Source organism: Streptococcus suis, from assembly GCF_046032515.1.
GTDB lineage: Bacteria > Bacillota > Bacilli > Lactobacillales > Streptococcaceae > Streptococcus > Streptococcus suis_AL.
Genome location: NZ_JARQPJ010000007.1, coordinates 46,391 through 89,754, shown reverse-complemented (window position 1 = coordinate 89,754; position 43,364 = coordinate 46,391). Strand labels below are relative to the sequence as shown.

40 protein-coding genes, 3 tRNA genes and 1 pseudogene are annotated in these 43,364 nt (G+C 41.8%); 3 read left to right on the top strand and 41 right to left on the bottom strand.

The window, feature by feature from the left end; all coding sequences use genetic code 11:
* Window positions 1–77: 77 nt before the first annotated feature.
* The 24 genes and pseudogenes from P7J49_RS04785 to P7J49_RS04670 all read right to left on the bottom strand — a co-directional run.
* Window positions 78–1,556 (bottom strand): annotated as a pseudogene (locus P7J49_RS04785) (VirB4-like conjugal transfer ATPase, CD1110 family); the annotation flags it as partial.
* Window positions 1,516–1,863, bottom strand: coding sequence for a PrgI family protein (locus P7J49_RS04780; protein ID WP_408569700.1), 348 nt, complete (start codon window positions 1,861–1,863; stop codon window positions 1,516–1,518). The gene P7J49_RS04780 and the pseudogene P7J49_RS04785, both read right to left, overlap by 41 nt.
* Window positions 1,860–2,093 (bottom strand): hypothetical protein, encoded by a 234-nt coding sequence (locus tag P7J49_RS04775; protein WP_024399447.1) that lies wholly within the window; start codon window positions 2,091–2,093, stop codon window positions 1,860–1,862. Before P7J49_RS04775 ends, P7J49_RS04780 begins: the two co-directional genes overlap by 4 nt.
* Before the next feature lie 58 nt (window positions 2,094–2,151).
* Complete coding sequence (locus P7J49_RS04770) at window positions 2,152–3,246, bottom strand: hypothetical protein (protein WP_408569698.1); 1,095 nt, start codon at window positions 3,244–3,246, stop codon at window positions 2,152–2,154.
* Window positions 3,247–3,341: 95 nt separating this feature from the next.
* Window positions 3,342–3,812: a hypothetical protein gene (locus P7J49_RS04765; protein WP_024416167.1), complete on the bottom strand. Its 471-nt coding sequence runs from the start codon at window positions 3,810–3,812 to the stop codon at window positions 3,342–3,344.
* A gap of 3 nt (window positions 3,813–3,815) precedes the next feature.
* Entirely contained in the window at window positions 3,816–4,235 is a 420-nt protein-coding gene (locus P7J49_RS04760) for a hypothetical protein (protein WP_024399450.1), read from the bottom strand.
* A gap of 63 nt (window positions 4,236–4,298) precedes the next feature.
* Window positions 4,299–5,045, bottom strand: coding sequence for a hypothetical protein (locus tag P7J49_RS04755; protein WP_408569695.1), 747 nt, complete (start codon window positions 5,043–5,045; stop codon window positions 4,299–4,301).
* Between the two features lie 22 nt (window positions 5,046–5,067).
* On the bottom strand, window positions 5,068–5,295 hold the full coding sequence (locus P7J49_RS04750) for a hypothetical protein (protein WP_014638017.1): 228 nt from the start codon (window positions 5,293–5,295) through the stop codon (window positions 5,068–5,070).
* Window positions 5,296–5,380: 85 nt separating this feature from the next.
* Window positions 5,381–5,878: a hypothetical protein gene (locus P7J49_RS04745; protein ID WP_408569694.1), complete on the bottom strand. Its 498-nt coding sequence runs from the start codon at window positions 5,876–5,878 to the stop codon at window positions 5,381–5,383.
* A 52-nt stretch (window positions 5,879–5,930) separates the two neighbouring features.
* Window positions 5,931–9,581 carry an SspB-related isopeptide-forming adhesin gene (locus P7J49_RS04740; RefSeq protein ID WP_408569692.1) on the bottom strand — a complete coding sequence of 1,217 codons (3,651 nt, stop codon included), beginning with the start codon at window positions 9,579–9,581 and terminating at the stop codon, window positions 5,931–5,933.
* Window positions 9,582–9,612: 31 nt separating this feature from the next.
* On the bottom strand, window positions 9,613–10,374 hold the full coding sequence (locus P7J49_RS04735) for an LPXTG cell wall anchor domain-containing protein (protein WP_408569690.1): 762 nt from the start codon (window positions 10,372–10,374) through the stop codon (window positions 9,613–9,615).
* A 59-nt stretch (window positions 10,375–10,433) separates the two neighbouring features.
* Window positions 10,434–10,742 carry a hypothetical protein gene (locus tag P7J49_RS04730; protein ID WP_221876930.1) on the bottom strand — a complete coding sequence of 103 codons (309 nt, stop codon included), beginning with the start codon at window positions 10,740–10,742 and terminating at the stop codon, window positions 10,434–10,436.
* A 291-nt stretch (window positions 10,743–11,033) separates the two neighbouring features.
* Window positions 11,034–11,258, bottom strand: coding sequence for a helix-turn-helix domain-containing protein (locus P7J49_RS04725; RefSeq protein ID WP_024380722.1), 225 nt, complete (start codon window positions 11,256–11,258; stop codon window positions 11,034–11,036).
* Window positions 11,259–11,265: 7 nt separating this feature from the next.
* Window positions 11,266–13,782, bottom strand: coding sequence for an SEC10/PgrA surface exclusion domain-containing protein (locus P7J49_RS04720; protein ID WP_408569688.1), 2,517 nt, complete (start codon window positions 13,780–13,782; stop codon window positions 11,266–11,268).
* A 19-nt stretch (window positions 13,783–13,801) separates the two neighbouring features.
* Entirely contained in the window at window positions 13,802–13,933 is a 132-nt protein-coding gene (locus tag P7J49_RS04715; RefSeq protein ID WP_408569687.1) for a hypothetical protein, read from the bottom strand.
* Between the two features lie 283 nt (window positions 13,934–14,216).
* Window positions 14,217–15,161 (bottom strand): replication initiator protein A, encoded by a 945-nt coding sequence (locus P7J49_RS04710; RefSeq protein ID WP_336382118.1) that lies wholly within the window; start codon window positions 15,159–15,161, stop codon window positions 14,217–14,219.
* Window positions 15,162–15,164: 3 nt separating this feature from the next.
* A complete protein-coding gene (locus P7J49_RS04705) occupies window positions 15,165–15,326 on the bottom strand; it encodes a hypothetical protein (protein WP_153308848.1) in 162 nt (53 codons plus the stop codon).
* Window position 15,327: 1 nt separating this feature from the next.
* Complete coding sequence (locus P7J49_RS04700; protein ID WP_336382119.1) at window positions 15,328–15,696, bottom strand: hypothetical protein; 369 nt, start codon at window positions 15,694–15,696, stop codon at window positions 15,328–15,330.
* A complete protein-coding gene (locus P7J49_RS04695) occupies window positions 15,689–15,952 on the bottom strand; it encodes a hypothetical protein (RefSeq protein ID WP_024401912.1) in 264 nt (87 codons plus the stop codon). Before P7J49_RS04695 ends, P7J49_RS04700 begins: the two co-directional genes overlap by 8 nt.
* Window positions 15,953–16,067: 115 nt before the next feature.
* A complete protein-coding gene (locus P7J49_RS04690; protein WP_336382121.1) occupies window positions 16,068–16,625 on the bottom strand; it encodes a hypothetical protein in 558 nt (185 codons plus the stop codon).
* Window positions 16,626–16,831: 206 nt separating this feature from the next.
* A complete protein-coding gene (locus P7J49_RS04685) occupies window positions 16,832–17,212 on the bottom strand; it encodes a hypothetical protein (protein ID WP_408569684.1) in 381 nt (126 codons plus the stop codon).
* A 124-nt stretch (window positions 17,213–17,336) separates the two neighbouring features.
* A complete protein-coding gene (gene brnQ, locus P7J49_RS04680) occupies window positions 17,337–18,665 on the bottom strand; it encodes a branched-chain amino acid transport system II carrier protein (RefSeq protein ID WP_408569702.1) in 1,329 nt (442 codons plus the stop codon).
* Between the two features lie 118 nt (window positions 18,666–18,783).
* Complete coding sequence (gene thiI, locus P7J49_RS04675; RefSeq protein WP_408569682.1) at window positions 18,784–20,001, bottom strand: tRNA uracil 4-sulfurtransferase ThiI; 1,218 nt, start codon at window positions 19,999–20,001, stop codon at window positions 18,784–18,786.
* A 1-nt stretch (window position 20,002) separates the two neighbouring features.
* Window positions 20,003–21,145: a cysteine desulfurase family protein gene (locus P7J49_RS04670; RefSeq protein WP_408569680.1), complete on the bottom strand. Its 1,143-nt coding sequence runs from the start codon at window positions 21,143–21,145 to the stop codon at window positions 20,003–20,005.
* 111 nt (window positions 21,146–21,256) lie between these two features.
* Here P7J49_RS04670 and P7J49_RS04665 point away from each other — a divergent pair, with 111 nt between their 5' ends.
* The gene (locus P7J49_RS04665) at window positions 21,257–21,670 is read left to right on the top strand and encodes a DUF6556 family protein (RefSeq protein WP_408569678.1); all 414 of its coding nucleotides are present in this window, start codon (window positions 21,257–21,259) and stop codon (window positions 21,668–21,670) included.
* Window positions 21,671–21,730: 60 nt separating this feature from the next.
* Complete coding sequence (locus tag P7J49_RS04660) at window positions 21,731–22,114, top strand: hypothetical protein (RefSeq protein WP_408569677.1); 384 nt, start codon at window positions 21,731–21,733, stop codon at window positions 22,112–22,114.
* Window positions 22,115–22,132: 18 nt separating this feature from the next.
* On the opposite strand, the gene P7J49_RS04655 is transcribed toward P7J49_RS04660, so the two are convergent.
* The 14 genes from P7J49_RS04655 to parE all read right to left on the bottom strand — a co-directional run bounded on the left by P7J49_RS04655 (window position 22,133) and on the right by parE (window position 33,739).
* Entirely contained in the window at window positions 22,133–23,161 is a 1,029-nt protein-coding gene (locus P7J49_RS04655) for a threonine aldolase family protein (RefSeq protein ID WP_408569675.1), read from the bottom strand.
* Between the two features lie 56 nt (window positions 23,162–23,217).
* A tRNA-Arg gene (locus P7J49_RS04650) sits at window positions 23,218–23,289 on the bottom strand.
* A gap of 37 nt (window positions 23,290–23,326) precedes the next feature.
* Window positions 23,327–24,532 (bottom strand): 30S ribosomal protein S1, encoded by a 1,206-nt coding sequence (rpsA, locus tag P7J49_RS04645; protein WP_024377837.1) that lies wholly within the window; start codon window positions 24,530–24,532, stop codon window positions 23,327–23,329.
* 123 nt (window positions 24,533–24,655) lie between these two features.
* Window positions 24,656–24,727 (bottom strand) — tRNA-Gln (locus P7J49_RS04640).
* A 137-nt stretch (window positions 24,728–24,864) separates the two neighbouring features.
* A tRNA-Tyr gene (locus P7J49_RS04635) sits at window positions 24,865–24,945 on the bottom strand.
* Between the two features lie 51 nt (window positions 24,946–24,996).
* Complete coding sequence (locus P7J49_RS04630) at window positions 24,997–25,230, bottom strand: DUF2969 domain-containing protein (RefSeq protein ID WP_024400468.1); 234 nt, start codon at window positions 25,228–25,230, stop codon at window positions 24,997–24,999.
* 66 nt (window positions 25,231–25,296) lie between these two features.
* Window positions 25,297–26,319, bottom strand: coding sequence for a branched-chain amino acid aminotransferase (locus P7J49_RS04625; RefSeq protein ID WP_408555167.1), 1,023 nt, complete (start codon window positions 26,317–26,319; stop codon window positions 25,297–25,299).
* Between the two features lie 115 nt (window positions 26,320–26,434).
* Window positions 26,435–28,888, bottom strand: coding sequence for a DNA topoisomerase IV subunit A (gene parC, locus P7J49_RS04620; RefSeq protein ID WP_408569672.1), 2,454 nt, complete (start codon window positions 28,886–28,888; stop codon window positions 26,435–26,437).
* A gap of 70 nt (window positions 28,889–28,958) precedes the next feature.
* On the bottom strand, window positions 28,959–29,423 hold the full coding sequence (locus tag P7J49_RS04615; RefSeq protein ID WP_408569670.1) for a hypothetical protein: 465 nt from the start codon (window positions 29,421–29,423) through the stop codon (window positions 28,959–28,961).
* A gap of 100 nt (window positions 29,424–29,523) precedes the next feature.
* Window positions 29,524–30,072 (bottom strand): hypothetical protein, encoded by a 549-nt coding sequence (locus P7J49_RS04610; RefSeq protein ID WP_044688431.1) that lies wholly within the window; start codon window positions 30,070–30,072, stop codon window positions 29,524–29,526.
* An 85-nt stretch (window positions 30,073–30,157) separates the two neighbouring features.
* Complete coding sequence (locus tag P7J49_RS04605) at window positions 30,158–30,481, bottom strand: GNAT family N-acetyltransferase (RefSeq protein ID WP_206597749.1); 324 nt, start codon at window positions 30,479–30,481, stop codon at window positions 30,158–30,160.
* Window positions 30,482–30,627: 146 nt separating this feature from the next.
* Window positions 30,628–31,131: a YkvA family protein gene (locus P7J49_RS04600; RefSeq protein WP_408569668.1), complete on the bottom strand. Its 504-nt coding sequence runs from the start codon at window positions 31,129–31,131 to the stop codon at window positions 30,628–30,630.
* Between the two features lie 32 nt (window positions 31,132–31,163).
* Window positions 31,164–31,766, bottom strand: a complete 603-nt coding sequence (fic, locus tag P7J49_RS04595) for a protein adenylyltransferase Fic (protein WP_408569666.1) — start codon at window positions 31,764–31,766, stop codon at window positions 31,164–31,166.
* A gap of 23 nt (window positions 31,767–31,789) precedes the next feature.
* Window positions 31,790–33,739: a DNA topoisomerase IV subunit B gene (parE, locus tag P7J49_RS04590; protein ID WP_408569664.1), complete on the bottom strand. Its 1,950-nt coding sequence runs from the start codon at window positions 33,737–33,739 to the stop codon at window positions 31,790–31,792.
* Window positions 33,740–33,881: 142 nt separating this feature from the next.
* Between parE and plsY the strand changes: the two genes are divergently transcribed.
* Entirely contained in the window at window positions 33,882–34,526 is a 645-nt protein-coding gene (gene plsY, locus P7J49_RS04585) for a glycerol-3-phosphate 1-O-acyltransferase PlsY (protein ID WP_012775062.1), read from the top strand.
* A 286-nt stretch (window positions 34,527–34,812) separates the two neighbouring features.
* Here the strand turns inward: plsY and addA are convergent, their stop codons facing one another.
* From addA to P7J49_RS04570, 3 genes are all read right to left on the bottom strand, one after another.
* Window positions 34,813–38,463, bottom strand: a complete 3,651-nt coding sequence (gene addA / locus P7J49_RS04580; RefSeq protein ID WP_408569662.1) for a helicase-exonuclease AddAB subunit AddA — start codon at window positions 38,461–38,463, stop codon at window positions 34,813–34,815.
* Complete coding sequence (gene rexB, locus P7J49_RS04575) at window positions 38,463–41,729, bottom strand: ATP-dependent nuclease subunit B (RefSeq protein ID WP_408569660.1); 3,267 nt, start codon at window positions 41,727–41,729, stop codon at window positions 38,463–38,465. Before rexB ends, addA begins: the two co-directional genes overlap by 1 nt.
* A 129-nt stretch (window positions 41,730–41,858) precedes the next feature.
* The coding region (locus tag P7J49_RS04570; protein ID WP_408569659.1) for a MucBP domain-containing protein at window positions 41,859–43,364 on the bottom strand (1,506 nt) is incomplete at its 5' end.

Genomic DNA, 43,364 nt, shown 5'->3' with positions numbered 1-43,364 from the left:
AAGCAGGCTGTGGTAGGATTACCCCAAATGGATAGAGTAGCTAAACTAGCAATTTACAACACGACTTCTTGTCGCACCTCAGCCTCAGGATCCACAATAATAATCCGGTCTTCTGTATACCGTAGACGAGTCGGAATTATCTCTCCAGCCTTCGCAAAGACTGACTTCCCTGAACCAGATATACCAAAGATACAACCTGAGGGAGTATTGAGGTCTTTCTTTCGGTCTAGGGTAATGGGGTTCTTAGACAATTGATTTTGACCATAGTAGACCGCACGTGGGCTACTAGAGCGTAAATCCACATTGGTAAAGGGGACTTGGGTAGCTAAGTTACTAGTCGTCACATCCCGCATAAAGCGACGTTTGACATTGATAAAAGGGATACCAATTGGCAGAATAGTATTTAGGGCCTCTTCCTGATAGAGGTAACATTTATCCAATTCAACAGTATTCTTACGGACAGATCGTTGAACCTGTTCAGTGTAGTCGTTTAATTCTTCTAGACTATCCGCCATCAGATAGACCGTCATCACTCCAGAAAACATTTTCTGGTCATTGTCTTGAAGCTCTTCTGTCCACTTTTCTGTCTCTCGAGAGGTTTCCGTTGCCTTGCCTCCAGCAATCAACTCTCCAGGAACTCCTGCTTTAGCCGCTTCTTTTTGACTCTTGATCAATTCACGTTTTGCGCTCGATTGAACTGTTTTGACCTTTTTCATAGCAGCCGCAGTGTCATAGGGTTTAGCGTGGAGACTGATAGCTAATTCAATACCTGTATCCAGGATATTTTTAATCAGCTTATCATTTAAGAAAGTTGGATAGTCCCGCACGTATAGCACCCTAGCATAGGCATCGTCTATTCGGAAATGGTCCTTATCAAATTTGATATAATTGGGTGCAATAAAATCCCTGGTTGATAAACCAGAGATAGCAATGTCTTCGTATGTAAAATCGAGAAAGGCTTCTTTTCTTAAGAGTTTTCGAAAGACCAGGAGACGCTCTAAGCCATCCATCTCTTTGAAAGAAATACCAATACTACTATATTGGCTTTCTATCACATTAGCCATATCATCTAGAATTCGTTTCGCCTGATAATCTTGGTTGGCTTGCGTGGTAATGGTCACATATTTTTCGATTTTAAAAGTATTTTGATCATCCGAAAAACGCTCCGTGATCATCTCATTGTATTCTTTCCGATAGTCGTCATAGCCATCTCCTGTTAACTCATAGCGAAGAGAAGAAAGACTGGTCGTTTCGACTCTCCGATTGAGAATCAGGAGCTGGAGATCATTATCTATATCCAGGGATTGAAAAATATCAGCATTGGTTTCGATGACATCGAGACGCTCATCATCCGTAGCTGTGATATAACTCGTATCTCCTAAACGATAGGTTTTAGAATAGGTATCACTCGTTACTGTCATCAGGCCATCCGGTGTTAGCCATTGGTAGTTCAAGGTATTTTGCGTGGAGGCGGTCATGGTTCGCCTGAGACGCTTAGCCCGCTCTCTTTCTGCTTTAGAGAGTTTCTGGGTTTTCTTTTGGTTGAATAAACGCATTCGCAGCATAGTCCTTTCTATCGAAATCTGTTTGGTAGGTTCGTTCTTGTTTGGCGTGGAAGAAGCGCAGTTCGTCTTTTATCTTCTCGTCAATATGGTTGCCAAAGATCACAAAGGGAGCAAGAAACAAGAGGGCAATACTGTATATGAGAAAGCTCGGTAGTTGGAGCCAAATCATGGTTGCAGTTAGAATGACGGTTAGGATAATTCCAAATAGTAAAACAACTTGCCTCAATGTCATATAACCCCAAATGGGACGTTCATAGTTATCTAAGGCTTTTAGAAATTCACTTCCTAAGCGTGTCATAGATCTCCTTTCTGTTCATCATTACTGGGGTGATAGGGCTCATAAAAAGTGTCAACAATGCCAGCCGTACGTAAAGCCGACTGCATGGCCGAGCGAGCTAATTCAGAAGCTGCAATTGTTCGCACCTTTGTTTCCCATAGTTCTTCTTCTTTTTTCTTGATGAGTTCATCCATCCATTCGTTATCTTGAATGAGTTCATCTCGTCTCTGTTTAAGTTTTTCTAAGTTCATATGAGTGTCCTTTCCATCAAAAAAAACAGCTCTGTTTTTCAGAACTGTTTCGATATCCTTATTTCTTATTAAAAATTCGTTGCCACCATGGACGGTTACGCAAGTCCTCTAACTCCCCTTGCGCTTCATTTCTTTCTTCAAGATAGCGATTTGATACTTCTGTTAGACGCCGTTTTTCATCTTGAAGCTGGTTCTTCTCCCTCCTCAGCAACTCATTAGCTTTCTCTAGCTTTTTGTAGTGTTCTTCCTTTGCGTTGTAGTGTCGTAAACGGTCTTCAGTACGAGCAATCTCCTCTCTCAACTGATTGACTTTCTCACTTTTTTGACAGAAGCTGTCCGTCAGCTCCTTAATTTTTGCCTCAAGTTCCTGGCACTGTTCTTCGTATGTTTTCAATGTATGGTACTTCCTTTCATTGTCACCTAAAAAGACAAGGGTTTCCAAGTGGTATCTGTCAAAAGTTCCGTAGAGCTTATAATCTTTCTCCTGATAGACTTCCCTTACTTTTTCCGCAATGTGTTTGATTTGTTCGGATGAGACAAATTCTTCCGGGACATAAATCTTAGTAGACTCAGGAAATTGGGCTTTTGCCTCCAGCAAAGGAACACCTTCCTTGGCTAGCTTTATCCGCTTCACAGGCTCTGGGCGCTTCGTTTTGTAAAATTCGATGCCTAACTGACCATTTAAGCGGTAGTATTCTGAATATGGATAGGTCTCGTCAATCTCAATCCATAGCTTTAAAATGACAAAGTCATCGTCTTCAAAAACCATTCGCTTCATAGGAGAGATGCCTTTAGGGAAAATAAAGGCGGTATGTTCACCATAGCCAATTTGAAACCTTTTAATCGACTTGAACGCCTCAATGAAGACATTCAGTTCTGATGAATATTCAAAACTGCCATCCGTCCCTTTTAGTGGACTTTCTTCCCCTGGATAGTAAGTGAAGTAAGGCTGCCCTTGATAACGGCCGTCTTTTTTTTGCCCATGCTTTGGGGCAACCTTTAAGTCAGTCTCAATATCATACAGGCTTGCCTTCTCCTTTGGACTAGTCTCTATCAGGGCTCGCCCTTTCAAGGCTAACGCATCAAAAGCGTTGACTATCACTTCTTCTCCTGAAGGCTTCTTCCATTTTGCATAAAATTTTGAAACAGCCATAACCGCTCCTTTCCTACTTTTATTTCATTATACCACAAAATAAAAGTTTAGTTCACCTGCATAATGCTTTTCACTATTCGTTGCCCCTCTCTGTATTATGATTGAGAACTTCCGATAGCAAATAGTGCTCCTGCTGCACAGAGAATAAGGGTTGCTATAACGATTGGGCTAAGGAGCGCCTTTGAAATTGAAATAATAAGAATGATGTTTAGAGCTGTCATGAAGCAGATAACCATCAAAATAGCTGTCTTGACCCCTTCACTTTTATAACTTGAGTTATTGATTAAATTGGATACTATTGGAATAACAAAACCAATAACAATGAGTACTATGCCCCAGAATAAATAATTCCAAGACGTATTATTTTCAAATGCCATTACTTTTGTTGCAATTATCACATCCTTTTGTACTACCATTCTATCTACATCAAAGTTTTGATTTAATAACTTATTAATATAAGCAAGATTTATGTTAAAAGTTATAACTGCAATCACATAAATAAGTTCCACAATAACATACGGGGTACATGGACTTTTCAATAATTCAAAAAATCGCTCTCTATTCACTCTTTACTCCTGTTGTTCTATTGGATTTTCTTCTAGGTACTGTTTCAAAATAAGATAGCGTCTCAATAACAAGGAATAGCTAAAATTATATAATACGATAGCTAGTAACAAAAACAGAATCAAAAGTGCCACAACTAGGCTCATCAATACACTTTCCTGTAGTTCATTTATAGATACACCTGTCAGCGGTGCAAGAATAATCGCCAAAAGACGCTTTAAATCTTCTGAAAAAATGATTGTTAATACTAGCCCTAACATTAGTTCCCACCTACGGGAACTCTTCTCTCTCTTTACTTCCAATTCAATCCGTTCAGCTATCAGAGCTTCTTTGGTTTGTTGGTCATAGTAAATTTGTGCTTCTCTGTATCGACGCTCAAATCGTCCAGTCCACCACTTATATAATCGTCTTACAGTAGCTATCATAAAACTTCTGAATTCCTTTCTTTCATGATGGAGTCTCCTTTCATTATACCACAAAATAAAAGTTTAGTTCACCTGCATAATACTTTTTGCCATTCGTTGGCTGCCAAATAACATGATAATGTAGATAATTCCCTTTCCTATGGCCATTAGTGCGCTTGTCCAAGCTCCTGTTCGTGCCACCGTCAGCAAATCATCCGTCACAATGGCTGGATAAAGCATAATGACAACAACGAGGACAAGTCCCTGTAAGGCAGCTGCCGCATAGTGTTTGAGAAAACCGAGGCAGATTGGTCTAAGGGCATCCATCATATAACAAGCTACTACAATCTTTCCGATTCCCATATAGGTATAGAGGGTAAAGGAACGCAAGAGGATGAGTAGTTTGGTTGAGATTTGACCGACGAAATCAACTGCACCATATACAATATCTAGCATCCATTTTGCAGCAGCGTTTAATCCATCATAATTAGGAACTTTAGCTTTATAAGGGCTTATCCCTCCTCTGGCTATTACTTTGATAATGACATTGAATAACCAGGTTAAGGCATCAAATAACTCATCTAAGTAACGGATTAGAAAGGCTGCGATAACGTACTTGATAATCTCCTCGAACCACAGCTGTAGGGTTAACTCCCCACCATTGGATTTTAGTTGTTGGTGCCAATTGAGTAGGTTCAGGCCCATAAAAAGGAAAAGAAGCATCATGGCTACTTTCTCCATTGAGTCTGAAACAATCTCCATTAGCTGATAGGCCGTCGGATTGTAGTCTTTTAAACTCATGGTTAGTTGCTCAAGAGTAGATTTATCCATCACAACTACCTCTCTTTCTTAATCAACCTACAATACCTTGTAGACCAGATGCTAGGGCTGAAAAGAGACCTTTTAACGTAGCTCCAAGCAAAGCTCCTAAAATAATACTTTGAACGCCTTTGTCCCGCTTATCTTCTAATTCTCGGCGGATACCAATAGCTAGGTCCCAGGCGCCCCAGGCGGCCCAACCAAGGCCAATAACACCACCGATGTCTCCAATTTTATTAATAAAATCAACAATTTGATTCATGTTTCTTCTCGCTTTCGTTTTTTTAAAAATGAAAAAAGACACTAAGTATCGTTTCTTAGTGTCTTTCGTATAGTGGGATGACCGATTAGAGGTCATCTCGTGAATAAATGGTTAAGGAGAGGGCTGTAATAATGGCGAGGACAACAATAATCATTGTTTCCCACCCTTGGAAGATTGGACCACTAGTTGGCATTACCCAATTACGAGACCATATCTCTACATTTTCAGGAACAGTTCCAGCCTTAGTCAATAAAGTGTAATAGAGAACTACTGAAAATCCAACGACTACTTTAAACACAAACCAACCAATCGCTGTCATAATCAGGCTTTTGATTAAGTTAAAGATAAACAAAAGAATCATGAGTGGTGTTGTGACAAGCAAAATAGCTGTTCGCATAATCAAGTAGGGAAGGTTCTTTAGACCAGCTAATAGAGCTCCACCTAGCCATGTCAGGCCTTTCTTCCATTTCGCTTCAGAAGGAACGGCTAGAGGGGTTACTGGGATGGGTTTACGTGGTTTATGGATATAGTATTTATATCCATTTTTTGTCACTTGTGCTTCCATAGTACGTTCCTTTCTCATCCTTATCTCCCTCTCCTTTTTGATTTATTATACCATAAATCAAGAGGGAAAACTAGTTGTTTTCGTCTTTACGTTTACGCAGTCCAACCAGACTCGCAAACAATGTTACTACACCTGCAACTGACAAGCTGTAAGATGCCGCATCACCTGTGTTAGGCAATTGAGCTTTCTCTACTTTTGCCGGTGCTTGTGGTTTTGGTGGCTCAAGTGTGTTCGTCACAGCCTTGTTTGAGATAACAGGGTTCCCATTGACATAAAGTGTGTACTCATTGACAACTTCTCCTGAGGCAACTCGTTTCACTGTGATATAGCCATCTGCACCAAATGCTTGGTCACGTGGAATTTGCGCCAAGAACGCTTCCTTGAAACGAGTCTCAAACTTCCCTGTTTGGGCATTGTAGACTGTTTCTGTATATGATGATAAGTCATCACCTTTCTTGATAATTGTTCCATCTGGTAGCGTAAAGTCTACCTTAGCTTCAATCACAAATGATTGGTAATCATCGTGGCTGTGTTGGAGAAGGTCCACAAAGCGATACTCTTTAATATCGTAGCCACGTCCAGCAGGAATCACCCAACCTTCTAGCTTGTAAGTCACAAGGTCACCAATTTGGACAGTACCATTATTAATAGACTTACCGTCCTTATCCAGCACATCCTTATGGACGACGAGTTGTGGTACTTCGTTTGTGACGATGTTACCGTAGTAGCCATTGCCAAAATCTACCTGGTGCGTTTGGTTGGTAATTGTACCTACAAAGTCTTGTTTCATCTTGAATGACAAGTTGCGGGTAATATCCAAGCCTTGTTGGACATAGGCCTTGTAAAAGGCTTCAGGGTCTTTAGCCACCCAGAGATAGAACTCGCCAACAGGGCTAATACCCGAGTCTTTAATCAGCGCTTGGAGTTTTTCATCTAAGGCATCTTTTGAAAGAACGTGAATCATATCAAACAGTTCACGGACATCATCTCCGTTAGCGGCTGTGATAGAGTTGACCACTAAGGAAGTACCGTCAATCGCTTCATCTAGGTAATCATCTACGTACAAGAAGCCTTTTCCAATCGCATGTTTAGAAGCTACAATCCCTTTATACTGATCAAAGTCTTGTTCTGCCACATAGTTTAGGATTGTATTAGGTAGGACAGATTGACCGTTGATAGAGTTTCCTTTCTCATCGACCACATCTTTCTTCGGTTTGATGAGGTTGTCATCTGGAGTTGGATTTTCTCCTCCAGGTGTGTGTGGTGGACGTGGTGCTTCTGGGTCATTTCCTGGCGTATAGATAACAGGAATATTTGAAACAACCTTGTACTCGCCTTTAGGTGTGGCAATTAAGGTTATAAAGGTATTCTTGTATGTACCGCCATCATTAACTGGACGACCAACGAAATAGGCTAGTGGAATCGTCACATCTTGGTCACGTTTCGCATTGAGATAGTCAAGCGTTGCTTGTGTAGCTGATAGTGTTGTTTTACCGTTTTCATCATAGTTGATAGTCCATGCAGTATTTTTTATTGCTGTAGCCTCACGGTCAATCTCAAAGCCTGCTGGCAATGGATCAGACATGGTGTAGCTAGTGACTACTTCACGACCTGCGACTAGTGGACTGTTTGTCAATACCCAAGTTTGAGTTGAGCCTTTTGGAACCAATTTGCCATTGACATCGACACCATCTTCATTCACTACAGCTTTGATATTAGCTGGGGTTTGTTTGACGATAACTGGATGGACAGAAACTGAGTAGGTTTCTTTTTCAGGAACTTCTACACGTGGAATCATTTTAGGAGTAATTGGATCAAAAGTCTCAGGTGTAAAGACTTCTGGAACAAACGGCTCTGGATTATACTTTTCTGGTACAAATACTTCTGGTGTAAACGTTACAAGCGTTGGAGTCACATAGGTAGGCTCCACTGGTTTTGTAGGTACTTCTTTTTCTTGTTCTGGTGTAATTTGCTTATAAGGTGGTAATGGTGGTAATACTGGAGCCGCAACATTAGTATTCATTGCGAACCAGTGCCCTGTTTGATGCTTCGATGCTCCAACTGTTAAACCAAATGTATCTCCACTTTCTGCAACTAAAGCGCCTGAACCGTAATATCGTACAGGTGAGTCAATACTATCATGACCGCTATACGGGGCAATGGTATCAATAGATGTACTAGCATAGATTTTACCATCATGGTCTTGAACTTGACTGCCAGTAATCGGAACGAAACGCATGTTCGAACTTAAGTCTTTGACATACTCAAAATAACTATTTTCTCCCAAGGAATTCATGGATGAAATAGAGAAAATAATCGGATTCTCTTTAGTCGCAACTACCTTGCCAGAAGCAGTATAAAATGTTTTTTCAATATGGAGTTCATCACCGACACCTACAAATCCTTGTGTTGCATCTGAACCAAAGATGACTGTTTCAGTCGGATCTTTAGAGACAGTCACAATTGATGCTCCTTTTTCTGATGCAACAGCTGTATAGCGAGCGACAACTTTTGTAATCTTTTCTCCATTAGCTGAAGCAGAAAAATCTCCTACATATGTTACTGTTGCGGTTTGTCCAACATTCAAAAGAAATGTGGTCCCATTTGAGTAATCTACAGTACCTACATAATCTCCTTCGGAATAACTAGATACCGTGTGGACCAGATTGCGATTTGCATCACTAACTTCTTGACGCTTTTCAGGATTCACAAATTTTGTAACACCTTCAATCGTTCCAATAGTCACATTTGGCTCAGATTTATAGATCAAGCTCTGAGCGACGACTTCACTAAGATAGCCGTTTTCTTTAGTTTTCGCTTGCATTTCAGCTTTCTTGGCTTCATACTCTGCTTTTAAGCGTGCATTGTCCACTTCTGCCTTTGCGATTGCTTCTGCATTGCGTTTGCGAATCTCAGCATTATAAACCTCAACATCCGCAATTTTAGCCAGCTCTGCTTCGTATTCTGCTTTTAAGCGTGCATTTTCTAAATCTGCACGTTCTTGTTCTGCTTTATTGATTGCATCCGTCATTGCTTGACTAGATTTGTTACGAGCGTCTACAGCTTCTTGTCCCGCCTTATTTCGTGCTTCTACTGCTTCTGCTTCAGACTCACGCTTTGCGACAGCCTGAGCATTACGAGCATCTACAGCTTCCTGACCGGCTTTATTTCGTGCTTCTACCGCTTCTTGACCTGTTTTGTTATACTCAGCTACTCGTTCAGCTTCTGCTTTATTTTGACGATCAATTTCCGCATTTTTATCCGTTGCTTCCTTGATAGCTGTAGTATTGGCTTCTTGTTTATCAGTTGCTTCTTTGACTACATCTGTTTGTTTTGTCAAATCTGCCTGTGCCTGATCTAGATTTTCATAGACTGCAGGTTTACTTTCTTCTGTGACTGTAACACCTACTTCTTTGGCATCTGTCACAATCTGGTCTAACTCAGTAGACGTTACAGGACTTGTCAACTCACCTGTCTTCTGACCGACTTCTGCTTGCGTCGCTAGACTCTCAGCCGATGGAGTTTCTTGGACCGTTTCAAGGTTGGTGGCAGGATTGGGATTAACCACCTCAACTGCTGGAGTTGTTTCGGTTACGATTTCTTCTGCACTAACAGATGTAGTAACCATTGCGCCAAAGAGGGCAATCCCACATACAAGCCCATAGGCTTTCGACTTGCGGAAGAATCCGTGCCCATTAACTGTTGTTATTTTTTGATACATTTTGTATCCCCTTTGCTTTCTTGGTTTTTTCTTAGTTTAATGACATTCCGGTCAAAATTGGTTTTAACTGGTTAAATTGTTTTTTTTTACGATAATAGCCCACTACGCCCAACAGGAATATACCTAGCAGAGATAGGAGGGAGTTTGCTTCCCCTGTATTTGGGAGAGTTTTCATCTGTCCATCCGCTGTTTTGACACTAATAGTTTTATCCTTGTTTACGACTGCGCCGATTGATTCCGCAGAAACAGTCGCAGTTGATCCGTCCGCATAGCGAATGATTGGCTGGCTATTATCCGTACTAATGATGGTATAGCCAGTGTCTGTCACAATAGGCTTGTCTGGTGTGACTGCTTCTACTGGTTGCTTGGTTTCTGTTGAGATAGTCCCAACTTGGCTCTCACCGTTATTTACTGCCTCTTCTGCAGTTTTAGGGGGAGTGGGTGTCTCCGGTTGTGGAACATCCTGTTTTGGTTTTTCCGTTGGTGGTGTTGGTGTGTCTGGTCTTGTAGAGGGATCTGTCGGCTGAGACGGTGTTTTCTCCTTCGGTTGTTCCGTAGACGGGAGCGTTGGGTCTACTGGTACTGTTGGTTCTTTAGGAACGATTGGCTCTTCCGTTGGAGTTGTAGGTTCAACTGGTTGAGTTGGCTCAACTGGGGTTGGGACTTCTGTACTCGGTTCTGTGGATGTAGATGGTTGTGCGACCTCAACAGGGGCAGACGAATCAATTGGAGTTGTTTCATCTGCGAAAGCTACAACACTATTTGACAAGACAAGTGCTGATAGTGTAAGCATAGAAAGAATGTTCTTTTTATTTAACATAGTGTTACCTCAGTGTTTAATTTTTGTGTTGATTAGTTAGGACGGTGATACCCTTTTCCAGTCAAGCGTAGGATAGATTGATTTTTATAGCGTTCTCTTCTTGCAATCAGTATATGATCACGCTGAACGGTTCTAATTTGTCGGTAGAGTTTATGAAATGGAATCACTTCCTCTACCATCTTTAGCTCTCCATCCACAATCGCTCTTTTTGGCGTTGTGCCACAATCTGAACGAAGGGTAACGATCTCGCCTGTCAATAGATACGCTGTTACATTGCCTTGACCTCCTAACTTTCGTAAATCAGAGAGTGACATCTCTCTATCTGGTCTTATTTCATTCATGACTGTTTCTCCTTTTTGGATTGAATGAAAGGCTGCATTTACAGCCATGCCGAAAGCTCCCGTAGAGCTTTGCCGTGTTTCATGCGCACGTTTTACAGTCTGAGAAAACGCAAACTCTTACTAAAGCAGGACACGTCAACTGGCTTTAGTCGTGTTGTGGCTGGACTAGATATCCTTTTCTAGTTCGTTACTCGCCCCCTTTTTTCTTTTATCCATAGCCACGCTGTATCAGGGCAAGCCTTGTATTTGATTGTCAATGTGCTGTAGTTTTATGACGTCTCGGTCAAATAGTTATTTTTGTACGGTATCTGCTGGAATCTGTATACCCAATAGATCAGAAACAGGGACTTGAAAAAAGGTTGCGACTCGCTCTATATTTTCTACATTGGTTCGACTAGCTCCTCTTTCCCAATTTGAGATGGTTTCACGTAGTACCCCTATGTTGTCCGCCAGTTCCTGTTGACTTAACCCAGCTTGTTTTCGTAGGGTTTTAATGCGTTGTGCAGTATGTGTCACAAGTAGCTCACCCCTCTTTCTTTTTCCGTGAGAAGAAGACGAGACTAGCTAGAGCTAGACCAAGTACCGTCAAGGAAGAAGTTTTCGTTCCTGTAGCTGGTAGACTAGCTTCTGTGTTTTTTGTTGGTACTGTCTGAGTGATTGGTTTGGAAGTTTGTGCCGGTGCTTTTGGAACTTCTGACACATAGCCTGTAATACGACCTGTTCCATCCACGACCGGGACCGGTTGACCGCCTTCATGGATAATAGTCTCATACTGTTTAGCCAACTCTACTTGACGCTGTGCTTCAAGGACAACTTGATAAGCAGATAGGACCGTTTGATAGTGGTTCAATGCTTTCGCTTCTTCCTGTTTTAGTTCTGCTAGTGTTTCAAGCGCTTCTGTCAAGATAGCTTGTTTTGCCTTTAGGCTATTTGTAGCCTGTAAGAGACGAGTTTTAGCAATTTCTAGTCGAGCAGGAGCTTCTTCTAGCTTGATGAAATAGGTTTGCGCTTCTTTCAGTTTTGATTGAGCGGTAGAAAGCTGAGTTTGAGCAACCGCTACGTTTGTGTGAGCTGTTTCTAAGTCCGATTGTAATCGTGCCAGCTTTTCTTGTTCAATAGACAGTTGTTCTTTGGATTTGTCTAAGATAGCTTGTTTCTGCGCTAAGATTTGTTTGGCTTTAGCTAGATTCGCTTGTTTAACCTTGACATCGGCCTGTAGGTTAGCTAGGTTTGCCTGTGCTTCTTTGTGTTCTGCTTCTGCTTTTTTAACTGCTTCTTGGGCTGTTAACACGTTAGCCTGTGCCTGTGGTGTCAACATTGGTACTGCTTGAGCTTTTGTAAGACTTGCTTGCGCTGTAACTACTTGTGCTTGTGACTCTGCCTGCTCCTTTAAGGCTTTGGTCTTAGCTTCTTGCGCTTGATTGTTTGTAGTTGTTGCTTGACTAAGCATATTCTCTGCCTGTTCAAATCGTGATAAGATCGCTTGCGCTGTATTTGGATTAACAAGTTCTGTGCCAAAGTGACGAGTAGATAGTTTGGACGGATCAACCGTTAGAAAATGCACCCCAGTAACTCCTGTACGAGTAGAGACATCCACTCCTAAATAATTGACTCCTGTTGCTTCTAAACCTGCAATATTTTGAGCATGTAGCCACTCATAGTTGTTAAACATAAACTCAACGATAGACTCATAGACCTTACGCTTAGCTTCAGTAAGTGTAATAGTCTTTTGTTCATAAGCATAGTTGTGCATATTTTCGTAATATTGTAGCCCATCTGCTTCTTCTACGGAATTTGTTGTCACAAGTCCAAACTGGTTAGCTGCCTTATTGATAGCTTTCGCATCATGTCCAGTTGTTAAAACATCACTTCGTGACCAATTATCTGTCACATAGCCATCGGTAACCATATCCGCAAATTCTAAGGCTTGATCAGTAACGACTACATTAGCAGTTCCGAAAGCTTGACGAACTTGGTTTATCAATTCAGAGGCGAACCATGACAATTCTTGTCGCACTTCTGCCGGCAACTCATTAACTGCATATGTTGTCTGACTATCATTGGCATTTGCTTTAAATTGATTAGAAGTTTTCAACGCTGGAGACAAGGCTTTTAAAATGGCTGTTGCTTCTGCACCTTTTTCTGTATAGTTCAATGCATAATCACGTAAAGCTGTAATATATTCAGAACTTAGTGTGATGGTATTGATACTGTTTTTATCGTTTTCTGCTTCTTGGAAGATGGTTTTAGCTGTAGCAAGTTGCTTAGCTGTTTCATCTGCCTGTTCTGTAGTAGCTTTAGCTACTTGTGTTTTTGTTTCAAGAGTATTGTTAGCTTGAACAAGAGCTTGGTCAGCTTCCTCAATAGCTGTTTGACGATTTTTGTCTGCTTGCTTAGCAGTAACAAGATCCGTCTGTGCTGTAGTGAGAGCTTCTGTTTTGGCAGAAAGTTGTTTTTCAGCTTGTTCAGCTTTGGCAATAACTTCCGCTTGACCTGTACCATCTAGGATAGCTTGTGCTGTAGAGACATCTTTTTGTGCTTCAAGGACAGCTTGTGTCTTCTCATTGACATCTGTTTGAGCAGTTGATACAACACCTTCTTGGTCTGTGACAGCCTGTTGAGTACTCTCTTCTGCTTGTTTTTTGTCTTCTAGGTTTTGACTCGCTTCAGTAATATTATCTTCAGCTTGGTTGATTGTTTCTTTTGCCTTAGAGATGTTTTCTGGTGTAGCTTGTTCTGCCAACTCGGCACTCTCTACTAGCTCGGTTTGAGCTTGATTAACTGTTTCTTTAGCTGTGTCAACGTCATTTTGAGCTTGGTTCACACCTTCTTTTTGTGCTGTTACAGTTTGGTTAGCTTTATCAAGTTCAGCTTTAGCGGTTGCCACATCGGTTTCTGTGACTGTAGCTTGTTGGCTTGCGCTTGTTTCCGCAATTGGTTTTGGCTCAGTTGTTTGTGGTACTTCTTCTGCATGGACCACTTCACGGCCGGTAGATAATACTGCGGTTGCAAGTGCGCTTAAGACGGTTAATTGTTTCATGATATTCTCCTTTGATTGGTTATTTTATAGTTTGGGCGTTTTCTGAGATGATAGTCACCCCATCATCTGCGGCTAGTGGGGCTCGTTTGAGTTCAATCAGAAACAAGATAATTCCTGATACGTAAGCGAGTAACGATATGAGTAGTATCATTTTAAGGTTCCTTCTTTCCTTTGATTTTTGTAGGGTTTCTTTTTTCAAAAGGAATCGTCCTGATGGATGTTTTAATGAGTTTTTCTTGCGTGAATGAGGTCACTACCACAAGCTAAGATAAATCCACTAAAAATCGCAGACCAATGCGAGTAATGTGCCCAACGGCATAAGTGATAACATAGAATAAATCGAAGCAAGAAAAATAATCCCCAAATGGTGAACTTTGCCGTCACTTTGCTAATCTTCACCAATAGTTGCTTTATAGTTGACAGGTCTTCTTTTCTCATGCTTGACCTCCCTCATAATAGCGTTGTGCATTCAGATGGGCGGCTCTTCTTACTTCTGCTTGTCTCTCTATTTTGAGGTTTTCAAGCATTTTCAAGAGATAAGCGAGAGGACTCTCACAGTCAACAGGGACTCTGTCAATCATATCTAGTACTTCTTGACTCGTTACCCAGTCATTATCTAGGTACTGTCCAATCATCATTTTTTGCTTGTGGGTTAAGTTATAGTTCTGAGTTTCTCCAGTAAACAAGTCAATCTGACAGAACTTTCCGTTATAGCGATCAGCTATTGTTTGGAGGAGAGAATAATATTTTGGAGGGATATATTTTTCAGATTGAGAACGGGTCAGTGTGAAATGAGGTTGAGGAGAGGGAGGAATTTCGTCAGAAATTGTCTCGCTCTTTCTAGAACTACTATATTCACTATTATTAGGTTCACTATATTCAGGTTCATTAGGGGCTGATTTTGACACCCGCCCCGTGTCAATTTGACACCCCCCTAGTCTATTTTTGACACCCCCCGGGTCTAAATTTGACACCGGGGTACTTGATTCATTGTTTTGGGCTGGTGCAGGTCGTTCTGAAACGTGTAGATTTCCTAGATAAATCCTATTCGCAAGCGTTCCTTCTTTACTGCTCGATTGTTGTACTTCTCGCATTAATCCGTATTCAGCAAGTTGTTTTTTTATACGGAGAAGGGTTGATTTTGAGCAGTCCAATATCTTCATTAATTTTGAGTTCGAATAAATCAGATAGTATATTCCATCATCATCGATCCAACCGTTCTTGATAGATAACTTTAATCTATCTTTTAGGATGGCATAACTCACTTTTACATCTAAACGCATATCACGATATAATTCATTTTCAAAGAGAGCTTTAGGCAATTCATAATAGCGTTCTGTTGTCTCATACTGACTGGCTGTAATTGGATCAAACTGCATACTTTAAATCTCCTTGAATTGGACTTGTCCGGATGGGTTAAAACGAATAAGACGTCTTGATTCCATATCAGCGATATTTCTCTCGCTTTCTACTCGTGTTAACTTTTGGTAAACCATCAGACAGGCAATCGCAACTTCTCTTTTTACAAACTCTTGTCTTGTCATCTTAAATCCTCCACCATTTTGTAATTTCGGTATTATTTTCTGCCATTTTTTTAAAATCTACTGGAGAATTTAATATAGGCATAAGTGCATACTCATCTTCAGTTAATCTATGATGATAAGCCTTCCACATAAGTTCTTTTGCTTCATCAAAAGGGAGCTTACTGATTTCAAGAAGAGGATTGAATACTGTAACTGAGTGTTTAATTTCTTTTAGATTTAATTGAATAATGTTGGATTCCGTCTTTTCTGCAAAATAGTCCGCACGATCTTTAACAGCTTTCGGAAAGCGATGAATGGGTGGTTGGATTTTATCTCCATCCACAGACCAGCCGTATATCCCATCCATTTTTTGTTTTAAGTCATCAGTCATTAGTTACCTCCGTATACAATGTCTCAAACACTATAGGGACATATACGTCAATCCTAGAACTTTCAAATACAACATAGCGACCCACATCGACGACTTCTTCCTCCTCGAAAGTATAGTCGTAGACTACTAGTTGACCATCTCGCATATATACATCATCTTTAATGTTGGCTGCAAGTTCTTTTATTTTTCCAAAAGTTTCTTCTGTCCCATCCCATTCAAACGCATCCAAAAATGGCTGGTTAGCTACTACTTTCATCTTCTCTCTCCTCATCAGGTATTAATTGTTTTAATTCACTGGGAAAGCCATTTTCTACCCAGTCTTCAATCATCTTGTCTATTTCTTCTTGGGTCATAACATCTCCTTTTTGAGGCTATCTCAATTGGTCTAATGCTTTAATCATATTGTCATCTGGAAAAAGATATCCATTTTCGCTAGTTTTTTCGAGTTTTTCAAGGTAATTATATTCAATAATATCAACTGTTTGATTGGAGTGATTATCCTTTAACTGGTAAATACTCCCTCCAATGATTTCCTTTAAGTGATACAATTCAAAAGAACTGCCATCTAAACCATTGATTTCCAGGATTTGCGAACCTTTTCGTTGGATTCGATAAAGACTATCTGGCATTGATTTTACATACTCTCTGAACTCAATCAATATTTGTTCTCTTCCTATGTTCCATGAAATTCGGTCCATTAAGACAGAATCATTCTTGTTTGAAAAGTGTTTCTTTTCATTCAGGCGGTCTCTTTCAATGTTAACCTGTTCAAGAGCACTTTCAATTTTACTCAAAATAATACTTTTAATAATGGCTGCTTCGTTTTTGGGCTTCTTATCAGCTTCTTTATAATGGTCTTGAATATCGTCTTTTTGTGCTTTAATATCGTTAGAAATTAGTGGTCGCTTATGTATCTTAAAAAAATTCATCTATCCAATTCTCCTGCTTCAATTTCATTTCAATAAGCCACAATAGGTAAATATACGATAAAAAAATATTAGGGCATTCATCAGAAAGAGGAATAAGTTCAACAAGTAAGGTTCTCTTCGGTAATAGTTGATAATAAACATCGGATAAAAGGTTAACGCAAAGATAATGTTGACTAGACTTAATATACTCATACACTCTAACTCCTTTATATATGGTTCATCAACCCCGGATAAAACTCCAAGGTTAGCCACAAGGCTTCTTCATAAGTTAGTTGACTAACATGTCCCCAAGTATGATTCCTACAGCGTTGGTAATAGGGATAGCTCCCGTGTTTATTTTTAGGACATAGTTCATGGATAATACCTTCTCTCTCATTCCTCCAAAACAAGCTAGAAGGTTTGTAGTAATAACCGTTTCCTAGCCAAACTCTCCCTAAACCATCATATGGAGATATTTTTACTTCTTCAGTGTGTGTAATAACATTTTCCACGACTTCAATATCTTCTAAATCATCTTGACTATGATCGATAACTTCAAAAATTTCTAATGTATCTAAATTCATTATGATTTCAATTTGATTTGACATCAGATAAAGCATCCTTTCAATATTTTAAGCAAGCAAAAAAGAGAGCAAATTCATGCTCTCTTAGGCTAATGAGGTATTTTATTGTCGTTTTCCCAAAACTCTAGACACTTACGTATCATTTTTCTTACATTTCGAAAACTTCGCTCTCCTGCTTGTTTGGTAAGAACAGAGAGAGGACGATTCCGACAAGAGCTGGTAATAACCACGCTAATGATTGTCCAGCCAATGGCAGAGCTGAGATGATTTTTGAAACAGCAGTCCAGTTGAATTGTCCTGCTAACACTTCTACCAATGATAAAGCTGTCACTACTCCCACAGTTAATTGCATACCATAAGTCGAAAGCGGTACGAATTTGTTAACAATGGTAATCAAGACAATACAGATAGTAATTGGATAGAGAACCAAAAGAACTGGAATAGAGAAGGCAATAATCTTACTCAAACCAAGATTAGCAATCCCAAAGCCAATCAAAGTAAAGATAGTCGCATATACTTTGTAGCTAAAACGTGGGAAACGCTCAGCGAAAAATTCACCTGAAGAAACAATCAAGCCAGCCGTTGTCGTAAAGCAAGTAACGATAACCATAGCTGCCAAGAAAATTTGTGCACCTGGTCCAAAAATAGCCTGTGTTGCTTGCGAAAGAATGTAAACACCCTTGTTGGTATCAGACGCCAAGACATCAGGCGGAACTGGGAAATGATTTCCAAGAAATGCCAAACCGACATATAGTGCTGAAAAAGCCAAGGCTACAACAAAACCAACAGACCAAATGGTAGATACATATTCCTTTTTACTTGAGAAACCAAGTTGTTTTAAGGTATTCACCGCTACGACACTAAAGGCAATAGAAGCAAGGGCATCAAGGGTATTGTATCCTTCAATAAATCCTGTACCAAAAGCCTGTCCAACTGAATAGGCTTCTGCTGCTGGTAGTGGACTGGTTGAACCATACTTGGCAATACCCAGCACCACCAGAATCACAATGAGAACGGCAAATACTGGTGTCAAAATACGACCAATACTGTTCAAGATTTGTGACGGATTAAGGGCGATTAGGTAGGCTGCCACAAAGTAGAGGACTGTAAAACCGAACAACCAAATTCCAAGGTTTGCTTCGCCCAACAATGGCGCAATACCAATTTCAAAGGACGTTGTAGCTGTACGCGGAATAGCAAAGAAAGGACCGATAGCCAAATACAAGGCAACAAGATAAATCGTTGCAAAAGTCGGTGAAATCTTGCGAGAAATCTCATGTACATAACCTTTGGGGTTTAAGGTACCGACAATCAAAGCAACGACAGCAATACCGACACCCGATACGACAAATCCTAAAATAGCAGGCCAGAAATTCTCACCAGATAAGACACCAAGTGCAGGTGGGAAAATCAAGTTTCCTGCACCAAAAAACATACCGAACAGAAGTAATCCTGTTAGGGCTCCTTTTTTCATAATAACTCCTTTGTTTTTTTCTGAAGTCTTATTATATCATACAAATTCGATTTTTCCGAACGATTCGAACTAAAAAATCCAGCAATAACTGGATTTAAATGTATATCAAAACAATTGAATTCTACAGTAAGTCTTCAATCAAACTATCCACTTCGTCTTTCACTTCCTCTTTCGGTGTGATTTCAGTTACAATAATCCCAGCCACAGCTCGTTCCACCAAGCTTTCAACATCCATACGGGCTTCGTATTGCTCGACATTTTTGATTTTAGGGTTAGTTTTTGGACGGTCAGGGGCGAAGATGGTACAGCAGTCCTCAAATGGTTGAATGGAAATATCAAAGGTATCAATTTCTTGAGCAATTTCAATGATTTCCAACTTGTCCATGGTAACGACTGGACGGATAACAGGTGTATTTGTCACCGCATTGATAGCCTGCATGGATTCCAAGGTCTGACTTGCCACTTGTCCTAGACTTTCACCATTGATAATAACCATGGCACCACGCTCTTCCCGTACTCGGTCTGTAATCCGCATCATGAAGCGGCGTGTCAAGGTCATCAAATAAGCTTCAGGTGCTTTTTCCTTGATTTCTTCCTGAATTTCTGTAAATGGCACTTCGATAAAGGTGATATTACCACCAAAGGCAGTCAATTTCCGAGTTAAATCATGGGCTTTTTTAAGAGCACCGGGGCTGGTGTAAGGCGGGCTAGCAAAGTGCAGAGCTTCAATTTCAACCCCACGTTTGAGCGCCAAATAACCCGCAACTGGCGAATCAATACCACCTGATAGCATCAGCGTTCCTTTTCCAGATGTTCCAACTGGCAGACCGCCTGCCCCCTTGATTTCTTCATGGGAAATATAGGCAGCATCCGGACGGATTTCCACTCGCAAGGTAATATCTGGCGACTTCATCTGTACCTGTACATTTGGAATAGCTGTAAAAACCGCATCTCCAAGGACTTGGTTCAGGTCACGGCTGTCCAATTCAAAATTGTGGTCACTACGACGTGCCGCAATCTTGAAAGTCATCCCTTCCTTGTAAATGGACTGCATTATTTCCACAACTGCTTCTTTCAAAGCTGGAACAGACTTCTCAACCTTATAAGACGGTGCGAAATTTTGGATTCCAAAAATCTTCTTCAAAGAAGCTGAGACTTCCTGATAATCTGCCCCGTTCAAATAGACATGACCACGGTCACGGTCAAAATAAACGGTCACTTCTGGGTAAACAGAAAGGACATGCTTGATATTATTGCGGAGTTTGTTAACAAACCGCATCTTGTTTTTCCCTTTAGTTGACAATTCGCCATAGCGAATCATAATTTCTGAATAGTTCATTCTACCTTACTTTCTGTGTGTTCTGATAAATTTGTTTGAAAATCGTGAGGAATTGTTCAATTTGCCCCATATCGTTGTCATCATCCAAGCTGATACGGACGGCAGTTTGAGCCAACTTCTGCGGAACACCCATAGCAATCAGTGTTCCAGCTGGTTTTCCAGCCTTGGAAGAGCAGGCTGAGGTGGTCGAAATGTAAATCTGGTGGTCTTCAAAGGCATGGACAATGACCTCGCCACGAATATTCTTAATCCCAAACGTCACAATGCTTGGCACAAAGTCCTCTACCCCAGAAAAGACTGTCACATCTTGGTATTTGTTCAATTCATCCACCAAAATCTGCTTCATAGCCGCCAGCCGCTTCTGGCTATCTACCGCCTTGTCCAAGGTCAAGCGGAGCGCCTTAGCCGTTGCTGCAATACCAGCCACATTTTCAGTAGTTGAGCGTTTGTCGCTTTCCTGTCCTCCTCCTGTCAATAGCGGAGCGATTTTCTTGCCAGCTTTGACATAGACGAAACCTACTCCTCTGACAGAGTGGAATTTGTGACCTGAAAAACTGGCAAAATCAACTCGGTCTGTCAAATACCGTTCCGTCGGCACTTTGCCGATAGCCTGCACGGCATCCACATGAAAGGAAATGGTTGGCTTATCAGCTAACAGTTGAGATATTTCCTGAATGGGCTGAATGGCACCAATTTCATTGTTGACGGCCATGATAGAAACCAGTGTGGTATCTGGACGAATCAAGCTTTCTAAGGCTGAAACATCCACAAAACCTTGGGCATTGACCGGAGCCAAATCAACCTCAAAACCTTGCGTTTTGAGCCAAAGTGCAGACTCTTTTACCGCTGGATGCTCGATAGCTGACACGATGATGTGCTTGCCCAGGTGTGCCTTTTCAAATGCCACTCCCTTGATGACCCAGTTGTCACCTTCCGTACCACCTGAAGTGAAAAAGATTTCCTTGCTGTCCTTGCCGAGAAGCTTTCCTATTTGCTTGCGAGATGCTTCCAAAATACGGGTTGATTGACTACCTAGACTATGGAGGCTAGAGGGATTTCCCCAGATTTTTGTCGCCACTTCCGTATAGGTCGTGAGAACTTCTGGATAGACCTGAGTCGTGGCTGCATTGTCAAAATAAATCATTTTTTCATTCCTTTGCTTACAATAGTCCTATTTTATCATGTTTTCATGCCTTTCGGCAATCTTTAAGATAGTTTTAAACTTCCTATCTTAAACTAAAGGTGGAGGTACATCATGAATACACGTAAGAATACAAATAAAAAACCGGCTAGTTTAACTAATTTTCAAAAATATTTAACCTTTATCGGATCTATTTTAGGGATTATCACTGCCTGCATCACTATCTACACCTTTACAGCAAAACCTGCAACATCCTCAACATCTCCAAGTACTACCATTTCATCATCCAGTGCCACTAGTCCCAGCCAATCATCAAGCGACAATCCGTTAACAGAAGTACAAGATTTAACAAGTTCAAGCTCCGAAACAACATCCTCAACCCAAACCGAGACCAGCTCTTCAGTAGAGTCTACTGCCTCTTCCTCGTCTACAGAAACGTCTGCTACCCAAGCTTCGGAGACAAGGACAGAAACCAGTACTGATACAGAGGTAACTAGTGGGGCATCCGAAACGACTTCTAATCAATAGCACAAAAATATTTGTTCTACTTTCTTGGATTTTATATACTAATTTCAGGAGGTGTGCAATATGAAATACGTCATTCTAAAATCGCCGATTTTCGTTTGGCTACTGATTTTTGCGCTTATACAAATCTTCGCCTTATCGTCATTTTTACCAGAACCGTTTAACACCAATTCTCTTCTTCCCATAGTTATCTTATCTAGCTGTGCAGTTAGAGTATCGAATGAAGTCAAAGAAAGAAATGGACAATACACTCCATTCAAAGAGTTATGGTGGGCGGTACTAGCTTGGATTATCTTGGGTATCCTTTTCGGATTGACTGTCCAGGCACCCCTATCAAAACACCTTGTCTTTATCATAAAAGCTATTTTAGGTGGAATAGGCTACCGCCTTATTGAACGTTATGCAGTTTATCGCTATCATTATTTACAAACTAAAAAGAAAGGCTAACCCTTTCTTTTTTATTAATTATAATCTATTCCTTAACGCATCAATATCCGCTTGACTAGTTGACCAGCTGGTCGCAAAGCGGATGATACTGTGGCTATCGTCGTATTTCTCCCAGAAGCCATAGGCAATTCCAGCTTCTGTCAATCTAGCCAATTCTTCATTCTTAACAATAACAAATTGCTGATTGGTCGGTGATTTGAGATAGAATTGAAAGCCTTTCTCTTCCAAAATCTGGATCAGTTGCTCTGCCATTGCGATAGCATGACGCCCCAATTCAAGATACAAGTCATCAGTAAATAAGCAATCAAACTGGACACCAATCAATCGCCCCTTAGCTAACAAAGCACCGTGGTGCTTGACGATGGACACAAAATTCTTCGGCTGATTATTCTTTGTAAAGATAAGGGCTTCTCCCAACAAGGCACCGAGTTTTGTCCCACCAATGTAGAAAACATCTGTCAGCTCTGCAATTGTCTTCAAATCAAGATCCGTATCACAAGCAGCAAGCCCATAACCCAAGCGAGCACCGTCTAAAAAGAGCGGAATATTATGCTGTTGGCAAACTTTGGACAAATCTTCTAGCTCTGTTTTGCTATAAAGCGTACCATATTCAGTCGGGTGAGAAATATAAACCATTCCTGGATGAACCATGTGAGCATGATTAGCATCTGCGTAGAAATCGGAAATATAGTTCTCAACTTCACTTGCGATAAGTTTGCCATCCGTATGCGGTAAGGCCAACACCTTATGGCCTGTAAATTCAATTGCACCCGCTTCATGAACTGCAATATGACCAGTATCCGCTGCAATGACTCCTTCATAGGAAGCTAACATCGACGAAATGACAATTTGATTGGTCTGCGTTCCACCTGCTAAAAACGTAACTTGTGCATGAGGACAGTCCGTAGCAAGTCTGATTTTTTCGATAGCAGATTCAGTATATTTATCAGTGCCATATCCAGATAAACCTTCTTGGTTGCTCGCAACTAAGGCTTCTAGCAAGGCAGGATGGGCACCTTTGTTATAATCATTTTCGAAATGTAGCATGATTTTCTCCTAAATGATATAAAAAAAGCCTGAATGTGCAGGCTTTTATATTTTAGTCCACCCTGAGGGAATCGAACCCCCATCTCAAGAACCGGAATCTTACGTGATATCCATTACACTAAGGGTGGAAATGAAAAACTTGCACAAGGCAAGTTTTTATTTGAATTACAATTCAATGTCACCGAAAAGGTCAGCCATTGAGAATCCAGATTGAGTTTCTGGCAATTCGTAATCACGTTTTTCTTCACGTTTTTGACGACGTGGACGTGGAGCACGTTTTTCTGCTTTTTCTTCGCCTTCAGCTGCTGCTGGACGCTCTTCCAAAGCTTTGATAGAAAGTGATACACGCTCATCAGCTGCGTTTACTTCAAGAACTTTAACAGTTACTTCTTGACCTACTGACAAAGCATCTTTTGGATTTTCAACACGTTTGTGTGAAATTTGTGAGATGTGTACCAAACCATCGATACCTGGCAATACTTCAACGAAAGCACCAAAGTCAGTCAAACGTTTCACTTTACCTTCGATCACATCACCAGCTGCCAATTTTTGCTCAACGCCATCCCATGGGCCAGGCTGTGTAGCTTTCAATGACAATGATACGCGACCTTCAACTTCGTCGATTGCAAGAACTTTAACTTCAACTTCTTCACCAACTGTTACAGCTGATTTAGGAGATACGTTACGCTCGTGTGACAATTCAGTCAAGTGTACCAAACCATCTACACCACCAAGGTCGATGAAAGCACCGAAGCTTGTGATACGTGCAACTTTACCAGTCACAACTTCACCAACTGCCAATTTACCGAATACTTCAGCACGTGCAGCTGCAGCTTCTGCTTCAACAACGTCACGACGTGACAAGATGAAACGGTTCTCAGCAGGATCAACTTCTTTGATTTTAGCATCAAATTCTTGACCTACAAAACGCTCAGTGTTACGAGTGAAACGGCTGTCGATCATTGAAGCTGGGATGAAACCACGAAGACCTTCAAATTCAACTGCAAGACCACCTTTAACGGCACGAGTTACTTTAACTGTAACAACTTCTTCTTCACGACCAACAAGCTTGTCCCATGCTTTACGTGCTTCCAAACGTTTTTTAGATACAAGATAAGTAACAGTGTCTGTATCTTTACCAACAACTTGGCGAAGTACTAACAATTCAAGTGTTTCACCAACTTTTACAAGGTCGTTGATATCAGCATCACGGTCGTTAGTCAACTCACGAAGAGTCAATACGCCTTCAACACCAGTACCTGAGATAGCTACGTTTGCTTGACCAGCATCAACTGTCAATACTTCTGCAGTTACCACATCACCAGGTGTAACTTCGCTTACACTGTTCAACAAATCTTCAAATTCGTTCATTATAAAAAAACCTCCGACAATCAGGTCTTTCGACCCAACATAAAATATATTTTATTTAAGGCACACGCAAGGACAACAACAATTAGACATCTTTGACGAACTAGACTTAATCTAGTACCTTTACTGGGGTAGCTGGATTCGAACCAACGCATGAGGGAGTCAAAGTCCCTTGCCTTACCGCTTGGCGATACCCCAAAACATTTTCTAAGATAGTATTCTGAAATGAACTCGGGCTAAACGCTGTGTAAAAAAGATAAGTCGCCTAGCAAATCAGGATTTGCAGCCAACTTCCTATTTTTACTATGCGTTTGACGCCCTTAGTATCTTAGACATGGAGAGAGAGGGATTTGAACCCCCGAACCCGAAGGAGCGGATTTACAGTCCGCCGCGTTTAGCCTCTTCGCTATCTCTCCGTGCACTAACAGTCACTATTCTAACATAAAATAGCGACTATTACAAGCCTTTTAGTGACTTAAATTATAATTTTCAATAATATTTCCGACTGCTTTTTCTAATTTTTTGTAAAAGCTTTCGGTATTTCCATTTTTAATAACTGCAAAGTTATTTTCAGCCAATTCTGCAATTTCTCCAATTACTTTTTTACCTATAACAAGGCGGTATCCAGAGAACTCTTCTCTATTGACAAGAACTTTGCTATCTTCAATCTGAATTTCAATTTTTTTATCTTTTTTACTCATTTTCAAACCTCACTTTTACTATTCTACAAAAAAAGAGAAGAGCTTGCAAGTGCAAGCCTTCTGAAATTATTCTACTTCGACAATCCAGCCTTCAGGAGCTTCAATATCACCAAACTGGATACCTGTTAATTCGTCATATAATTTACGAGTGACAGGTCCTACTTCTGTTTCACTATGGAAAACATGGAGTTTGTCTGCAATCTGAATACCACCAATTGGTGAGATGACTGCAGCTGTTCCGCAAGCTCCTGCTTCGACAAACTGGTCTAATTCTTCGACAAGGACTTCTCGTTCCACTGCCTTCATTCCCAGACGATGCTCTGCCAAATACAAGAGAGAATACTTAGTAATGGACGGCAAGATTGATGGTGAAATCGGTGTGACAAACTCGTTATTAGCTGTGATTCCAAAAAAGTTAGCAGACCCGACTTCTTCAATCTTGGTGTGGGTAGCTGGGTCAAGGTAGATGACATCTGAGAAACCCTGCTTTTTGGCATACTGACCCGGTAAGAGCGATGCCGCGTAGTTACCACCAACCTTGGCTGCCCCTGTTCCGTTTGGTGCTGCACGGTCGTACTTGTCTTGGATGAGGAAGTTAGTCGGAGCCAGACCGCCTTTGAAGTAGTTGCCGACCGGCATGGCAAAAACGGTGAAAATATACTCTTCCGCAGGTTTGACGCCGATGATGTCGCCGACACCAATCAGGAGCGGGCGGAGATAGAGGGTGCCGCCAGTTCCATAGGGAGGAACGTAGTCAGCGTTGGCTTTGACCACCTCTTTGCAGGCCTTGATGAAAAGGTCAGTCGGTACAGGCTCCATGAGCAAGCGGTCAGCTGTGCGTTGCAGGCGCTCAGCGTTTTGGTCTGGACGAAAGAGCTGGAGTTTCCCCTCCTTCGTGCGATAGGCCTTGAGGCCTTCAAAAGCCTGCTGACCATAGTGAAGAGCTGGAGAGCTTTCTGAAATATGCAATTCCGCGTCTTCTGTCAATTGCCCTTCAGACCATTGGCCGTTTTTGAAATAAGCGATGAAGCGGTAAGGTAGTTTCATATAAGAAAAACCAAGGTTTTCCCAGTCAATGTTCACTGTCATAAAGTTTCTCCAAATTCATTTTTTATTATTTTACTACTTTTGAAAGTGATTTTCAATTAAAAATTCAGAAAATTTTGTGAGTATAAGAAAAACCCGCTGGAGCGAGTTCTCTTTGCTATTTAATCCAAGCCCTAAACACTTCCTCATCAGAAATGGTTTCCGAGATAAAACTACCGTTGCTAGTGCGTTCAGACAGGCTAAGCTGGGTCACATCGACTTCATAAAGTTTGCCCGTTTTGGACTGGACATGAAGTACTTGACTAGTCGTTTCATCTTCATTTGCTGTGCTAAAGAGGTCAAAATCCCCCTGGTCCGTCAAGGCTGGACCAGCCGCAAAGACACGGTGAGGCTTAGCCTTGAGTTCGCGAAGCACCTGCAAACCACGCTTGGCACGGCTAGTTACAGGGATTTCCTCCGTCGCCATCCGCTTAAGGCTACCACGCTGAGTAAGGAGATAGACGGAGCTGGTATTGCTGATAAAGGCCGCAGCCACCACATCCTCGTCCTTGAGATTGACCGCCTTGACACCGGCCGCCTTGGCACCGATGATTGGCACTTCTTCGATGTTAAATCGCAGAGCGTAGCCCTTTTCTGTGATAAGCATGATGTCGTCTAAGACTACAGGCGATACAGTAATGACCACATCATCCGCATCTTTGAGTTTGGCATACTTGGTTGACTTAGACTTGTAAGTCCGCCAAGGAGTAAACTCCTTCCGCTCCACACGCTTGATTTGACCGTATTTAGTCACCGCGAAATAAGTTCCCTCTTCAAAATTCTCCACCAATTCAGCGAAGATAATCTCTTCATTGGTCTCAAAGTTCATAAGAGTCTGGCTCAGATGTTCACCAATGTCCTTCCAACGAATATCTGTTAACTCATGAATAGGTCGGTAGATGACATTTCCAAGATTTGTAAAGAGCAAGAGGTGCTGAGTTGTCTTGGCATTCTGTAAGAAAATCAGCTGGTCATCCTCTCGTTTGCCCATTTCTTCCAGCGTTGAGGCATTGAAAGAACGCGGACTTGTCCGTTTGATGTAACCTGCCTTGGTCACGCTGACAAAGGTTTCTTCTTCGACAATCAGGCTGGCAGTATCAATCTCAATCGCTTCTGCCTGATCCTGCAATTCACTCAAACGAGGATTGCCAAACTGCTTTTTGACCTCACGCAGTTCTTTCTTCATAAGATTGAACATGGTCCGCTCATCGCCGATAATAGCTGCCAAGGTCTGAATCTGCTCGCGTAGGGCTGCTTCTTCGTTTTCCAAGGTCACAATGTCGGTATTGGTCAAGCGGTAAAGTTGCAAGGTCACGATTGCTTCTGCCTGTTCCTCGCTGAAATCATAGCTGATTTTCAAGTTTTCCTTGGCATCAGCCTTGTTTTCAGAAGCACGGATAAGAGCAATAACCTCGTCCAAAATGGAAATGACACGGATCAAACCTTCTACGATATGGAGGCGTTTTTCTGCCTTTTCCTTGTCAAACTTAGAACGAGCAATGATAATCTCACGGCGGTGGGCGATGTAGCTGGAGAGAATCTTCTGCAAGCCGACCTGACGCGGTGTGAAATTGTCAATGGCCACCATGTTGAAGTTGTAATTGATTTGCAGGTCGGTGTATTTGTAAAGGTAGTTGAGAATGGTTTGCTCATCGCTGTCTTTTTTCAGCTCAATGGCAATCCGCAGACCTGTACGGTCTGACTCATCACGCACCTCAGCAATACCAGGCACCTTGTTGTTGACACGGACATCATCAATCTTCTTGACCAAAACAGCCTTGTTGACCTCGTAAGGAATCTCAGTAATGACAATCTGTTTCTTGCCAGCCTTGAGTTGCTCGATTTCACAACGGCTACGAACTACAACACGGCCCTTACCAGTTTCATAAGCTTTCTTGATTTCGTCAGCCCCTTGGATAATGGCACCTGTTGGGAAGTCTGGTCCAGGCAAGAACTCCATCAACTTTTCTAACTTAGCTGTCGGATGATCAATCATGTAGACAACGGCATCGATGACCTCCGCCAGATTATGCGGCGGGATGTCAGTCGCGTATCCTGCTGAAATTCCTGTCGCTCCATTGACCAAGAGATTAGGGAAGGCAGCTGGTAGCACAGTGGGTTCTTTTTCCGTATCGTCAAAGTTCCAGGCAAATGGTACTGTCTTTTTCTCGATGTCGGCCAGGAGATAACCAGCCATTTCCGACAGGCGAGCCTCGGTGTAACGCATGGCCGCAGGCGGATCGCCGTCCATGGAACCGTTGTTTCCGTGCATCTCCACCAAAATCTCGCGGTTTTTCCAGTCCTGACTCATGCGGACCATGGCATCATAAATAGAGGAATCACCGTGCGGGTGGAAATTCCCCATGATATTTCCGACTGACTTGGCAGACTTGCGGTAACCCTTGTCAAAGGTGTTGCCGTCCTTATTCATGGAATAAAGAATCCGACGTTGCACGGGCTTGAGACCGTCACGAATGTCCGGCAAAGCCCGCTCCTGAATAATGTATTTGGAGTAGCGACCAAAACGCTCTCCCATGATGTCCTCAAGGGACATGTTTTGAATGTTGCTCATAATTTTTCTTCTTTTGTTTTTTATTAGTCACTTAGTTATGTAAAAATAATTTCATGATAGCACTTGTGCATCACCTTGTTTGTTTTCTTACAAAGGAGGCTATCCATAGCTTCAATCTAGTCCATTTAGAAGCACTTGGTTTCCTATTTTTTCGTTCAAAAAAAGACTTCAAAGGCTCCTCTTTAACAATCCAAACTGTTGGATATTTTACCTTTAGATTTGTCGATGTATTGAAGCGTCGCTTTGGATTAGAAACTATTATTTTCAACCTCTTAGCATTACAAACAATCGCAGATTCATTTCTCAAAATAGTCCGATACATTTTTTCATTGCTAAGCATCTTATCTTTATATGTTTCACCACCAAATACATAACAGCATTTTAGCTTGGCATATACTGGATGTACTCTCAGTAACTCTTTTCTGAATATTTTATCTGCTTCTTCTTGCATTTTTTTCATTTTTTTATTAGCAATAAAAAAAGTGAGTAATGTTTCTATCAGTAAAAAGAATAAGAATATACCGATAATATTCACTTCAATGTATGAAATATTAAATACAAAAGTAATTATAGCTAAGACAATAGAAAAAACATCCAGACACTTTATTATATTTTCTAATTCAAAAATCTTGATATTACGTATATGATAAAATAACAGAAAGCATGAGTGGTGCAATTATTACCGAAAAAATAAGCCAAAAAGCTATATCCTCAGATTTATACAATGTAAATTCCGTAAATAATTCTTGTAAAAATTTTTGATTCTCTCCAGATAAGAATATGCTACTAAATAATAAGTGTGTTAATAGAAACGCATTCATAATCCAAGAAAATAAAATTGTAGGAATTTTCGCACGGAATCCAGTTAGGGAAAGTAATAAGTCACAGAAATAATAAAATACAATAAAAAACCAAATCAAGCCTAAGATAATGAGTAATATCATCATTGGCAGACTGCTCAAGATTGTATTGGGAAGCCATCTCCCTCCACATAAAACAACTGTCAAGACAAGAATATAGAAAATGAGTCGTATAGCACTGTGTCCTCGTTGAGCTACTGAATAAGATTTTAAGTACTCTCTGTTATCCAATATCCTCAGATTTGTTAATTTGGCAACCACTTCTATCTGCTCACGCTCATATTGACTCAGTATAATATTATTGTAAAGTTCTTTTATTCTCATTTTCTGCTCCTTCTGAACTCAACGAGATCATTTTCAAGATCCCCCCGACCCCAACATGAAAATCAGAGAATCTCGATCAGGGTAGTCATAGCGAATGGGCAGTTCTTTTTTTGATCTGCTTGAAGCCTTGCTTCTCATAAAAGCGGTGGGCGGCGTAGCACTTAGACGGCGTGTCCAAGACAATAGCCGTCATCCCCTTTGCCTGACAGTCAGTAACCAAGGCTTGATAGAGCAGGGCAGAAACACCCTTTTCACGACCACGAAAATCCTGGTGGACAAAGAACTTCTTCAAAACACCCACCCGCTCTTTGACAAGCAACCCAATCGTGCCGACCACCATACCGTCATCGGTCACAACCAGCCAAAAGTTACCACCCGTCGCCATGTAGTAGTCCTCAATAGCATTCATATCCGGCTGCTCCTCCAAAGACAAGGTCTACCTGATTGTCATAATTCTACAAGTACAAAATCAAGGCAATCACCTGATTTTTGTAGCGCCTATCATAAGGGATTAGTTTCATTTTTTATTTCTTTCTTTTTTATAAAATAGCAGAGCTACTCTTCCACCTTCCACTGGCTTGCCTGCCAGCTTCTAAAGTCATCGACATCTGTTTTGATTAATTTCAAACAGGCATTAAGGACAAAGGCATCATCAAGTAGACCTGCTCCAAGTATGAAATCTGGTAAGGCATCAATAGGACTGAAAAAATAAATCAAAGCACCTATAATTGCGAGGATTGTCCCTTTGGGTAACTTGCTGTAATCTCTCCGGATATAGCTTCGCACCATGGAAATCAAGCCTGGAATAGCCGCAAACTTATCTCCACCAAAAGGCATACGAGACAGTTTCCGTTCCGTGCTATGTAAAAAATGTTCTAATTTTCCTTGCTCAGATAGCAAGTTTTCTGCATGTTGCCGAGTTTTGGAAGATTGCCAAATCTTCAATGCCTGGTCAAACTTTTCTTCTAATTCCTGTTTGTTTGTAAATGGCTTGCGCTTTCGAGCCCATTCAGACAAGCGTTTTTGAAAACGGTCAATTAATTTTACTCTTATTGGCATAAAACACCTCGCATAGTTTGCTTGTGCTAGAGTTACAAATCCTCTGTGCGATAGAGATTGTATCCTTCATAGTAATAAGAATGGTCAATACCCTTGAAATAAGTAGCCTGACCAAGATCTTCCGTTAAGGCTTGCAATAACAGATATTTAAGCTCACCTGTTGATACATGACTTCTAATCATGGCATTGAAATACTCATCTTTATCAATGCTATTCCAATCAACCACCTTGCCCAAACTATCCCGTAGCATACAATCCAACCAGATACGCATACTGCGACCATTTCCTTCACGAAAAGGATGTGCGATGTTCATATCTGCGTACTTGTCAACAATCTCATCGAAAGTAGTATGAGGTAGCTTGTCAATATAAGCCAATGACTGCTCCAGAAAAATACGAGGGGCAAATTGAAAATTGTCTTTGGCAATGTTGACATCACGAATCTTACCTGCAAAGTCGTAAATATCCTTAAATAAAGCCTGATGAATGTGTGCCAAACCTGCAAAAGTCCCAACTTCTATCTGGAACAGTTGGCCTGTTTCGAACAGTTGAGCTGCTTTTTTCTTGCTAATTTGTTCTTCAAGACGGGCTAATTCAGCCGAATTTTCAATCCCAAATTTATTTTCTAAAACCATATAGCACCTCAACTTCCCTGAGATTATTTGGTAAAAGCTGTCGCTTCCTCCAAGGTAAACTTCACATTGTCTTCAATCCACTTGCGGCGTGGCTCGACCTTGTCGCCCATGAGGACGGATACGCGGCGTTCAGCACGGGCTAGGTCTTCAATGGTGACACGGATGAGGGTACGGGTTTCAGGGTTCATGGTCGTTTCCCAGAGCTGATCGGCATTCATCTCACCAAGCCCCTTGTAGCGTTGGAGGATAAAGCCCTTGCCAAAATCCTTGCGGAGATCTTCTAATTCTCCGTCAGACCAGGCGTAGGCAATCTTTTCTGTCTTACCCTTGCCTTTTGACATCTTATAAAGTGGTGGAAGGGCAATGTAAACCCGACCTGCTTCTACTAGCGGTCGCATATAGCGATAGAAGAAAGTCAGCAAGAGAGTCTGAATGTGGGCACCATCCGTATCCGCATCGGTCATGATTATAATCTTGTCATAGTTGACATCTTCCAGCGTAAAGTCTGAGCCAACACCTGCACCGATGGTGTAAATCATGGTGTTGATTTCTTCATTTTTGAGGATGTCTGCCATTTTCGCCTTGGCAGTGTTGATGACCTTACCACGCAAAGGTAGAATGGCTTGGAACTTGCGGTCACGGCCCTGTTTAGCAGAACCTCCGGCCGAATCTCCCTCGACCAGATAGAGTTCATTTTTGGCTGGATTTTTAGACTGAGCTGGAGTTAGTTTCCCTGATAAGAGGCCTTTATCCTTCTTGTTTTTCTTACCGTTTCGGGATTCGTCACGCGCCTTACGCGCAGCCTCGCGGGCGTCACGCGCCTTAATGGCCTTGCGAACTAGATTTGATGCTAGCTCGCCATTTTCCAAAAGGAAAAATGTTAGCTTGTCCGATACAATCCCGTCCACCACAGGTCGTGCAAGCGGGCTTCCCAGCTTGTCCTTGGTCTGCCCTTCAAACTGCAAATGCTCTTCTGGTACAAGGATAGAGAGGACCGCAGACAAACCTTCACGGTAGTCAGAGCCTTCCAAGTTCTTGTCCTTTTCCTTGAGCAAGTTGGTCTTACGAGCATAGTCGTTCATGGCTTTGGTAATGGCTAGTTTGAGACCTGTTTCGTGGGTACCGCCATCCTTGGTCCGAACGTTGTTGACAAAAGACAGGATATTGTCTGAATAGCCGTCGTTGTACTGCATAGCAACTTGGACTTGGAAACCTGCGTCTTCTCCTTCAAAATAAAGGACAGGTGTCAGGGTTTCCTTGTCTTCGTTGAGGTAAGAAACAAAGTCCTGAACACCATTTTCATAGTGATACTCCTCCTGCTCACCAGTCCGCTCATCTGTCAAGGTCATGGTGACTTGTTTGAGCAAGAAGGCTGATTCTTTCAGGCGTTCGGCAATGGTATTGAACTTGAAGTCCGTCGTTGAGAAGATGGTATCGTCAGGCATAAAGGTAACTTTTGTGCCTGTTTTTGATTTTGGAGCGGTACCAATCTTTTCTAGGGTCGTGACTGGCTTTCCGCCCTGCTCAAATCGTTGCTTATAAACAGCTCCGTCACGGGTAATCTCAACTTCCAACCAGCTAGACAGGGCATTGACCACCGAAGAACCAACCCCGTGGAGACCACCTGAAGTTTTGTAGCCACCTTGACCGAACTTACCACCTGCGTGGAGAACGGTGAAGATAACTTCGACTGTTGGTTTGCCTGTTGCGTGCATACCAACAGGCATTCCACGTCCACGGTCGGACACAGACAGGCTACCGTCCTTGTTAATAGTCACGTCAATCCGATTACCGAAACCAGACAGGGCTTCATCGACAGCGTTATCGACAATCTCCCAGACCATGTGGTGCAAGCCGTTTCCATCTGTGGAGCCGATGTACATTCCGGGGCGTTTGCGGACGGCGTCCAGCCCTTCCAGTACCTGAATGGCATCATCATTATAGTTATTTATATCAATCTCTTTCTTAGTCAAAACTGACCTCCATACTTATCATCCTTTCTATATTACAAGTTTTTAGGCATTTTTGCAAAATTTTTCTGTTTCCTATCGGCTGAGACAGCTCACAAAATAAGATTTTGGACTAAATGAGATGAAAATATGCTATAATGAAAACATGTTAGTCAATCTTATTTTACTATTTATTGCATATTTATTGGGATCTATCCCGTCAGGACTTTGGATAGGTCAAACTTTTTTCAATATCAACATTCGTGAACATGGTTCGGGAAATACTGGAACGACCAACACATTCCGTATTTTAGGTCCAAAGGCTGGTACGATTGTATTTGTAATTGATTTTCTCAAGGGAACGTTGGCAGCCTTGCTTCCGCTGATCTTTCATGCCCAAGGAATTTCTCCGATTGTATTTGGGTTAATGGCTGTACTGGGACACACTTTCCCTATCTTTGCCCAATTCAAAGGTGGAAAGGCGGTTGCAACATCTGCTGGTATGCTTCTGGGCGTCGCACCTGCTTTTTGCCTCTATCTCGTTCTAATCTTTGCCAGTTCACTCTACTTGACGTCCATGGTTTCCTTCTCTAGCGTCTTAGCAGCAGCTTTAGCAATCTTAGGAGCTCTGCTATTTCCAGCAATAGGAATCATCCTGCCAAGCTACGACTGGCTCTTTACAGTGATTATCGTCTTTCTTGGCAGTTTTGTCATCATCCGCCACAAGGAAAATATCCAGCGGATTTTGAAAAAAGAAGAAAATCTTGTCCCATTCGGCCTCAATCTAACCAAACAGAAAAAGCGAGTTTAACCACTCGCTTTTAATTTATAGGCTTTTAGTTTACTTTTAGTACTCGCTCCAAAGGTTCGGGGAACCTTTGGAGGTTGGAGATATAGCGAACAAAGTTCGCCTCAATAGCTGCAGACAGCTTGTACAGTCGAGTGACTGTGCAAGGTTGGAGATAGCACTTGCGGAGCAAGTCACCCCTGCAGAGTACGGCAAAGCGAGTTCAAACAATCCAGTGGAATGTTTGAAGTTAGAAATAAGGAAACGGAGTTTCCTATTGCGTCGAAGTAATAAAAGAAAAACTAAATGACTATATTTTGACTTCAACCACTTCAATTCTTTCCCCACCAAGCAAAATCAAATGGCAGTCTACACGATCTATCTTGTAGGCTTTTTTCAATGCCTCGGCATAGAGTTGCATTTGAGCTTGGTAACGTTGACTGAGTTGGCTTGGTTGGTCGTATTTGTCTGTCTTATAATCAAAGAGGACAATATGATCATCGTACAGTAGGTAGCCATCGATAATCCCACGAAGGACAAATTGTTCCTGTGACAAAGAATCTGTCTGCAAACTTGCAAATGGAGCTTCTCGATGAAGTTTATCCGTATTGGCTAGAATTTCTCTTCCTAAGTCTGTATCAAAGAAATCCAAAATCATCTGAACATTGATTTTGTCTTTAACCGCTTGCTCAGCATGAACAGCTTCTAGGGCTTCTCTTACCGTATCTTCTGTCACCAACCAAGACAGATCCAAACGTTGCATGAGTTCATGCACTGCAGAACCGACTTGGACTCCAGTGATTTTTGGTTTCTTGGAGAAATCTGGCAAGTTGAAGGTCCGTTTTGGATGGTATTTTTCCATAACTTCCATGCCATCTTGTTCCAAGACAGGCTCATAGAGCTTCTTGATTTGACTTGGAGTCCGTAAACTTGGCAATTCAATGGCAGCCTTATAGCCTTCGTTCAACTCTTGGACAGAAGACAACTGGTCCAAGGCCAGGGCGATGTCTTCTGATTGACGAATATCTTTAAGGCTGGCGTCTTCTAGCTTACTCTTCAATGTCAGTTTACCAATCTTCTCCTCTGTCAAATCCTCATCCGTTACAAAGACTTTCTTGAAGTGCAAGTTTTCTCCTGAAAAGGCCTCATCAATGGCTAGAATCCAGTCTTGGAAGGTCGCCATACTTTCACGAGTTGATTGGGCAAGTACGCCATCTTCCTTCTTACCATCGTATTTTTCAGCTAACTTGTCAGCATTACCCTTTCCAACCAGATACAGCTTCTTCTCGGCACGCGTTAGTGCAACATAAAGCAACCGCATTTGTTCTGAAAGATTGGCAATTTTTAGCTCTTGGAGATTATTTTGATAAGGAAGGGTGTTCATTAAGACTCGCACCTGAGGCAATGGGCTATTTACCTTATCTTTCATATCCGCTAAATATTGGATACCTAGACCATTTTTTCGGCTGATGATGACTGACTGGTAATGGTCTTCCAAGTTAAATCGCTTATCGATGTTCATGAGGAAGACATATTTAAACTCCAAACCTTTTGACTTATGGATGGTCATCAGCTGAACAGCATTTTGCGGTAGAAACTCTTGTACATCTGCCAAATCCTTATCATTTGCTAAGGCACGGTCAATCATGGCGATGAAGCGGGACAAACCCTTGTAACCTGTTTTTTCAAACTGGTTGGCACGCAGACCAAGTGCGTATAGATTGGCCTGACGCTTGCTGCCATTTGGAAGAGCACCGACATAGTCATAGTAGAATTTTTCATTGAAAATCTTCCAGATCAGGTCATAAATAGAATGCAGTTTGGCATAGGCACGCCAGTTTTCCAAAATAGACAAGAAATCCTTGATTTTCTTCTTCAACTCTCCTGACATAAGTTCAGGATGTTGCCCATTTGTTTGCTGGGCTATTTCCATTTTCTGGTAAAAGAAACCTGTCCCAGCCTGCAAGGAAATCCGTGTCAGTTCATCTTCATCGAATCGGAACATAGGTGATTTAAGCAGGGCAACCAAGGCATAGTCATTGAGTGGATTATTGATAACCCGCAAGGTATCCAGCATGATCATGACTTCTAAAGATTGCAGATAGGAGGCTGCTCCGCCATCTGCCACAATAGGAATCCCATGTTTTTCAAAAATGGACATAATGAGGTCATTGTGCGTCCGTTTTTGCACCAAGAGAGTGATGTCCTTGAAGTCTGCTCCATCTTCATTGTGAAGACGAATAATCTCTTTTGCAACGACCTCAATTTCACCAGCAGTCAGAGGTGTTTCCTCCTCAGCATCTGTTGAAGAGTTTGCGCTATCCTGCTGGTCATAAATCAAGTATTCCATCTCATGCTTGGGCTGGGCAATTTTTTGACCAGGACTACCAGCCACTAGACTGTGGGTGTCGTCATACTTGATTTCCCCTACTTGACGGTCCATCAGACGCGTGAAAATAGCATTTGTTGCCTCCAAGACCTCAATCTGACTACGGAAATTTTCCTTAAGCAAAATCAATTTCCCAGCCTGAGGATTTGCCTGATACAGTTCAAATTTCTCTTGGAAAATCATCGGATCCGCCTGACGGAATCGATAGATGGACTGCTTAATGTCGCCCACCATAAAGCGGTTGTGACCGTTAGACAGTAGGTCCAGCATTCGCTCTTGGCTATGGTTGTTATCCTGGTACTCGTCTACCATGACTTCGTGGTATTTTTCTTGGAAAAATTGGCGGATGTCCGCATTTTCTTCTAAAATACGAATGGCGAAATGCCCAATATCGCCAAATTCAAAGGCTGCTTCCTTGATTTTGACATCCAGATAAGCCTGCGAAAAATCCAAAACAAAGTCACGTAGTAATACAAGCAGTGGCAAAGCTTGAGCCTGATAATCTTTCAGCAGGGTTAATTCATAAACTTCCTGACCCAAATCTCGTAGTCCTGAGATAATCTGGCTCTTGCCAGCATTGTATTCTTCTTTAAAGGCTATCAAATGTTCATCTTTTGGTCGATTGGCATTGGTCAGGCCCTTACCTCTGGACTGATCATTGATGAGAAGGATTCTTTCAACCCGTTCCATCAAGTCCTTCTGGTCCAGACTATCTAAACCCGTCAGCAAGTCCAAAACTTCTTCCACATTGGCAAAATACTTAGCGGAACCAAAGTCAGTTCTGCCCCATTCCACATGGTAGCGGAAGAAATCTGCAGCTTGATAGAGCTTGTCTAAAACTTTTTCCTTAAAGCCTTGCTCTAAGATCTGCTCTATACGCTCCTGACTGTACAAATCAGTTTGAACAGCCTGCTCTTTCAGCCATTTAGTTGGACTGCTCGTCGATTGACTAAAATCATGCACCTGATAAACAACCTGACGGAAACCACTATTATCCTTACGGTTGCCTGAAAAATTGCGAACTAGTTTGCGGAATGTACCATTTTCATCCTGTTCAAGATAATCTGCAAAAAGCTGATCGAAAACCTCTTTTTTCAGACTTGCTTTTTCAGTCTCATCCTGTAAAATCCGAAACTGCGGAGAAATACCAAGGCTATAACCGTAGGTTGTGACCAATTTCTGCGTAAAGGAGTCCATGGTCCCAATATCCGCCTTGGTCAAATCTGCCAACTGGGCAGATAAATGCCGACGCAATTCCATATCGGTCGTCTCCGCAATGGTTTCATTTAGATTTTTCTCAATCCGCTCCTTCAACTCACCAGCCACTTTGACTGTAAAGGTCGAGATAAAGAGCTGGTCGATTCCCACACCACGCTTCAACTTATCCAAAATCCGTTGAACCATAACGAAGGTCTTGCCTGACCCAGCCGATGCAGAGACCAGAACATTCTGACCGTGCGTGTAGATGGCTTCAATCTGCTCAGGTGTGCGTTTTTGTTGCTTATCAGAATTGGCTTCCGCCAGCTGCACAGCCTTGATTTCTTCCTCGCTTAAAAATTGTTCAAAAGCCATTAGTCCTGACCTCCTTTCATTCGTTCCATCCAATCTTGACGCTTGGCCTCTTTGACCAACCGCCGTGCCATGCCCATGTGCCGATCCGCCTCAAAACCAGTGATTGCCTTCAACTGCTCACCTGCCACCGAGCGACCATCTTTGGTATAAGGGTTAATAGCAAAGCGACCATCCAGGATGTCCTTGGCAGCTTGTTTGTAGAGTTCTTGGTTGTGGTTCAATAAAACCGCAAACTCTTCTTCCGTGTAGAGTTGGTTACGAGTCTGATAAAAATGATTGAGCCCCTGACTTCCCTCCTTCAAGAAAAGTCCCTTGTAAACCAAGCTTGTATTGGCAGCTCCTTCTAGCTGTTCTACATTCTTCGTATCTTTTAACTTGATAATCGGATCCTGCAGATGCAAATACATAGCCCCAAAAACTGGTTTATATCTGGTTTCATCCAGCTCTTGTAAGGCTGCCAAGTAGGTCACCAACTGAGGTTTGAGACCATTGTAAAAATCTCCAACTGAAAAAGATTGGTCGCTGGACTTGTAATCCACAACACCGACAGCCTGATTGATTTGTAAGGTATCCAAGCGGTCAATGGTACCATTTACATGCACACTCTTGCCATTTTGAAGGTCAAAAACCAGCGCCTTATCCTGACGAAAACTCTTTTCCTGACCATCAATTTCAACCAAATCATTATCCCGCAAAATAGTTGCACTGGAACGAGCAATCTTATCCAGCACCTCCTCCGTATAGCGAGCATCAGCATCTTGGTTATAAAACATAGCAAATTCTGCCTCGTTACGGGTACGCAAGATGGCCTTGTCCACTTTTTGATCAAAATCTAGATCAGATTGGTCCATGACCACTCGTTCAAAAATCCGATGCAAGAACAAACCATGCTGAAAGGCAGTCGGATGGATGGATTCCTGTTCCCGCAAGCGAAGAACATTGCGGACAAAGTAAAGATATTGGTTGTTGTAGAAATTGGTCAAGCTGGATGCAGAAAGATGGAGCGGCTTATCCTCTGGATATAAAGCAGCCAAGGTATCAGCTGCAAGCTGTTTAGAAGTTATTTCGCCAGTAATGGTCGGAATTTCAATGCCTTGCGACTCCAATTTCTTTTTCAAATGGCGAACCAATACTGTCCAGAAGGCCGTCTGCCCTCCCCATTCTTCATGTTCAAGAGAGGGTCTTTCTGACTCAATCAAACGGGATAAGAGACTCTTGTAGTGACCGATGTCTTGCGGACTAAGTCTTTTCATCCTTCCACGTTCTTCGGATTTCAGCCCCATTTTTTGGAGAATCTTGATATAAGGAGAGAGACTATCTTCACCTTCGTTATAAATCTGAGGAGTAGAAATAACTAACTGTTCTGTCGCAGAATTAAGCAGAGACATCATAGCAGCATGGTTCTTCTTGATATTTTCTCGGCTGACCAAATCGAAACGTGAAGAACTAGCTGAAACAAGATTGACTTTTTCCATCTCTTCTTCTGTCAATAGACTGGTATTTTTAGCAACTTTTGGAAAATTGGACTGGCCCATTCCGATAGCATAAACATACTTTGCAGTGTGCGGCTCGATCAAATCATAGGATTTGACATTGACCACATCAACTGTTGCAGGAACGGTGCGATAGTGACTGGCCTGCATTCCAGCCTGTAAAATAGCCAGAAAATCATCCATTTTCAATTTTTCATTTCCGAAAATCTGATGAAAATTCTCAAGAATGTGGGTAAAACTTTTCCAGACCTGCTCTTCTTTTTCTTGCTCTACTTCGCTCAAATTTCGAGACATTTTTTCCATATTTTTAGGAAGCTCAATTGCCTCCAAAAATGCCATAAATTTCTCAAGCAAGGCAGTTCCAGATTGTGGTCCAGCCTTAAACAACTGGTTCAAAGGCTCCATAATCTTAGCACGTAGGGGTTCCAAGACATTCAAATCATAAACAAGCCTTTTCTCCTTAATGACTTCAGCGTCATAGTCTGCTCTGCTATTGGCCACAAACGCCCTCGAAAAAGCAGCCTGGCCTTTCATATCCGCAAAGAGGATGTAAGACTCAAATAGGTCCAGCTCCTTTTGGGAAATGCTGGCGTACAAACCAGATTTGAGGAGGTTGAGCAAGTCTTCCGCTCGGAAACGATAGCGGCGCAAGCGCTCCAAGGACTCCACAAAATGGACCAGGGGATGATGACTCATCTCCTCTGCCTTGCCGAAATAGTAAGGAATATCATACTTGTCAAAAATCTTGCCAATCTGCAACTTGTAGCTATCTACATCACCCAAGAGCAACAAGATGTCTTTATAGCGAGTCCCTTGATGCACAAGCTGACGAATCGCAGTCGCAACCTGCTCCACCTCTTCTTTTTGGTTGACAACCTCCCAGAGTTGGATTTTTTCTTGGTCTACTGGAGTCAAGTCTATCATGGTCCCGCTGTAGTCATAATAGGCTTCCATATTCTTTGAAAATTTACCGATACTGTCCAAGACTGGCTCTTGACCAATATAAGTGGCCTTAGTCTGGAACTGCGCTGATAACTGACGTAAAAAGTCAACGTTGGCTTGATAAACGTTCCCTTCCGCATAGGTGGCTTGCACAGCTTTCTTGCTGGCATATACACCAATCAGGATTTCCGACACCCGTTCATTTAAAGCACTTACTAAAGCTTCTTCTTCTGCCGAAAAACGAGAAAATCCATCTACCACCAGCACAATGTTTTTCAACTGCTCATCCAACTGACCAGTTTCCACCAAGCTCGTCAGCTCTGCTAACTTAGACTGATGCTCAAAGCCTTCTTTGGACAAAATGTCTGTTACAGCTAGAAAAATCTTTACCAAATCAGCCTGCTTATCTGGCGATTCCATGGCTTCCAAGTCCAAAATAGACATATTTGCCCGTTGCAATTCTTTGTATAAAGCAACTAGCTGGTTAATGAACCCAAAATCTGTCTGTAAACGACCATAGACTTTCAAGTCGCCGTCTTCAAATTGCGATAGAACACGAAAGAAAATCATGGCAAGACCAACATCATCCAGCGGTTGACCTGTTTCTTTCTTATCAATCATCAAATAGCGAGCGAGTTGCCCAAAACGGGTCACGATAATATCAAAAGTTGCCTGTTCAGGCAGGTATTCTAGAACCTTACGCTCCATCTCGAAGGACAGGGAGTTAGGAGCAATATAAAAAACACGCTTAGCTTCCTTAGCAAATTCTGCTGCCTCTTTGGTCAGATACTGTGTCAGGGGATTGCGAATATCTGTATAGACTAATTTCATATCAAATTCTCATACTTTCCATGAATATACTATGTCTAGTATATCAAAAATGCGTGTACAAAAAAAGGAAAGGCGAACCTTTCCTTTTAATTATTTTACCTTGATAGGAGGTTAGGAAAAATAATGTAATTAGTCTTCGTTACGACGACGTTTGCCTGCAAGAGCAAGAGCTGCTACAAGCATTGCTGCACCCAACACACTTGCTTCTGATGAAGCTTCACCTGTATTTGGCAATTGAGCCACACCAGTCTTAGTAGTAGTTGTTGGAGCTACAGGAGCCTGTGGTTTTGGTGCAACAGGTTTGCTTACCTTACGGTAAACATGATATGTATTACCGTCACCATCAGTGTATGTCTTACCTGTGAACTCATATCCTGGGATTGACTTGTTCGGTGTTGTTCCCTCTTCTTGCGGTGCAATTGGGTTACCATCTTCGTCAACGTGGTTTGTTACAACTTTCTTAACCTTACGGTAGATGTGTGTTGTATTGCCATCTGGATCTGTTACAGTCTTACCTGTGAACTCGTATCCTGGGATTGACTTGTTCGGTGTTGTTCCCTCTTCTTGCGGTGCAATTGGGTTACCATCTTCGTCAACGTGGTTTGTTACAACTTTCTTAACCTTACGGTAGATGTGTGTTGTATTGCCATCTGGATCTGTTACAGTCTTACCTGTGAACTCATATCCTGGGATTGACTTGTTAGGTGTTGTTCCCTCTTCTTGCGGTGCGATTGGGTTACCATCTTCGTCAACGTGGTTTGTCACAACCTTCTTAGCTGGAGTCACTTTACGGTAAACGTAAGTTACTTCAGTTGTCTTACCACCTACAACAGTACCAGTTTCTGAACCATCAACACGAACAAGCTCATAAGTTGTACCATCTTCTGTAGTGATAGTGTTTGGCTTGTTATCAGTTGTGTCATAAGACTTGCCAGCAGGAACGTTTGTTTCGTCTTGAACTGGTGCTTTGATAACTGTACCGTCTTCTGTTACGTAGTTAACCACAACATTACCATTTTGAACGTAAGGGATTAGTGTGTCTTCTCCTGGTTTTTCTGGAGTTGGTGGCACATAACCCTTACCTGGATCATTTGGATCTACTGGTTTCAATGGTGTGTTGTCCTTAGGATCTACTGGTGTGTAGCCCGGAACGTTTGGAATCACTGTACCTGGAGTTGGTGTTACTGGTACGTCTGGATTGTTTGGATCAAATGGATATGGAATTACTGGGCGTTCGTTTTCTGGAACACCTGGAATTTCTGGAATCCAGTTCGCAACTTTCTTATACACATAAGTGATTTCTGTTGTCTTACCACCTTCAACTTTACCATTTTCTGAACCAATTGTCTTAGATGGGATCAATACATAACGTGAACCGTCTTCTGTAACAATCTCTGTTGGTTTGTTATCAGTTGTATCGTATGATTTACCAGCAGGTGCATCAGTTTCATCCTTAACTGGACTCTTGATAACTGTACCGTCTTCTGTCACGTAGTTAACCACAACATTACCATTTTGAACGTAAGGGATTGGTGTGTCTTCTTCTGGATTTTCTGGTGTTGGTGGCACATAACCCTTACCTGGATCATTTGGATCTACTGGTTTCAATGGTGTGTTGTCCTTAGGATCTACTGG

Bases quoted from the DNA above. Each gene is read 5' to 3' on its own strand.
- rexB (WP_408569660.1), bottom strand. From the start codon at position 41,729: ATGAAATTAGTCTATACAGATATTCGCAATCCCCTGACACAGTATCTG.
- P7J49_RS04665 (WP_408569678.1), top strand. From the start codon at position 21,257: ATGAATACACGTAAGAATACAAATAAAAAACCGGCTAGTTTAACTAAT.
- P7J49_RS04730 (WP_221876930.1), bottom strand. From the start codon at position 10,742: ATGAATGAAATAAGACCAGATAGAGAGATGTCACTCTCTGATTTACGA.
- P7J49_RS04685 (WP_408569684.1), bottom strand. From the start codon at position 17,212: ATGTCAAATCAAATTGAAATCATAATGAATTTAGATACATTAGAAATT.
- P7J49_RS04720 (WP_408569688.1), bottom strand. From the start codon at position 13,782: ATGAAACAATTAACCGTCTTAAGCGCACTTGCAACCGCAGTATTATCT.
- P7J49_RS04610 (WP_044688431.1), bottom strand. From the start codon at position 30,072: ATGAGAATAAAAGAACTTTACAATAATATTATACTGAGTCAATATGAG.
- plsY (WP_012775062.1), top strand. From the start codon at position 33,882: ATGTTAGTCAATCTTATTTTACTATTTATTGCATATTTATTGGGATCT.
- P7J49_RS04775 (WP_024399447.1), bottom strand. From the start codon at position 2,093: ATGAACTTAGAAAAACTTAAACAGAGACGAGATGAACTCATTCAAGAT.
- P7J49_RS04705 (WP_153308848.1), bottom strand. From the start codon at position 15,326: ATGACAAGACAAGAGTTTGTAAAAAGAGAAGTTGCGATTGCCTGTCTG.
- P7J49_RS04670 (WP_408569680.1), bottom strand. From the start codon at position 21,145: ATGATTTATTTTGACAATGCAGCCACGACTCAGGTCTATCCAGAAGTT.
- P7J49_RS04745 (WP_408569694.1), bottom strand. From the start codon at position 5,878: ATGAGAAAGGAACGTACTATGGAAGCACAAGTGACAAAAAATGGATAT.
- parC (WP_408569672.1), bottom strand. From the start codon at position 28,888: ATGAGCAACATTCAAAACATGTCCCTTGAGGACATCATGGGAGAGCGT.
- rpsA (WP_024377837.1), bottom strand. From the start codon at position 24,532: ATGAACGAATTTGAAGATTTGTTGAACAGTGTAAGCGAAGTTACACCT.
- P7J49_RS04715 (WP_408569687.1), bottom strand. From the start codon at position 13,933: ATGATACTACTCATATCGTTACTCGCTTACGTATCAGGAATTATCTTG.
- P7J49_RS04605 (WP_206597749.1), bottom strand. From the start codon at position 30,481: ATGAATGCTATTGAGGACTACTACATGGCGACGGGTGGTAACTTTTGG.
- P7J49_RS04600 (WP_408569668.1), bottom strand. From the start codon at position 31,131: ATGCCAATAAGAGTAAAATTAATTGACCGTTTTCAAAAACGCTTGTCT.
- addA (WP_408569662.1), bottom strand. From the start codon at position 38,463: ATGGCTTTTGAACAATTTTTAAGCGAGGAAGAAATCAAGGCTGTGCAG.
- P7J49_RS04655 (WP_408569675.1), bottom strand. From the start codon at position 23,161: ATGCTACATTTCGAAAATGATTATAACAAAGGTGCCCATCCTGCCTTG.
- P7J49_RS04710 (WP_336382118.1), bottom strand. From the start codon at position 15,161: ATGCAGTTTGATCCAATTACAGCCAGTCAGTATGAGACAACAGAACGC.
- P7J49_RS04735 (WP_408569690.1), bottom strand. From the start codon at position 10,374: ATGCTTACACTATCAGCACTTGTCTTGTCAAATAGTGTTGTAGCTTTC.
- P7J49_RS04755 (WP_408569695.1), bottom strand. From the start codon at position 5,045: ATGGATAAATCTACTCTTGAGCAACTAACCATGAGTTTAAAAGACTAC.
- P7J49_RS04760 (WP_024399450.1), bottom strand. From the start codon at position 4,235: ATGATAGCTACTGTAAGACGATTATATAAGTGGTGGACTGGACGATTT.
- P7J49_RS04695 (WP_024401912.1), bottom strand. From the start codon at position 15,952: ATGAAAGTAGTAGCTAACCAGCCATTTTTGGATGCGTTTGAATGGGAT.
- P7J49_RS04690 (WP_336382121.1), bottom strand. From the start codon at position 16,625: ATGAATTTTTTTAAGATACATAAGCGACCACTAATTTCTAACGATATT.
- thiI (WP_408569682.1), bottom strand. From the start codon at position 20,001: ATGAACTATTCAGAAATTATGATTCGCTATGGCGAATTGTCAACTAAA.
- P7J49_RS04700 (WP_336382119.1), bottom strand. From the start codon at position 15,696: ATGACTGATGACTTAAAACAAAAAATGGATGGGATATACGGCTGGTCT.
- P7J49_RS04750 (WP_014638017.1), bottom strand. From the start codon at position 5,295: ATGAATCAAATTGTTGATTTTATTAATAAAATTGGAGACATCGGTGGT.
- P7J49_RS04770 (WP_408569698.1), bottom strand. From the start codon at position 3,246: ATGGCTGTTTCAAAATTTTATGCAAAATGGAAGAAGCCTTCAGGAGAA.
- P7J49_RS04740 (WP_408569692.1), bottom strand. From the start codon at position 9,581: ATGTATCAAAAAATAACAACAGTTAATGGGCACGGATTCTTCCGCAAG.
- P7J49_RS04660 (WP_408569677.1), top strand. From the start codon at position 21,731: ATGAAATACGTCATTCTAAAATCGCCGATTTTCGTTTGGCTACTGATT.
- P7J49_RS04625 (WP_408555167.1), bottom strand. From the start codon at position 26,319: ATGACAGTGAACATTGACTGGGAAAACCTTGGTTTTTCTTATATGAAA.
- fic (WP_408569666.1), bottom strand. From the start codon at position 31,766: ATGGTTTTAGAAAATAAATTTGGGATTGAAAATTCGGCTGAATTAGCC.
- P7J49_RS04780 (WP_408569700.1), bottom strand. From the start codon at position 1,863: ATGACACGCTTAGGAAGTGAATTTCTAAAAGCCTTAGATAACTATGAA.
- P7J49_RS04630 (WP_024400468.1), bottom strand. From the start codon at position 25,230: ATGAGTAAAAAAGATAAAAAAATTGAAATTCAGATTGAAGATAGCAAA.